General features: G+C 65.4%; 62 protein-coding genes and 1 pseudogene (1 of these 63 running past the window's edge). 26 read left to right on the forward strand and 37 right to left on the reverse strand.

The genetic code is table 11. The annotated features are described in order from the left end of the window. Nucleotides 1–44: 44 nt before the first annotated feature. The gene (locus Q0964_RS18445; protein ID WP_414652137.1) at nt 45–143 is read left to right on the forward strand and encodes a M48 family metalloprotease; all 99 of its coding nucleotides are present in this window, start codon (nt 45–47) and stop codon (nt 141–143) included. Here the strand turns inward: Q0964_RS18445 and Q0964_RS06470 are convergent. After that, nucleotides 121–282: a hypothetical protein gene (locus Q0964_RS06470; protein WP_299264948.1), complete on the reverse strand. Its 162-nt coding sequence runs from the start codon at nt 280–282 to the stop codon at nt 121–123. The two genes, Q0964_RS18445 and Q0964_RS06470, sit on opposite strands and share 23 nt — an antisense overlap. On the opposite strand from Q0964_RS06470, the gene Q0964_RS06475 reads away from it, so the two are divergent. Continuing rightward, complete coding sequence (locus Q0964_RS06475; RefSeq protein ID WP_299264951.1) at nt 283–537, forward strand: M48 family metallopeptidase; 255 nt, start codon at nt 283–285, stop codon at nt 535–537. Here Q0964_RS06475 and hflX read toward each other — a convergent pair. After that, nucleotides 529–1,845, reverse strand: a complete 1,317-nt coding sequence (gene hflX / locus Q0964_RS06480) for a GTPase HflX (protein WP_299264954.1) — start codon at nt 1,843–1,845, stop codon at nt 529–531. The two genes, Q0964_RS06475 and hflX, sit on opposite strands and share 9 nt — an antisense overlap. A gap of 171 nt (nt 1,846–2,016) precedes the next feature. Here hflX and Q0964_RS06485 point away from each other — a divergent pair, with 171 nt between their 5' ends. After that, a complete protein-coding gene (locus Q0964_RS06485) occupies nt 2,017–2,352 on the forward strand; it encodes an FUN14 domain-containing protein (RefSeq protein ID WP_299264957.1) in 336 nt (111 codons plus the stop codon). A gap of 9 nt (nt 2,353–2,361) precedes the next feature. Here the strand turns inward: Q0964_RS06485 and Q0964_RS06490 are convergent, their stop codons facing one another. The 6 genes from Q0964_RS06490 to Q0964_RS06515 all read right to left on the reverse strand — a co-directional run bounded on the left by Q0964_RS06490 (nt 2,362) and on the right by Q0964_RS06515 (nt 7,207). After that, a complete protein-coding gene (locus tag Q0964_RS06490) occupies nt 2,362–3,435 on the reverse strand; it encodes a DUF4350 domain-containing protein (protein WP_299264961.1) in 1,074 nt (357 codons plus the stop codon). Beyond that, nucleotides 3,428–4,363, reverse strand: a complete 936-nt coding sequence (locus tag Q0964_RS06495; RefSeq protein ID WP_299264964.1) for a S49 family peptidase — start codon at nt 4,361–4,363, stop codon at nt 3,428–3,430. The genes Q0964_RS06490 and Q0964_RS06495 overlap by 8 nt, the downstream gene beginning before the upstream one ends. A gap of 126 nt (nt 4,364–4,489) precedes the next feature. Continuing rightward, nucleotides 4,490–5,215, reverse strand: coding sequence for a ribosome assembly factor SBDS (locus Q0964_RS06500; protein ID WP_299264967.1), 726 nt, complete (start codon nt 5,213–5,215; stop codon nt 4,490–4,492). Nucleotides 5,216–5,325: 110 nt separating this feature from the next. Further along, complete coding sequence (gene psmA, locus Q0964_RS06505) at nt 5,326–6,096, reverse strand: archaeal proteasome endopeptidase complex subunit alpha (RefSeq protein WP_299264970.1); 771 nt, start codon at nt 6,094–6,096, stop codon at nt 5,326–5,328. 2 nt (nt 6,097–6,098) lie between these two features. After that, nucleotides 6,099–6,575: an Rpp14/Pop5 family protein gene (locus tag Q0964_RS06510; RefSeq protein WP_299264973.1), complete on the reverse strand. Its 477-nt coding sequence runs from the start codon at nt 6,573–6,575 to the stop codon at nt 6,099–6,101. After that, nucleotides 6,572–7,207, reverse strand: a complete 636-nt coding sequence (locus Q0964_RS06515; RefSeq protein ID WP_299264976.1) for a class I SAM-dependent methyltransferase — start codon at nt 7,205–7,207, stop codon at nt 6,572–6,574. The genes Q0964_RS06510 and Q0964_RS06515 overlap by 4 nt, the downstream gene beginning before the upstream one ends. Before the next feature lie 146 nt (nt 7,208–7,353). Between Q0964_RS06515 and Q0964_RS06520 the strand changes: the two genes are divergently transcribed. The 3 genes from Q0964_RS06520 (at nt 7,354) to Q0964_RS06530 (ending at nt 10,571) form a co-directional block, all read left to right on the forward strand. Next, nucleotides 7,354–8,358 carry a nicotinate-nucleotide--dimethylbenzimidazole phosphoribosyltransferase gene (locus tag Q0964_RS06520; RefSeq protein ID WP_299264979.1) on the forward strand — a complete coding sequence of 335 codons (1,005 nt, stop codon included), beginning with the start codon at nt 7,354–7,356 and terminating at the stop codon, nt 8,356–8,358. Then, nucleotides 8,355–9,668, forward strand: a complete 1,314-nt coding sequence (locus tag Q0964_RS06525) for a cobyrinic acid a,c-diamide synthase (protein WP_299264980.1) — start codon at nt 8,355–8,357, stop codon at nt 9,666–9,668. Before Q0964_RS06520 ends, Q0964_RS06525 begins: the two co-directional genes overlap by 4 nt. 102 nt (nt 9,669–9,770) lie before the next feature. Then, nucleotides 9,771–10,571: an SDR family NAD(P)-dependent oxidoreductase gene (locus Q0964_RS06530; RefSeq protein ID WP_299264983.1), complete on the forward strand. Its 801-nt coding sequence runs from the start codon at nt 9,771–9,773 to the stop codon at nt 10,569–10,571. Nucleotides 10,572–10,586: 15 nt separating this feature from the next. Here Q0964_RS06530 and Q0964_RS06535 read toward each other — a convergent pair whose 3' ends face one another. Beyond that, entirely contained in the window at nt 10,587–11,411 is an 825-nt protein-coding gene (locus tag Q0964_RS06535) for an alpha/beta fold hydrolase (protein ID WP_299264986.1), read from the reverse strand. A gap of 154 nt (nt 11,412–11,565) precedes the next feature. Here Q0964_RS06535 and dacZ point away from each other — a divergent pair, with 154 nt between their 5' ends. Together dacZ and Q0964_RS06545 are read left to right on the forward strand one after the other, a co-directional pair. After that, nucleotides 11,566–12,378 carry a diadenylate cyclase DacZ gene (dacZ, locus tag Q0964_RS06540; RefSeq protein WP_299264987.1) on the forward strand — a complete coding sequence of 271 codons (813 nt, stop codon included), beginning with the start codon at nt 11,566–11,568 and terminating at the stop codon, nt 12,376–12,378. Beyond that, complete coding sequence (locus Q0964_RS06545) at nt 12,378–13,157, forward strand: mechanosensitive ion channel domain-containing protein (RefSeq protein WP_299264990.1); 780 nt, start codon at nt 12,378–12,380, stop codon at nt 13,155–13,157. The genes dacZ and Q0964_RS06545 overlap by 1 nt, the downstream gene beginning before the upstream one ends. Before the next feature lie 81 nt (nt 13,158–13,238). Here the strand turns inward: Q0964_RS06545 and Q0964_RS06550 are convergent, their stop codons facing one another. Together Q0964_RS06550 and purD are read right to left on the reverse strand one after the other, a co-directional pair. Continuing rightward, nucleotides 13,239–13,790, reverse strand: a complete 552-nt coding sequence (locus Q0964_RS06550; RefSeq protein WP_299264992.1) for an acyltransferase — start codon at nt 13,788–13,790, stop codon at nt 13,239–13,241. Between the two features lie 150 nt (nt 13,791–13,940). Continuing rightward, nucleotides 13,941–15,227, reverse strand: a complete 1,287-nt coding sequence (gene purD, locus Q0964_RS06555; protein WP_299264995.1) for a phosphoribosylamine--glycine ligase — start codon at nt 15,225–15,227, stop codon at nt 13,941–13,943. A gap of 105 nt (nt 15,228–15,332) precedes the next feature. Here purD and Q0964_RS06560 point away from each other — a divergent pair, with 105 nt between their 5' ends. Next, entirely contained in the window at nt 15,333–17,474 is a 2,142-nt protein-coding gene (locus tag Q0964_RS06560; RefSeq protein ID WP_299264998.1) for a thioredoxin domain-containing protein, read from the forward strand. 45 nt (nt 17,475–17,519) lie between these two features. On the opposite strand, the gene Q0964_RS06565 is transcribed toward Q0964_RS06560, so the two are convergent. Then, entirely contained in the window at nt 17,520–17,924 is a 405-nt protein-coding gene (locus Q0964_RS06565; protein WP_299265008.1) for a TlpA family protein disulfide reductase, read from the reverse strand. 259 nt (nt 17,925–18,183) lie between these two features. Here Q0964_RS06565 and Q0964_RS06570 point away from each other — a divergent pair, with 259 nt between their 5' ends. Further along, nucleotides 18,184–19,185 carry a PLP-dependent cysteine synthase family protein gene (locus tag Q0964_RS06570; protein WP_299265011.1) on the forward strand — a complete coding sequence of 334 codons (1,002 nt, stop codon included), beginning with the start codon at nt 18,184–18,186 and terminating at the stop codon, nt 19,183–19,185. Between the two features lie 174 nt (nt 19,186–19,359). Here the strand turns inward: Q0964_RS06570 and Q0964_RS06575 are convergent, their stop codons facing one another. The 3 genes from Q0964_RS06575 to cyaB form a co-directional block, all read right to left on the reverse strand. Beyond that, on the reverse strand, nt 19,360–19,938 hold the full coding sequence (locus tag Q0964_RS06575; RefSeq protein ID WP_299265012.1) for a DUF5804 family protein: 579 nt from the start codon (nt 19,936–19,938) through the stop codon (nt 19,360–19,362). A gap of 122 nt (nt 19,939–20,060) precedes the next feature. Beyond that, nucleotides 20,061–21,263, reverse strand: coding sequence for a methionine adenosyltransferase (locus Q0964_RS06580; protein ID WP_299265015.1), 1,203 nt, complete (start codon nt 21,261–21,263; stop codon nt 20,061–20,063). 65 nt (nt 21,264–21,328) lie between these two features. Next, nucleotides 21,329–21,877 carry a class IV adenylate cyclase gene (gene cyaB / locus Q0964_RS06585; protein WP_299265018.1) on the reverse strand — a complete coding sequence of 183 codons (549 nt, stop codon included), beginning with the start codon at nt 21,875–21,877 and terminating at the stop codon, nt 21,329–21,331. Between the two features lie 146 nt (nt 21,878–22,023). On the opposite strand from cyaB, the gene Q0964_RS06590 reads away from it, so the two are divergent. Beyond that, nucleotides 22,024–23,019, forward strand: coding sequence for an FKBP-type peptidyl-prolyl cis-trans isomerase (locus Q0964_RS06590; RefSeq protein WP_299265021.1), 996 nt, complete (start codon nt 22,024–22,026; stop codon nt 23,017–23,019). A gap of 212 nt (nt 23,020–23,231) precedes the next feature. Beyond that, a complete protein-coding gene (locus Q0964_RS06595) occupies nt 23,232–24,014 on the forward strand; it encodes a bacteriorhodopsin (RefSeq protein ID WP_414652138.1) in 783 nt (260 codons plus the stop codon). 3 nt (nt 24,015–24,017) lie between these two features. Here the strand turns inward: Q0964_RS06595 and Q0964_RS06600 are convergent, their stop codons facing one another. Beyond that, nucleotides 24,018–24,647, reverse strand: a complete 630-nt coding sequence (locus tag Q0964_RS06600) for an RAD55 family ATPase (protein ID WP_299265023.1) — start codon at nt 24,645–24,647, stop codon at nt 24,018–24,020. 29 nt (nt 24,648–24,676) lie between these two features. Further along, the gene (locus Q0964_RS06605; RefSeq protein ID WP_299265026.1) at nt 24,677–25,330 is read right to left on the reverse strand and encodes a MinD/ParA family ATP-binding protein; all 654 of its coding nucleotides are present in this window, start codon (nt 25,328–25,330) and stop codon (nt 24,677–24,679) included. A 102-nt stretch (nt 25,331–25,432) separates the two neighbouring features. On the opposite strand from Q0964_RS06605, the gene pyrB reads away from it, so the two are divergent. Then, on the forward strand, nt 25,433–26,347 hold the full coding sequence (gene pyrB / locus Q0964_RS06610; protein ID WP_299265029.1) for an aspartate carbamoyltransferase: 915 nt from the start codon (nt 25,433–25,435) through the stop codon (nt 26,345–26,347). After that, the gene (gene pyrI, locus Q0964_RS06615; protein WP_299265032.1) at nt 26,344–26,808 is read left to right on the forward strand and encodes an aspartate carbamoyltransferase regulatory subunit; all 465 of its coding nucleotides are present in this window, start codon (nt 26,344–26,346) and stop codon (nt 26,806–26,808) included. Before pyrB ends, pyrI begins: the two co-directional genes overlap by 4 nt. Nucleotides 26,809–26,958: 150 nt before the next feature. Here the strand turns inward: pyrI and Q0964_RS06620 are convergent, their stop codons facing one another. Next, nucleotides 26,959–27,816 (reverse strand): nitrogen regulation protein NR(II), encoded by an 858-nt coding sequence (locus tag Q0964_RS06620; protein ID WP_299265034.1) that lies wholly within the window; start codon nt 27,814–27,816, stop codon nt 26,959–26,961. 256 nt (nt 27,817–28,072) lie between these two features. On the opposite strand from Q0964_RS06620, the gene Q0964_RS06625 reads away from it, so the two are divergent. Further along, on the forward strand, nt 28,073–28,897 hold the full coding sequence (locus Q0964_RS06625) for an alpha-amylase family protein (RefSeq protein ID WP_299265036.1): 825 nt from the start codon (nt 28,073–28,075) through the stop codon (nt 28,895–28,897). Here Q0964_RS06625 and Q0964_RS06630 read toward each other — a convergent pair. After that, entirely contained in the window at nt 28,894–29,388 is a 495-nt protein-coding gene (locus Q0964_RS06630) for a hypothetical protein (protein WP_299265039.1), read from the reverse strand. The two genes, Q0964_RS06625 and Q0964_RS06630, sit on opposite strands and share 4 nt — an antisense overlap. A 91-nt stretch (nt 29,389–29,479) precedes the next feature. Continuing rightward, entirely contained in the window at nt 29,480–30,037 is a 558-nt protein-coding gene (locus tag Q0964_RS06635; RefSeq protein WP_299265042.1) for an NUDIX hydrolase, read from the reverse strand. Between the two features lie 358 nt (nt 30,038–30,395). Between Q0964_RS06635 and Q0964_RS06640 the strand changes: the two genes are divergently transcribed. The 4 genes from Q0964_RS06640 to Q0964_RS06655 are packed head-to-tail and all read left to right on the forward strand — an operon-like array spanning nt 30,396 to nt 32,455. Then, nucleotides 30,396–31,013 carry a DUF7504 family protein gene (locus Q0964_RS06640; RefSeq protein WP_299265045.1) on the forward strand — a complete coding sequence of 206 codons (618 nt, stop codon included), beginning with the start codon at nt 30,396–30,398 and terminating at the stop codon, nt 31,011–31,013. 45 nt (nt 31,014–31,058) lie between these two features. Continuing rightward, nucleotides 31,059–31,253, forward strand: a complete 195-nt coding sequence (locus Q0964_RS06645) for a DUF1918 domain-containing protein (protein ID WP_299265047.1) — start codon at nt 31,059–31,061, stop codon at nt 31,251–31,253. Between the two features lie 7 nt (nt 31,254–31,260). Beyond that, nucleotides 31,261–31,698, forward strand: coding sequence for an RNA-binding protein (locus Q0964_RS06650; protein WP_299265050.1), 438 nt, complete (start codon nt 31,261–31,263; stop codon nt 31,696–31,698). A gap of 4 nt (nt 31,699–31,702) precedes the next feature. Continuing rightward, on the forward strand, nt 31,703–32,455 hold the full coding sequence (locus Q0964_RS06655; protein ID WP_299265053.1) for an RNase P subunit p30 family protein: 753 nt from the start codon (nt 31,703–31,705) through the stop codon (nt 32,453–32,455). Nucleotides 32,456–32,468: 13 nt separating this feature from the next. Here Q0964_RS06655 and Q0964_RS06660 read toward each other — a convergent pair whose 3' ends face one another. Next, the gene (locus Q0964_RS06660) at nt 32,469–33,410 is read right to left on the reverse strand and encodes a hypothetical protein (RefSeq protein ID WP_299265055.1); all 942 of its coding nucleotides are present in this window, start codon (nt 33,408–33,410) and stop codon (nt 32,469–32,471) included. Between the two features lie 143 nt (nt 33,411–33,553). Between Q0964_RS06660 and Q0964_RS06665 the strand changes: the two genes are divergently transcribed. Next, nucleotides 33,554–33,781, forward strand: a complete 228-nt coding sequence (locus Q0964_RS06665; RefSeq protein WP_299265058.1) for a DUF7385 family protein — start codon at nt 33,554–33,556, stop codon at nt 33,779–33,781. A gap of 24 nt (nt 33,782–33,805) precedes the next feature. Here Q0964_RS06665 and rqcH read toward each other — a convergent pair whose 3' ends face one another. The 6 genes from rqcH to Q0964_RS06695 form a co-directional block, all read right to left on the reverse strand. After that, complete coding sequence (gene rqcH / locus Q0964_RS06670; RefSeq protein WP_299265059.1) at nt 33,806–36,001, reverse strand: ribosome rescue protein RqcH; 2,196 nt, start codon at nt 35,999–36,001, stop codon at nt 33,806–33,808. Between the two features lie 74 nt (nt 36,002–36,075). Further along, the gene (locus tag Q0964_RS06675) at nt 36,076–36,255 is read right to left on the reverse strand and encodes a hypothetical protein (RefSeq protein WP_299265061.1); all 180 of its coding nucleotides are present in this window, start codon (nt 36,253–36,255) and stop codon (nt 36,076–36,078) included. Between the two features lie 95 nt (nt 36,256–36,350). After that, a complete protein-coding gene (locus Q0964_RS06680) occupies nt 36,351–37,808 on the reverse strand; it encodes an NAD(P)(+) transhydrogenase (Re/Si-specific) subunit beta (RefSeq protein WP_299265064.1) in 1,458 nt (485 codons plus the stop codon). Then, complete coding sequence (locus Q0964_RS06685) at nt 37,808–38,104, reverse strand: NAD(P) transhydrogenase subunit alpha part 2 (RefSeq protein ID WP_299265067.1); 297 nt, start codon at nt 38,102–38,104, stop codon at nt 37,808–37,810. The genes Q0964_RS06680 and Q0964_RS06685 overlap by 1 nt, the downstream gene beginning before the upstream one ends. Further along, a complete protein-coding gene (locus tag Q0964_RS06690) occupies nt 38,094–39,368 on the reverse strand; it encodes a Re/Si-specific NAD(P)(+) transhydrogenase subunit alpha (protein WP_299265070.1) in 1,275 nt (424 codons plus the stop codon). Before Q0964_RS06690 ends, Q0964_RS06685 begins: the two co-directional genes overlap by 11 nt. A 180-nt stretch (nt 39,369–39,548) precedes the next feature. After that, the gene (locus Q0964_RS06695) at nt 39,549–40,580 is read right to left on the reverse strand and encodes an NAD(P)/FAD-dependent oxidoreductase (protein WP_299265073.1); all 1,032 of its coding nucleotides are present in this window, start codon (nt 40,578–40,580) and stop codon (nt 39,549–39,551) included. A gap of 678 nt (nt 40,581–41,258) precedes the next feature. Between Q0964_RS06695 and Q0964_RS06700 the strand changes: the two genes are divergently transcribed. Further along, nucleotides 41,259–41,660, forward strand: a complete 402-nt coding sequence (locus Q0964_RS06700; RefSeq protein ID WP_299265076.1) for a DUF7994 family protein — start codon at nt 41,259–41,261, stop codon at nt 41,658–41,660. Between the two features lie 110 nt (nt 41,661–41,770). Here the strand turns inward: Q0964_RS06700 and Q0964_RS06705 are convergent, their stop codons facing one another. After that, on the reverse strand, nt 41,771–43,045 hold the full coding sequence (locus Q0964_RS06705) for an RNA-guided endonuclease InsQ/TnpB family protein (RefSeq protein WP_299265078.1): 1,275 nt from the start codon (nt 43,043–43,045) through the stop codon (nt 41,771–41,773). Then, nucleotides 43,042–43,209: a hypothetical protein gene (locus Q0964_RS06710; RefSeq protein WP_299265081.1), complete on the reverse strand. Its 168-nt coding sequence runs from the start codon at nt 43,207–43,209 to the stop codon at nt 43,042–43,044. Before Q0964_RS06710 ends, Q0964_RS06705 begins: the two co-directional genes overlap by 4 nt. 74 nt (nt 43,210–43,283) lie before the next feature. Between Q0964_RS06710 and tnpA the strand changes: the two are divergent. Next, nucleotides 43,284–43,682, forward strand: a pseudogene (gene tnpA, locus Q0964_RS06715) (IS200/IS605 family transposase). 292 nt (nt 43,683–43,974) lie between these two features. On the opposite strand, the gene Q0964_RS06720 reads toward tnpA, so the two are convergent. Further along, nucleotides 43,975–45,681 carry a tRNA uridine(34) 5-carboxymethylaminomethyl modification radical SAM/GNAT enzyme Elp3 gene (locus Q0964_RS06720; protein ID WP_299265083.1) on the reverse strand — a complete coding sequence of 569 codons (1,707 nt, stop codon included), beginning with the start codon at nt 45,679–45,681 and terminating at the stop codon, nt 43,975–43,977. Nucleotides 45,682–45,883: 202 nt separating this feature from the next. Here Q0964_RS06720 and Q0964_RS06725 point away from each other — a divergent pair, with 202 nt between their 5' ends. Next, nucleotides 45,884–46,228, forward strand: a complete 345-nt coding sequence (locus Q0964_RS06725) for a hypothetical protein (protein ID WP_299265086.1) — start codon at nt 45,884–45,886, stop codon at nt 46,226–46,228. 126 nt (nt 46,229–46,354) lie between these two features. On the opposite strand, the gene Q0964_RS06730 is transcribed toward Q0964_RS06725, so the two are convergent. From Q0964_RS06730 to Q0964_RS06755, 6 genes are all read right to left on the reverse strand, one after another. After that, a complete protein-coding gene (locus Q0964_RS06730) occupies nt 46,355–48,535 on the reverse strand; it encodes a DHH family phosphoesterase (protein ID WP_299265089.1) in 2,181 nt (726 codons plus the stop codon). Between the two features lie 131 nt (nt 48,536–48,666). After that, a complete protein-coding gene (locus Q0964_RS06735; RefSeq protein ID WP_299265092.1) occupies nt 48,667–48,930 on the reverse strand; it encodes a hypothetical protein in 264 nt (87 codons plus the stop codon). 23 nt (nt 48,931–48,953) lie between these two features. Next, nucleotides 48,954–49,565: a YIP1 family protein gene (locus Q0964_RS06740; protein ID WP_299265095.1), complete on the reverse strand. Its 612-nt coding sequence runs from the start codon at nt 49,563–49,565 to the stop codon at nt 48,954–48,956. A 63-nt stretch (nt 49,566–49,628) separates the two neighbouring features. Beyond that, nucleotides 49,629–50,219, reverse strand: coding sequence for an NADPH-dependent FMN reductase (locus Q0964_RS06745; RefSeq protein WP_299265097.1), 591 nt, complete (start codon nt 50,217–50,219; stop codon nt 49,629–49,631). Nucleotides 50,220–50,848: 629 nt separating this feature from the next. Next, nucleotides 50,849–51,778 (reverse strand): HhH-GPD family protein, encoded by a 930-nt coding sequence (locus tag Q0964_RS06750; RefSeq protein ID WP_299265100.1) that lies wholly within the window; start codon nt 51,776–51,778, stop codon nt 50,849–50,851. A gap of 116 nt (nt 51,779–51,894) precedes the next feature. After that, nucleotides 51,895–52,065 (reverse strand): hypothetical protein, encoded by a 171-nt coding sequence (locus Q0964_RS06755; protein ID WP_299265103.1) that lies wholly within the window; start codon nt 52,063–52,065, stop codon nt 51,895–51,897. Between the two features lie 72 nt (nt 52,066–52,137). Between Q0964_RS06755 and Q0964_RS06760 the strand changes: the two genes are divergently transcribed. The 3 genes from Q0964_RS06760 (at nt 52,138) to Q0964_RS06770 (ending at nt 54,182) form a co-directional block, all read left to right on the forward strand. Further along, nucleotides 52,138–52,389 (forward strand): hypothetical protein, encoded by a 252-nt coding sequence (locus tag Q0964_RS06760; RefSeq protein WP_299265104.1) that lies wholly within the window; start codon nt 52,138–52,140, stop codon nt 52,387–52,389. A gap of 42 nt (nt 52,390–52,431) precedes the next feature. Then, on the forward strand, nt 52,432–52,758 hold the full coding sequence (locus tag Q0964_RS06765; RefSeq protein WP_299265107.1) for a ribbon-helix-helix protein: 327 nt from the start codon (nt 52,432–52,434) through the stop codon (nt 52,756–52,758). A 197-nt stretch (nt 52,759–52,955) separates the two neighbouring features. Beyond that, nucleotides 52,956–54,182, forward strand: coding sequence for an AI-2E family transporter (locus Q0964_RS06770; RefSeq protein WP_299265110.1), 1,227 nt, complete (start codon nt 52,956–52,958; stop codon nt 54,180–54,182). Between the two features lie 78 nt (nt 54,183–54,260). Here Q0964_RS06770 and Q0964_RS06775 read toward each other — a convergent pair whose 3' ends face one another. Further along, nucleotides 54,261–54,398 carry the 3' end of a PadR family transcriptional regulator gene (locus tag Q0964_RS06775; protein ID WP_299265113.1) on the reverse strand. The gene runs 138 nt beyond the window's last position, so the window shows 138 of its 276 coding nt (coding positions 139–276); its start codon lies beyond the right edge, outside the window — the gene reads right to left on this strand; the stop codon is at nt 54,261–54,263.

The following is a 54,398-nucleotide window of genomic DNA, read 5'->3' on the forward strand; positions in this document are numbered from 1 at the left end:
TGCCCAACGCCTTCGCAGTCGGCCGGAAAGGCGGCGGCGTGGTCGTGGTCTCGGACACCCTGCTCAGGCTGCTCGACACCGACGAACTGGAAGGTGTGCTGACACATGAACTCGCTCAGATCAAAACCGCGACTCCATCGTGATGTTGCTCGGCCAGTCCATCGCGACGCTGGTGTCGATGAGCGTGTTCTTCGTCGTCGCGTTCGCCGACGACAGTATCGTCGGGACGCTGGTCGGCTGGGTGCTGAGCATCGTTGTCAACGCCACCGTGATGCTGTTCATTTGGCTATCTCTCGCTACCGCGAGTATATCGCAGACAGCGACGCCGCGGCGTACACCGACGACCCCGAAGCACTGGCCCGTGCGCTGGTCAAAATCGACGAGGTCGGTCACTACGAGGACGCACCGGACGTGGACGACAGCGTCGGCGCACTCTGCATTTTCGGCGGGAAGCGAGGCGCACTCCCGGTTCTGTTCGCGGCGCACCCACCGGTGGAAAACCGCGTCCAGAAGCTCGCGCCCTCGCTGCTAAACTGATTCGGCAGCCACGAGGTCGCCCGCCTTTGCGCGTGACTGCTCGACGACTTTCGGGCGGGCCTCGAACTCGATGATAACCTGCTCGCCATAGTCGACGGTGTCGACGTGGGCGTGGTCGTGAATCCAGGAGACCACACTCATTGTCTCGTTGGTCATCGGCATGACGAGCCGTTCGCGCTCGAACGGTGGAAGTTCTCGGTCGATACGGTCTCGGAGCACGTCGACGTTGACGTCATCTCTGGCACTGATGGCCACCGGATTCGGGGCCAGCGCGGACAGCGACTCGCGTTTCCGTTCGAGTTCGTCGTCGTCCACCCGATCGATCTTGTTCAGTACCGTGACGATGGGTGCCTGATTGCGCTCGGAGAGGGTGTCGTGGCTGGTGACGAGTTTCTCGCGAATCTCGTCGATCGGTTCGCTCACGTCCACCACCAGCAAGACGAGATCCGCACGGTAGACGGCATCGAGCGTGGACTTGAACGACTCGACCAGCCAGTGAGGCAGGTCCGTAATGAACCCCACAGTGTCGGTCACCAGCACGTCACGGCGCTCCATCTCGGCTTTCCGGGTCGTCGTTCCGAGCGTCGTGAACAGACGGTCCTCGCTCTCGGCGGTCGTGTCGAGGTCCGGGTGGAGCTGCTCGTTCTCGTCGATGTCGAGGTCCGCGGCCAGTCGACGCAGGAGTGTCGATTTCCCGGCGTTGGTGTAGCCTGCCATCGCGACGAGGTCGAACCCGGACTCGCGGCGCTGTTCGCGCCGATGTTGCTCGGTCTGCTCGATGTCCTCGAGTTCGTCCCGGATGCGGGAGATGCGGGCCTTGATGTCCCGTTCACGGCTCTCGTCGTACTCGCCAAGCCCCATGAATCCAGGGCGTTCCTCGCGTTTGGCGAGGCTGGCCTTGGCTTCTGCGCGAGGCAACTCGTACCGCAGTTCCGCGAGTTCGACCTGGAGCTGTGCTTTCCGGGTCTGTGCCCGCTGACCGAAGATTTCGAGGATGAGTCGGAATCGGTCGATCACCCGCGTATCCCCCGGGAGAACGTTGCCCAGATTGTACGTCTGGTACGGACCCAGTTGGTTGTCGAAGATGACGACCGGCGCGTCCTCGCGAGCGGCCGTCGCTGCGATACTCTCGGCTTTCCCTTCGCCGACGTGCATCGCGGGGTCTTCCGTCCGGGTCTGGGTTACCTCGCCGACCATTCCGTACCCGGCCGCACGTGCCAGTTCTCGAATCTCATCGGTGTCGGGCGTTCCGGAGTCCACCCGCTTGGCGATGACTGCTCGCTCTGTCTCGGTGTCGTTGGCCGTCACTCGTGCCAATCTACGGCATGATGGTATTTAAACGCAGGGCCGCCACCCGGCCACGGGTCCTGTCGTCGCCGGCGGCGACTCTCCGGGCCGACAGTCGTGTCTATCGGCGGGCAACGGCACAGAGACGGACACAAGAGCCTTATATTAGCGTACTCAGATAGCCGACGTGACATGATAGACGCAATGTTGCTTCAGGTCGCCGGGCTGGACCCCCAGCAGATCGGCCTCGAAGTCGGGGGTGGCGCGGCCATCGGCGGTATCATCGGCTTCGCCGCCAAGAAAGTCGCCAAGATCATCGCTATCATCGTCGGACTGGAACTGGCGCTGTTCAAGTTTCTCGAGACGAAGGGCGTTCTCCGGGTCGACTGGAGTGCGATCACCGGCGCGGCGAGCAGTGGCGCGGACGAGGCAGCCCAGGCCCCCGGGTTGATCGTGAGCCTGCTCTCGGCGCTCCCGGTGACGGCGGGCTTCAGCGGTGGCTTCCTCGTCGGCTTCAAAAAAGGATAGCGCGAGCGCTCAGGGCGCGGCCGGCGTCGTCGGCGGAGTCGTGTCGTTCGTCGGCGGCTGTCCGGCGGCCGGCGGACGCGGCTGGCGCGCTCCGGGTGGAGCGCCCGGGCGCCGCGCGTCGGGTTCCGGCTTCGGCTCTTTCTGACCGGTCACGAGGAACTCAGCGAGGTTGCTGATAAAGACCTCGTTGTCGGCGTAGTTGTGATTCTCGGGCGTGAGGAACGACGTGTCGCCGACGAGTGCGACGTTACCGTTGACCGCAGCGACCGAGTACTCCTCCTGTTCGCGGGTAGCCGACAGCGCGGTCCGGTCGGTCGCCGACAGCGCGACGGTGGCGTCACCGCCGACGTTGACGTTCGTTGCCCGGTCGAACAACACCCTGTCCACGTCCTCGGTGAGTGGGCCGTCGCCCGACGCCGAGGCGTAGACGTTCTGGAAGTTGTTCCCGTTCTCGAACATGTTGAACAGGTAACCGGTCGACAGACTCATGTCGAATCGGGAGGAGAGCGGCGTCATCTGGCTCGTGACGTCCGGTCCCGGTGCGGGGCCGAAGATACTGATGACACTAGAGGTCGACGACGTCGGCTCGCCCAGCAGTGCGACACGACCGCCGCGGTCGGCGAAGTCGACGAGGCCACGCTGTGCCGCGTCCGAGAAGCGCCGTTCCGGTGAAATTACGACGAACGCGTCCGCGCTGCGGAGGGACTCGTTGAGCGGGCTACTGGAACCTGGGCCGGCGGGCCGCGCTCCACCACCCGGCCCGCTTCCGCCGTGGAACCGCACCTCGTACCCCTGTGCAATCAGGGCGTCGACCATCGGTTCGATGTCTTCACGGTCGAAGTCGTTGTCGTGTGCCTGGTCGATCAGGACGACTCGCTCCTCACCGCTGGCGTCGATGCTGATCGAGCCGTTCTGTTCTAGGTCCTCGGGGATAATATTCCCAGGCTGGAACGACGCCGGATTCTGTGGTCTGGGGTTCGCGTCCCCACCCGAGGACGCGAGCAGGGGCATGGCCGCTGCGACGACCAGCACGAGCGCTAGAACAACGACGAACACGCCGGCGAGTCTGGAGACGTTAGCCATCGTCGCTCACCCCCTCACGCTCGGGCGTACCGTACAGCGCGAGATAGTGCGGCGTCTCGACGCCGTTGTAGTCGAACGGCGACGACTCGACAACGACCCGCTGTGTTCTGGAATCGTTGGACGCCCGTGTGTCCTGACTTCCCAGGACGATTCCGAGGCCGGGCTGTTCCGGGGGGTCCATCCGGGTGACGGCGTAGTTTTCGAGGTCGGCGTTCTCGGCGGCTCGCTGGAGTGCCGCGTCGGTGCCGCCGATTTCGTCGGCGACACCGTTACGCTGGGCGACCGCACCGGCGTAGACCTTCGCGTAGGACAGTTCCTCCCGGCTCAGGTCGAGCCGGTCGCCACGGTTGTTCATTACGGTGGTGACGAACTGCTGTCTGAGCAACTCGACGCGGTCACGGAACTCCTCTTGGGTCCCGCCGGGGCCCTTGTCCGGGCCGGTGACGATCTGGTTCCCGCCGGGACCGCCGGCCGGTTGCGAGCCGATCACTCCGACGCTCCCGACGATAGAGCCGGGCGTCACGTAGATTCGGCTGGCGGGCATCATCGCCCAGTATGCGCCCGAGGCCCCAACGCCATTCACACTTGCGACGACGGGAATGCCGGCCGCTTTTGTTCTGTTCACCGCGAGGTAAAGTGCCTCGCTCGCGGGGACTGTTCCACCGGGGCTGTCGACGTCGAGAACGACAGCCTCAATCGACTCGTTCCGACGGACCTCGCGCAGGTTCGCGCTGATTTGGTCCGCCGTCGAACTGGTAATCGGCCCCTCGATAGGGACCACTGCAACCGAGTCAGGCGTATCCTGGCTGGCCCCCTGCGTGAGGCTCATTACCTGAGGCGCCAGAAATACACCGATCAGGACGGCGGCGACCGCGACCGCCACGTACAGCCACGCGGCAGTCCCGTTCGCCCCATTTTCTGCTGACATGATGCAGAATCACCCTGGGAACACTCGTACAGAAGTTTTTCTAAACAGACAACGAGTTCCCGAGCGTTTTCGGAGACGGAGGCAATTCTCTTTTAGCGGTATGTCAGGACGTCTGTCATTTCAGCCTCACCGCGTCTGGATGTCGTCCTCGTCGGAGATGATCTGCGTCTCGGCTTCCCCGCTCGTGTACTCGTTCACCACGTTGTAGAACTCGTTTTGCATGCCAGCGGGGAACGTGATGACACCGACCCAGGAGCCGTCGGACTGCCACTCCTCGCGTTCGAGGTCGGCAAACTGGCGAATCTGGGCCTGGGCCGAACCGGCGTAGTCCGGCGGCACCTGCACCGCGACGGTCATCTCGTCGAACCGGATCGGGATCACCGGCCGCAGGAGGTCGAGTGCCTCGTCCACCTGGTTCTCGACGGGCTCCATCGGGTCGACTTTGAAACCCGCCTCTTCCAGGGCATTCTCGATGCGTTCGGGCGGGTGCGGGGCGTCGTCCATCTGCGGGTTGACCGCATTGCGTGTGATATGTTGGACGAGCTGTTTTTCCTTCTGTTTTTGCATCTCCCGGCGCTGTTCGGCCGTGATCTGTATCTCTCCCTGTTCGACCACTTCGGGGATAACCTCGAGCGGCGCCGTGGTGTCGAACACCTCTTCGAGAGCGTTCTCCGGTGGCCGGTCGCCACGGGATGCGTCCTCGAACACATCCTCGGCGGCGATGACGTCCGCCAGTTCCCCATCGAACTCGCCCCGTTTGAGGGCGAGGGCCGCATCCGGATCGATCAACACCTCGAATCGCTCCCCGTGAGACTCCAGTCGGGCCGTTACCGCCTCGTCGAGCGAAATCATACCTGGAGGTAGTGTGGCCCGATTAAAAGGTGTTTCCCGGCGTCCGACCGGCGTTTGCAGGGGGATACCGCGAGAAACAGCGGGCGGGCTGCCGGGGGACCCCGTCGACCTCACTCGTCGGCGGCGTCGTCGCCCACCGCGTCCTCGTCGGCCAGCAGGTCGAGGTCGGCGAGGGAGCCCTCGACGTCGGCGTCGGTTAGTCGGCCGAACTCGCGGTCCTCGACGCCGACGGTAGCCAACCCGACAGCTTCTGGCCGGAGTGCGTCGCCGTTGACCGAGCCGAGCGCTTCGAGCGCCAGGTCGACAGCCTGGTCCAGGTCGATTTCCTCGTCGTAGTGCTCCTCCAGATAGTCGCGGGCCTCACTGCGGTCCGCACCGACAGCCAGGGCCTTCCACTCGTAAGGGGTGCCCGAAGGGTCGGTCTCGAACAGGCGTGGCTCGCCGTCGGCGTCGACACCACCGACGATGAGAGCGACGCCGAAGGGTCGTGCGCCCCCGATCTGCGTGTACTGCTGGATGTGGTCTGTGACCTCCTTGGTCAGTGTCTCGACACCGATGGGCTCACCGTAGCGGAGCTGATTGACCTGTGCGTTGCGGCGCGCGAAGTCGATAAGCTGGCGCGCGTCGGCGACGTGGCCGGCGCTGGCGACTCCGATGTGACTGTCTGCCTTGTGCAACTTCTCGACGCTCGACCGTTCCATCAGCGGCGACCGAGTGCGTTTTTCGACCGCGAGGACGACGCCGTCGGCGGCACGGATGCCGATGGATGCGGTCCCACGTTTGACGGCCTCGCGTGCGTACTCGACCTGATAGAGGCGGCCGTCCGGGGAGAAGATGGTGGTCCCACGGTCGTATGCCTGCTGTTGTGATTGTCCCTGCATGGTTACAAATCAAGTGTGGTCGCGCCCACGAACACCGATTCGAGGCGGACGTCGACGCAGCCGTCCCGCACCACCGCCGTCCGCTCGGCGCCCTCGAAGCCGACCGTTCTCTCTGTTTCTACTTTCGGAGCGCGTCCTATATACTTTTCTTCACAGGCACGGACGGTTCCGCTCACGCCCGCCACTCGCAGGCCCACCGGCTGGCCGTCGACCGCCTCGACCGCGGCGACCGCGGCCCGTGCCCGGTCGACCTCGTCACGCCGCGTCCGCACTGCCGCCCAGCCGTCACCGACCGCATAGGAGAAGCGAACCACCGTCAGGTCCACGTCCGCACTCGCCGCGTCGCCGAGCAGATTCTGTGCGGCGTACCACAGGTGCCGCTGGAAGTCGCCGCGGTCGAACACCGCGTCGGGCCAGCCTTCGATTGTTACCGCCAGGTAGCGCCACCTCGGTCGCAGGTGTTTCGGGAGGTGTTTCATCGCCGCTGAGACACGAGCGTCCGCTCGGCTGGGACCCGTTCCGCCACCAGCACACCGACTTGGTCGTGGACCCGCTCGACTCTCGTCAGCGCGAATCCGGCGTCGGTCAGCGCGTCGGCCAGCGTTCCAACCGTCGCCGGGTCGTCGACCGCCGGGCTGTAGAACGGCTCGTCGGGGTCCGGTTCGCCGAAGAACATCACGTCACCGAGAACGAACCGATGGGGGTCGAGATTCGCGACCGTACCGATCGCCTCGCGTTTCTCCGTGTCGCTGAGGTGGTGCATCGCGAAGTTCGTCGTCACCACGTCGACGGACTCGTCGACGGCGGGTTCCCGGAACCGTCCCGTTCCGAACGATGTGTTCTCGACCCCGCGCTCCGTCGCTTTCTCGCGGGCCCGTTCGAGCATCCCGTCGCTGATATCGCGACCGATCACGCGTCCAGCGTCCGGCGCGATCTGGAGTGCGATAGCGCCCGTCCCGGTCCCCAAGTCCAGCACGGCATCGTCGGTCGCTGGCGCGGCGTGTTCGACGACGAGCCCCGCACAGGCGCGGTACTCTGGCGTCCCACCGTCGTCGTACGCGTCCGCCTTCTCATCGAAGCGGGCAGCGTGTTCCTCGAGGCTCTTTTTCATAGTTTCGACAGGGTAGGCCCGGCAAAAAGTCCTCTGACGACGGGCGAGTACACACTCCGTCCGCCGCCGCTGCGACCGAACAAGTTAAACCTGAGTTGGAGTAACTACAATATAATGGAATTTCGGGTGAGTTACCCGTGCGACTGATGCTCGTTGCGGGTACGACGCGGACGGCCGAAATCGACGGAATCAGCGCGGCCGGAACTGACCCCGGCCTGCTGGTCCACACGCCGAGTGCGGACGCCGAAATCGTCACGTATGGCGAGCCGATTCGCGCGCCGGTCGTGCCGGTGAGTCCAGGTGGCTGTCCGACGCCGGCGGTGGTCACTCGGGCGGTGAGAGAACTGATCAGCCTCGACGTGACAGTGGTCGACGGCGGGCTCGCGGAACCGACGGGTGCACCAACCGTGACCGTCGGTGCGCGGCCGGGGGACGACATCCGCGATCGAGACCCGGTGTCGACCGCACCGGGTGTCCTCGCGGCGGCCCGGGAGTTCGGCCGCGCGGTTCCCGACGACGAGGTGTACCTCGCCGAGACCGTCCCCGGCGGGACGACGACAGCGTTGGGTGTCGTGCGCGCCCTCGGTGAGGGCCTGGCGGTATCGTCGTCGCTCCCGGAGAACCCGCTGGAACTGAAACACGATGTCGTTCGCGCCGGTCTCGAAGCCAGTTCGCTGGCGCCCGGCGACGCGGCAGGCGAGCCAGCCGTCGCGCTCCGGCGGATGGGCGACCCCGTGCTGGCGACGATTACCGGTCTGATCGTGGGGCTGGTCGAGGGCGGCACTGCGGTGACGCTGGCCGGTGGCACGCAACTGCTCGCCGCTGCCGCGCTGGCCCGACACGCCGGCGTCGATACCACTGTACGGCTGGCGACGACGGTGTTCGTCGCCACCGACGAACGTGTCGACCTCCGGACCGCGGCCGGGGAGCTGAACGTCGAACTGACCGTCACCGACCCGGGCTTCGAGGGCCGCGACCACCCGGCGATGGACGCCTACGTCGCCGGCGAAGCAAAGGAAGGCGTCGGTATGGGTGGTGCGCTCGCACTGGCCGACGCCGCCGGCGTCCCGATGGACGAGGTTCGTGACCGAACCGTCACCGTCTACAACCGGCTGCTCGACGGCCAGGAACCGATGGGGGCGGACTCATGAGGGGACTCGTCCTCGGCGGCACCAGTTCCGGCGTCGGCAAGACCGTCGCCACCCTCGCGGTCCTTCGGGCCGTCGAGGACGCTGGCCACGCCGTCCAGCCCGCCAAGGCTGGTCCGGACTTCATCGACCCGAGCCACCACACGGTCGTCGCGGACCGCCCCTCGCGAACGCTGGACGCGTGGCTCGAAGGGGAAGACGGCCTCCGACGCAACTACCACCGCGGTGCCGGTGACCTCTGTCTCGTCGAGGGGGTGATGGGACTGTACGACGGCGACGGCTCCAGCACGGCGATGGTCGCCGAGGCGCTCGACCTCCCCGTCGTCCTCGTCGTGGACGCGAAAGCCGGCATGGAGAGCGTCGCCGCCACTGCACTCGGGTTCCGGGAGTACGCAACCCGCATCGGCCGCGACATCGACGTGGCCGGTGTCGTTGCTCAGCGCGCCCACGGCGGCCGCCACGCCGACGGCATCCGCGAGGCCCTACCCGCGGAACTCACCTACTTCGGCCGGATTCCCCCGACGCCCGAACTGGAGATTCCGGACCGCCATCTGGGCCTGGAGATGGGTGCGGAATCGCCTGTCGAGGACGACGCGCTCGCGGCGGCAGCCGAACACCTCCGCGTCGACGCGCTCCTGGACGCGGCACGGGAACCGCCAGAACCGGACACCGGGGATGGGAGCAACCCCAGTGCCGAAGGCTCGGCGGACGGCAGGGTCGCCGTCGCGGACGACGCTGCCTTCTGCTTCCGGTACCCGGCCACGCTGGAACGCCTCCGGGCCCGGGCCGACCTAGTGACGTTCGCACCCACTGACGGCGACGACCTGCCCGACTGCGACGGCGTCTATCTTCCCGGCGGCTACCCCGAGCTCTACGTCGACGAACTCGCGGCGGGCCCGGCGCTCTCGACCGTCGGCGACCGGGCAAGCGACGGTCTGCCGATTCTCGGCGAGTGCGGCGGGTTGATGACGCTCGCGGAGTCACTGACGACCGCCGAGGGCGAGACCCGCGAGATGGCCGGTGTCCTCCCCGCCGAAATCGAAATGCGCGACCGATACCAGGCGCTCGACCACGTCGAGATGCGGGCCACCGACGGGACACTCACCGCCGACGCTGGCGAGTGCCTTCGAGGGCACGAGTTCCACTACAGCGAAGCGTCGGTGGGCCGGGACGCCCGTTTCGCCTTCGAGATGGAACGCGGCGACGGGATGGACGGCGACTACGACGGCCTCACGGAGTATCGGACGCTGGGCACGTACGCGCACGTCCACCCGGAGAGCGGCGCATTCGACCGGTTTCTGGAGCAGCTCTGACCGGTTTCGGTCTGTCTAATCCACACGCTTAACAGATACCGATTCGCGTGGTTCACTCGTGCGCTATCGTACTCACAGCGGGCGGTCTCTGGGGAAGCGACGATGACGGTTCTCGATCAGTTCCGCCTGGACGGCGAGGTCGCACTCGTCACCGGGGCGGCAAGCGGCATCGGGGAGGCCTACGCCGAGGCGATGGCCGAGGCCGGTGCCGACGTGGCGCTCGCGGACATCGACACGTCGGGCCTCGCCGAGACGGCCGAGCAACTCCGAGCCGAGACGGAGGCGGCAGTTCTCTCCATCGAGACCGACGTGACCGCGGCGGACGACGTCGAGCGGATGGTCGAGCGAACCGTCGACGAACTCGGCGGACTGGACGTCTGTTTCGCGAACGCCGGTATCTCGGGGCTCGGTAACAAGATTACGAACGTCTCGCTGGAGGACTGGCGGGAGGTCAACGAGGTGAATCTCGACGGTGTGTTTCTGACGACCAGAGAGGCGGGCGCGGTCATGGAAAAACAGGGCCACGGTCGGCTCGTCGTCACCGCATCGATGCTGAGCTTCGTCGCGGAGCCTGCTATCGGAATCGGTCCGTACGTTGCCTCGAAAGGCGGGGTCAAACAGCTGACGAAACAACTCGCCGTCGAACTCGCCCCGACGGTGCGGGTCAACGCGGTCTGCCCGGGGTACGTTCGGACCAGCATCGGCCACGGACTCCTGACCGAGACCGCCGCCGAATCGCCGGCCGTCGAAGACCTCCACGACGAAATCGCGGGCCGGACACCGCTGGGGCGGTTCGCCGAACCGAAGGAGCTCAAGGGTATCGCTCTCTATCTCGCCTCCGAGGCGTCCTCGTACTGTACCGGTTCGACGTTCGTGATCGACGGGGGCTGGACCGCGATCTGAGCGGCGAAAAGCGGGTCAGTACACGTCTTCGAGGAACTCCCGAATCGCGGCGTTTGCCGCCTCGGGGTTCTCCGTATTCGAGGAGTGACCCGCCTCTGGAATCAGTTCCATCCGGGCGTCGGGGAGCTGGTCGGCCATCGGCTTGGCACGTTCGGGTTCGATCGAGATGTCCTCCTCGCCGTGGGTAATCAGGACTGGCACGTCGATCTCGTCCAGTCGGTCCGCGACACCGGGGCGGTGGAGCCAGGACTGAACCTCGTTGTAGACGGCGTCGCCGGGGTACGTGAGCCAGCGGTCCGTCCAGTGGTCGACGAGGTCGGCGTTCTCCTCGATGGTCGTCTCGCCGAACAGCATCTCCGAGACGATCTCCGTCATCGGCTCTGGGACGTCGCCGGCGGCTCTCGTCGACTCGATCCAGTCTGTGTAGAGGTCCTGTTCACTCTCGTCGTGGGGGGTCGCCATGCTGTCGATCAAGACGAGGCCATCGAGCATCTCGGGATACCGGAGGGCGAACCGAAGCGCCGTGAATCCGCCCATGGACATCCCGGCGAGGACACAGGAATCTACGTCTTTCGCGTCCATGAGGACCCGGCAGTCGTCGGCCAGGTCGGCCAGGTCGTAGGAGTCGTCGTACCGGTCGGTGCGGGCGCGGAGGTTGTACGCGATGGTTCGGTAGTCGTCGGAGAGGGCCGCTAGCTGGGGTTCGAACATCGTCCAGTCCATCAGCGTCCCGTGGGCGAACACGACGGGCGGTCCCGAACCGCGTTCCTCGGAGACGGTCTCGGTGCGATGGCGGTAGAGCTGTGTCGCCGGGTCTGGGTCCGCGGGCAGGTCTGACATGCCACGCACCACGGAGGCCGGGTGTAAAAACACTGTCTCCCAGCAGTGGGGGTCCGGACCGGGCGGAGCCGTGCCGGCCGCGGGTCTGACGGACGCAGGACGGGCGCGAGACGGGGCCACAACATTTAATCACACAAGACGGGTCGATACAGCAATGAGTGACTTGCGTGGGCTAGTTGAGGACCTCGTGTCCGAAGTGGACGCCGTTTTTCTCTTTTCCCCGAGTGTTTCGTTCTACGAGTTCTTCGAGGACGAAGACGACACGCCGGTCGTAGTCGTCGCACCCGAGGACTCGGTCGGCGCCGACGAGTTCGTCAAACTGCCGCTCGAATTCAACGACGTGGCCAGTCGCGTCCGATACGGGGTCGAAGGCGCGATGGAGCAGGGTCTCGTCGGCGACGAGGACGAGATCGCCTGTGCCGTCAGGACGTTCGACGGGGACATCGATACCCTGATGCGGGTCGAAGCCAGCGACTTCTCTGCCTCCGGCGTATACGAGTTGTTCGTCAACTCTCGGGCCGAGCCCTCCGTCATCCGGGACGTGCTCGAAGTGGCGGTCGAACTCGGAAAAAAGGGCCAGAAGGGCAAGCCCGTCGGCGCACTGTTCGTCGTCGGGGACGCGGGGAAAGTGATGAACAAGTCCCGTCCGCTCTCCTACAACCCTTTCGAGAAGTCCCACGTTCACGTCGGTGACCCCATCGTGAACGTGATGCTCAAGGAGTTCTCCCGGCTAGACGGTGCGTTCGTCATCTCCGACTCGGGGAAGATCGTCTCCGCCTATCGCTACCTCGAACCCTCGGCAGAGGGCGTCGACATCCCCAAAGGTCTGGGGGCGCGTCACATGGCTGCTGGCGCGGTCACGCGAGACACGAACGCCGTGGCCATCGTCCTGAGCGAGAGTGACGGCCTCGTCCGGGCGTTCAAAGGCGGTGAACTGATACTCGACCTCGACCCGGAGGAGTACTGATGTCACTGCACGAGTCGGTTCTGCGGTACCTGACGAGTTCGCCCTTTCTCGCCGCGAGCACGATTTTCGTCCTCGGACTGAGCGCCGGCTACCTGCTGGGTCGGTTCGTCAGGCGGGTGTTGCGGGCCATCGGTCTCCCGGACGCGGTCGAGGGGACGGCCTTCGAGCGAAGCGCGCGCGGCCTCGGCACGTCGACGGTCGGCCTGCTCTCACAGCTCGTGTCTTTCTCCGTGTATCTCGGGACGACTATCGCGGCGCTCGATGTGGCCGGGCTGCTGCCGATGGCGGCCGTTCTTCCGTTCTTCGCCGCCGTCCTCCCCCAGGTGGTCATCGCCGTGCTGGCGGTCATCGCTGGACTGGTCGTGGGTGACAAGGCGGCGCTGCTGGTCAGCGAACTCCTACGCGGCGTCAAACTCCCCGAAGCCGGGCTGATCCCGTCGCTCGTCAAGTACAGTATCTTCTACATCGCCGGGCTGATCGCCTTGAACCAGCTCAACGTCTCCACACAGGCCCTGCTCATCATGCTGGCCGCGTACGTCTTCGGCGCGATATTTCTCGGCGGACTGGCTTTCCGCGACCTGCTGTCGGCCGGTGCGGTCGGGGTTTACCTCCTGCTGCACGAGCCTTACAGCATCGGGGACGAGATCCGTGTCGGTGACCGCACGGGCGTTGTTCAGGAGGTAGACCTGTTCGTCACACACGTCGAGAACGACGGCACCGAGTACATCATCCCGAACCAGCAGATTCTGCGGAAGGGAATCGTCCGGATCCGAGAGTAAAACGACGACGGCGCTGTCTCCCCGCCCTACTCACTCACCCCGCTCGTTACCTAATAACGGGGGCTCAGCGCCTGTAGTCAGCTAAACTTCCTCCGCCGGGACACCCGCGACCGTGGCATCCGGGGGCACGTCCTCGGTGACCAGCGAATTCGCCGCGACCTGTGCGCCCGCGCCGACCTCAACGCCCGGCAACACGATGGCCCCCGCGCCGATCATCGCCCGCTCGCCGACGACGACCTCGCCAGTCCGGTACTCCTCCTGCAGGAACTCGTGGCAGAGCAGGGTGACGTCGTAGCCGATGATGGCGTGGTCTTCGACGGTGACGAGTTCGGGCCAGAACACGTCCGGCGTCGACTCCAGCCCCCAAGACACCCCCTCGCCGACGGTGACACCGATGCGGCGCAGTAGCCAGCTCTTCAGCCGGAGGCTCGGCGCGATTCGAGCGAGGACGATCACCACGTAGTTGAGACAGACGCGGACGAAACTGCGCGCCTCCAGCCAGTGCTGGAGGGAGTTTCTCGGCCCCCGTGTGACGTGAACGGTAGTGGCCTCGTGGCGTTCGGGACGGCTCCCCTGGTCGCCGCTCCCGTCGCTTGTTTCCGCCCCCGAACCGTCCGCTTGGTCGTCAGTCACGACCGCCGGTTGGAGAGCGACCGACATCAAAGGTGCCCATCGGCTACCCGACGCCGGTGTCCACGGCCGGGTTGACGGGACGTCTGCTCACCGCCCGAAGCCTACCGGGGCTGAAAACCACCCCGTCCCGGTCGCCGGGTGGGTGGTCGCTTAGTCGCGTAACTCCGCCATGTGGTCGATGCGACGCTGGACGAGGTCGGGCTTGCCGATGTCGTGGCGGACGCGCAGGCCTTCGGAGCCGGTGCGCTGGAGTGCGTCCTCGGCGACGTCTTCGGCCTCGGTGATCGAATCGGCCACACCGACGACGGCGAAAGAACGGGAGGTCGTCGTGTAGATGCCGTCGTCGCGCTCGTCGACCGAGGCATAGAAGAGGAGCGCGTCGCCCGCGGACTCGGTGTCGATCTGGACCCTCGCGCCGGCCTCGGGGTCGGTCGGGTAGCCGTCCGGAACGGCGTACTTACAGACGGTGGCCTGGCGCTGGAAGGCCAGTTTCGGCAGTTTCTCCCCGTCGCGAGCAGCCGTCAACACGTCGAGGAAGTCTGTGTTCAGCACGGGCAGGGTGTTCATCGCCTCGGGGTCGCCAAAGCGAGCGTTGAACTCGACCACTTTGATGCCCTCGGTGGTGAGCATGAACTGGCCGTACAGTACCCCTTTGTAGCCGTCCAGCGCGTCCACGACGGCACGCAGTACGTCCACAGCGCCGTGGTACTCGTCTTCGGTCATGAACGGGAGTTCCAGCGACGCGTCGCTGTAACTGCCCATGCCACCCGTGTTGGGCCCCTCGTCGTCCTCGTACGCACGTTTGTGGTCCTGCACGGCGGGCGTGACACGCAGCTCGCCGTTGGCGACGAACGCCTGAATGGTGAACTCCTCGCCGATCAGTCGCTCTTCGAGGACGATCCGGTCGTAATCCGAATCGCGGATGTACGCCTTGGCTTCCTCGGCGGTCACCTGGTCGCCGATGACCCGGACACCCTTGCCGCCGGTGAGGCCGGCAGGCTTCACCGCGAGGTCGCCGTCGTAGTCGTCGATGTACTCGCAGGCGGCTTCGGCGTCCCGGAACTCCTCGAAGTCGGGACAGCCCGGCACCTCCTCTTTCTCCATGAAGCGGCGCTGGAATCCCTTGTCCGTCTCGATGCGAGCCTCCGCCTCCTGCGGGCCGAACGTGTAGATGCCCGCGTCGTCCAGCGCGTCGGCGACACCGGCTTCCAGCGCCGCTTCCGGGCCGATGACCGCGAGGTCGGCACCCACGTCCTCGGCGTAGGAGACGACCGCGGGCGGGGTCGTCGTGTCCAGCGTCTCGAAACCTTCCGAGAGCTCGGCGATGCCGGGATTCCGGTTGCCGGCACAGGCGTACAGGTCGGCGTCGTCGGCCAGCGCGCGAGCGATGGCGTGCTCGCGACCACCGCCGCCCACCAGCAGCACGGTCTCTGTCATAGGGGAACCCGCGAACTACGCTCACGTAAGCGTTGCCATAGAGCCCACCGGAGGCCCCGACGGATGCGTCCCCGCTCTCAAGTATCCGGCCCGCGTAACCACTCTATGACCGACGCGGCCCCCATCGACCGCAATCGTCTCGACGCGGAAGAGAGCCCGTATCTCCGCCAGCACGCTGACAATCCGGTCAACTGGCAACCGTGGGACGACGACGCCCTCGACGCCGCCCACGAACGCGACGTACCGATCTTCCTCTCGGTCGGCTACTCGGCCTGTCACTGGTGTCACGTCATGGAGGAGGAGTCCTTCGAGGACCCCGACATCGCACGCACGCTCAACGACGACTTCGTCCCGATCAAGGTCGACCGCGAGGAACGACCTGACCTCGACTCGATCTATCAGTCCATCTGCCAGATGACACAGGGGACCGGCGGCTGGCCGCTCTCCGTGTTCCTCACACCCGACGGCGAGCCGTTCTTCGTCGGGACGTACTTTCCGCCCGAATCCAAACGCGGGATGCCCGGCTTCGGCGAGTTGCTCTCGGACATCTCGGAGAGTTGGGAGGCCGAGCGCGAGGAGATCGAGCAACGCGCCGAGAAGTGGACGGACGCGGTCCGGGGCGAACTCGAGGAGACACCCGAATCCGCCGGCGACGCCCCGATGGAGACCCTCGACGCGGCCGCGCAGGCCGCCGTCCGCGGGGCCGACCGCGACCACGGTGGCTGGGGCCGCGGCCAGAAGTTTCCCCAGGCCGGGCGCATCCACGTTCTCCTGCGCGCCCACCAGCAGACGGGCCGCGAGGAGTACCGCGCGGTCGCCACCGAGGCGCTCGACGCGATGGTCGAGGGCGGCCTCTACGACCACGTCGGCGGTGGTTTCCACCGCTACTGCACGGACCGAGACTGGACCGTCCCGCACTTCGAGAAGATGCTGTACGACAACGCCGAGATTCCGCGCGCGCTACTGTCGGGCTACCAGGCGACGGGCGACCAGCGCTACCGCGAGTACGCGCTGGAAACCCTGGAGTTCGTCACTCGAGAGCTCCAGCACCCAGACGGAGGCTTTTTCAGCACGCTCGACGCCCAGAGCGAGGCTGAGTCCGGCGAGCAAGCGGAAGGCGCGTTCTACGTCTGGACGCCCGAGGCGGTCCGGGAGGCCGTCGACGGTGTGGACTTCGAGGCCGTGGCTGCCGACACCGCCGCCGACCTGTTCTGTGACCGCTACGGCGTCACCGACCCCGGGAACTTCGAGGGCCAGACGGTACTGACGGTCGTGGCCGGCGTCGACGACCTCGCGGACGCCTACGACCTCGACTCCGACACGGTAGCGGCGGTCCTCGACCGGGCGACGGCGGCCGTCTTCGCGGCCCGCAGGGGTCGGCCGCGGCCGCGGCGCGACGAGAAAGTCCTCGCCGGCTGGAACGGACTGATGCTGTCGACGTACGCCGAGGCCGGCCTCGTCGCGGGTCCCGAGGCCGCCGAGCCGGCCGTCGAGGCGCTCGATTTCATCCAGGAACGCCTGTGGGACGCCGAAGAGGGCCGGCTCGCCCGACGGTACAAAGACGGCGACGTGAGCGTCGACGGCTACCTCGAAGACTACGCCTTCCTCGCGCGGGGTGCGTTCGACCTCTATCAGGTCACGGGCGACGTGGATCACCTCGCGTTCGCGCTTGATCTCGCGCGAGCCATCGAGGCGAACTTCTGGGACGCCGACGCGGGGACGCTGTACTTCACGCCGGCCGACGGCGAGGGACTGGTCGCGCGCCCCCAGGAACTCACCGACCAGTCGACGCCTTCTAGCGCGGGGGTCGCCGCCGGTCTGTTGTTCGCACTCGATCACTTCCTGCCCCGCGACGAGTTCGCCGACATCGGGGAGACCGTGCTGGCGACGCACGGACACGAGATTGAATCCGACCCGTTGCGCCACGCGTCGCTCGTGCTGGCCGCCGACGGTTACGAGCGCGGCGGCTACGAGCTCACCGTCGCCGCCGAGTCACTTCCCGGAGACTGGCGGGAGACCGTCGGCGAGACGTATCTCCCGGGTCGTGTCCTCACGCGCCGGCCGCCGGACGCCGACGAGTTGGCAGCGTGGCTCGACCGACTGGAACTCGACGAGGCCCCGCCGATCTGGGCCGACCGAGACGCACGCGACGGGGAGCCGACGGTGTACGCCTGTCGGGCGTTCACCTGTTCGCCCCCACGCCACGACATCGGGGCGGCCCTGGACTGGCTCGAAACCAGCGACTGACCGGCCACAACGTGGTTTCGGGCCGCTCCGGGCCGGTCGGGCCACTCAGGCAGTCGTTTCGATGTCTTCGAGCTCGTCGGCGAGGGCGACGGCAACGGGAACCTCCGCGTCCTCGACGAACCGGGCGAGTTCCTCGCCCGTCTCGGAGTCCACGACGGCGACCGTCGGAATGTACTCGATGCCGTACTCTTCGACGCCAGGGCCGGTCTTCGACCCGTCGTCCTCCTTCTCCGTCGGGTAGTGTTCGATCCGGTCCTCGGAGACCCCTGCCGCTCTCAGGGCCGCACCGAAGGCCGGTAGCTGTGACCGACAGTCCCTGCACCAGTCGCCACCCCAGACTTTGACCACAACGTCCTCGGCGAGGGCACGGAGCGTCTCGACCGTTTCCTCGTACGAGTCCGCGTCCCAGACCGGGTCCGGTTCCATCGTCGCGAGTCGTCCGTCGCTCATACCCCATCAACACGGTCGGCGGTCTTAATGTGTCCGCTCCAGACGGGTCGGCGGTCGCGCCCGTCTGTCAGTCGCTCGTCCGGCAGCTCCCGGCGACGTCGCCTGCCCGCGCTCTGGAACCGGGCGCGCACGGGCGTCTCGGCGCACGGAATCTGTGTCGGACGAGCGCGAGCAAGCACACTGCGAGCGGCGTCGGCGACCGAGGCACGCACTGCCGACGGCAGTGAGCACTTAACCCGGGGTGGCATAGCGGTGGCAAATGCACTCGTCGATTCTGGAAACCGTCGGGTCACCGTTAGTGCAGGTCAAGTCACCACCAGGGGCGACCGTCGCCGCGAAGGTGGAGTCAAAGAACCCGGGTGGGTCGGCCAAGGACCGCCCCGCACTGGCGATGGTCGAGGCCGCCGAGGCCGCCGGCGACATCGAACCCGGCGACCACCTCGTCGAACCCACGAGCGGCAACACCGGCATCGGCCTCGCGCTGGTCGCCGCCGCGAAGGGGTACGACATCACCATCGTCATGCCCGCCTCCAAGTCAGCGGAACGGCGCAACCTGATGGAGGCCTACGGTGCGAACCTCGAACTCGTGGCCGGTGAGATAGAGGACGCGAAGGAGATGGCCGACCGCCTCGAAGCCGAGGAGGGCATGGTCCAACTCCGGCAGTTCGAGAATTCCGCCAACCCCGAGGCCCACTACCGGACGACCGGCCCCGAGATTCTGGAACAGTTGGGCGACCGCACCCCCGACGCCTTCGTCGCCGGCGTCGGCACCGGCGGGACGCTCTCGGGAACGGCACGCCGCCTGGTCGAAGCGTTCCCCGAGATGACGGTCGTCGCCGTCGAACCCGAAGCCAACGCCGTCCTCTCGACCGGCGAACCGGGCTCCGACGACTTCCAGGGCATGGGCCCAGGCTTCGTCAGCGACAACCTCGATACCGAGTTGATCGACTCGGTCGAGACCGTCAGCGTCGACGCGGCCGAGGCGGAGTGCCGCCGCCTCGCCCGTGAGGAGGGAGTGCTGGTCGGACAGTCGTCTGGCGGGACCAACGTCGTCGCCCGCCGCGTCGCCGAACGGCTCGCAGACACCGACGCCGCGTGCCCACCTTCCCCCGACGAGGGCGGCCCCGGCCCGGGAATCGTCGTGGACGGCGACCGGCCAGCCGACCCCGGAGACGAGGCGTTCGCCGACTGCCCCCTCGTCCTCACCGCCTTCTGGGACTCCGGCGAGCGCTACATGTCGACCGGGATGTTCGAGGAGTGAATTTTTCCGTCGGGGGGACTCGCCTGTGGCGAACCCCCTGGTAAAAGAGTACTAGAAGAACCGACCGTCACGCTCGGCTCTGCGAACCTCGGCGACAGTGACCCACGCTCCCGCCGCTCGCGGGGATGCTTGACGTGCCGCAACCGCCCCGCGACCGCAGTCGTCCCGCGGCCCCTATCGCTGTTTCTCGCCACCGAACTCGTCTTCTGCCACCCTGACGAGGAGCGTCTCGGAGACGTCTCGGAGGTCATATGCCGGAAGCTCCGGACCGGTCCGTGCGGCGTACATCGGTTCGACCAGCGCCGGGGCCGTCTCGATAGTCCCGCCCCCGTCGCTCACCTCGTCGTCCTCGCCATCGTCCTCGGACCTGTGGTCGGTTCCGCCCGTGTTCGTGCGGTCGTCGTCTTCGCGGTCAGATTCGTGCTCGACACCGTAGATTTTGAGGAAGCGCTCGGTCTCGTCGGTCGGCAGGTCGTCGTCGCGGACGGCGGCCGCCAAGTCCCGAGAGAGCCACTCGGCCTCGCTGACGCTCGAATCGCGGAGGAACGCGTCGCGGGTGAACCGGACGAGGTACCAGTTCAGGTCGTTCAGGAGCGCGACGGCCGCCCCCAGGCTCACCGTCTCGACGACGACGGTGTTCTCGAATGGCTCCCGCAGGTCGTAGGTCGCGAGGGCGTGCCGGGCCGTCTCACGCGAGAGCAACTCGTACCGGAGGTTCACGTCCGGGTCGCCGACGAGACAGACCTGCGTCATACTCGCCGGAACAGCGCGGCGAGACAAATCGGTTTCGACTCTCCAGGGACAGCGTCGGCCCGACAGCACGACGAGCGGACGGTGCGGCGGCTTGAGACACCGGTCGACGGGACGACCGACGGTTAGAACGTCGAGAGGGCGCCCTCGATGGCACGTTCGGTGATCGCGGTCACGTCCGCCAGCCGTTCGTCGACGATGGCGGTCACCTCGTCCTCGATGTCGGCGACCGAGACACCGTCTTCGGTGACGACGTGTGCGTCCGCGACGTGTGGCTGGTCGATGGGCCGCCCGATCTGACTGAGCAGGCGGATCTGGAGTTCACGGATGCCGTCGACCTCCTCGACGACGGCTTCGGCCACGTCCGTCGACAGCAGATTGTATATTTTCCCGATGTGATTGACGGCGTTTTTGCCGCTCGTGGCTTCCATACTCATCGGGCGGTTGGGTGTGATGAGGCCGTTCGCACGGTTGCCCCGCCCGACGGAGCCGTCGTCGCCCTGCTCGGCGGAGGTGCCGGTACACGTCAGGTAGATCGCGCCCTCCTCGTAGTCGTCGGCGGTGTTGACGTGGACGGTGACTGACCGGTCCGTGAGGGAACGGGCCAGCTCACCCACGTACTCCCGGACGCCCTCGACGGCCTCGCGGTAGGCGTCGAGGTCCCCGACGTGTTCGTCGATCATCGCGACGGCGACGGTCACGTCGACGTGGTCGCCCTCTCGTTTGCCCATCACTTTCACGTCCGGTCCGACCTCCGGGTTCTCGTCGGCGTACTCGCCGTTGAGCCGGCGCTCGGTCTCGTAGACGATCCGCTCGGTTTCGGTCAGTGGCGCGTGGCCGACGCCGAAGCTCGTGTCGTTCGCCATCGGAACCGCACCGTCGTCGCCGAACACGTCTCTGAGGTCCCCGCTTCCCTCGCCGAGTTTCACGTCGACCACGATGTCTCGACCCACGTCGAGTTGTGGAATCTCCTCGTTGAGGTACGCCCGAGCGGCTTCCAGCGCGATGGTCTCGGCCGGGATCTTCGTCCCCTCGTACTCCTTGGTCGCGCGGCCGACGATCAGCAGGTAGATCGGTTTCTGCACCTCGCCGCCGCCGAAGGCCGGGGCGGCACTGCCCGCGACCAACTGGGTCTCGTCGGTGTTGTAGTGCAGCGGCTTCCCCACCCGTTCGAGGTATGCCTGTGCGAGCGCCTGTGAGACGCGCTCGGCCACGCCGTCACAGATGGAGTCCGGATGTCCGATACCTTTGCGCTCGACGATCTCGACTTCCTGGTCCTCGACTGCGAGCCGATTCGTCGGCTCGACCCGAATGTTCCGCTCGGTCATTATCCGTGCCTTTGCAGGTGGGGATGCTATAACTTCCGGAAATGTCGATACTAACAGAATTACTTTCAGGTATCTTGCTCCGCGAGTATCATACCGAGATACGACGTCCTGATTCCGTCTTCTGGGTCCAGGTCGAGAGAGCGCAGAAGGTCCTTTGCGGCCTCGCGCTCGGTGGGGACGTCGGCTTCGTGTTCGCATCCGGTTTCGACCTCGACGAACTCGCCGACCGTCGCCACCGAGTCGAGGGTGACGGTGAATTCGTCGACTCGAAATCGCGTGCGTTCTTTTTCGACGGTCGCGGCCGGCTCGAACCCCAGCGACTCGAAGATGGCCTGGACGCGCTCGTGGTCCGCCACCTCGGATTCGAGCTCCTCACGGGTCTTCGACTCGGCGTCGACGAGCGGTCCCTTGTATGTCAGTTCGGTCAGAGTACCCTCATCGTCGCGTTCCTCGCGGAGCCGCAACGCCTCGTCGGTCTCCCCGAAGTCTCGGTGGGGCGCGTCGAAGTAGGTATCGACCTGTTCGACGGTCCCGAGTGGGTCGCCGTCCAGGTCTGCCAGTCGGTTCCGGACGGTCGCGTGGTCGGCGCGGAGCTTGATTTCGACCTCGTACATACCGTTCGATTCCCGCGGTCGAACTAAAACGGCCGGGGTCCACCGGTTCTCGCGACCACGGCACGGAGATCGCTCGACGTCCCGGCCTGTTCTGTGGGCCGGGTCGAAACGTTGTGCTTATACGCGTAACCCATGACCATCAGGGTATGAGTGACGAAGCCGAGGCCGACGAGGCCGAACAGGCCGATGACGTAGCCGAGAACGAGGAGACAGCTGAGGCCGAACAGACTGGACTCCAGGCGGGCGACTTCGTTGAACTGGACTACACCGCTCGCACCGTCGAGGAAGACGGCATGGTCGTCGACACGACCGACCCCGAAGTCGCCGAAGCCGAGGGACTCGACGAGGAAGACCGCGAGTTCGAGCCCCGGAAGCTCGTACTCGGCGAAGGGTTCCTCTTCGAGGCCGTCGAGGACGACATCATCGGGGGTGAGATGGGCGACAGCGGCACCGTCGAGATTCCCGCCGCCGAGGCGTTCGGCGAGTTCGACGAGGACGACGTCCGCACCGTGAGCGTCAACAAGATTCCCGAAGACGACCAGTACCCCGGCGCGCAGGTCCAGGTCGACGGTGAGCAGGGTCGAGTCGAGACTCTCGTCGGCGGCCGTGCCCGCGTCGATTTCAATCACCCGCTAGCCGGCGAAGACATCGAGTACGACTACGAGGTCGTCGGCGAGGTCGACGACCAGCTCGAACAGGCTCGGAGCCTCTTCGATATGTACCTCGGAATGGACCTGGAGATGTGGGTCCAGACCGACGAGGTCGAGGAGGAGGAACTCGTCCAACCCGACGAGGACGACGTCGACGAGGACGAGGAACCCGAACCCGAGACCGAAGTTGTCGAGGTCGAAAAGGAGACGCTCTACATCGAGGCCAACCCACAGCTCAGCATGAACCAGCAGTGGATGATGCAGAAACAGCAGATCTGTCAGCAGGTTACCGACCTGCTCGGCCTCGACCGCGTAATCGTCCAGGAGATTCTCGACGGCTCCGGGATGGGCATGGGGATGGGCGGCATGATGGGCGGCATGGGTGGCGGCCCGGGCGACGAGGATATCGAGGAGGCTCTCGAAGACGCCGACGTGGACGCGGACGAAATTATGGAAGAAATCGAAGGCGCGGCCGAAGAGGCCAACGAGTAATCTCGTCACCTCGGTCGCCCTGGTTTTTATACTCGACGCAGTCGGCTCGCCCGCTGTGTCCCCGGTCAATAATCACTCACAGGTTGGGCTGCTGTTTTATCAGATAGTGGTGTGTAATACAAACGGTTCCGCAACAATCGACTGCGGAGCCGAGTTCACACATGCTCGATACAGCCACTGCCGCGGCAACGAGATTGGCACAGCCGGATGCACTGCTACAGACGAATGCAATCGATATGCTGCGTGAGGACACACTGTTGAGCGCGTCGCTGTGGGTAAACGTCGCACTGGCCGGACTCGCGATACTGGTTTTCGTTTATATGGGCCGAAACGTAGAGACGCCACGTGCTCGGTTGATATGGGTATCGACACTTCTGGTACCGCTCGTCTCCATCGCCAGTTACTCCGCACTGCTCTCCGGACTGACCATCGGCACACTGGAGATGCCCGCCGGGCACGCGCTGGCCGGCGAATCGGTGCTTTCCCCGTGGGGTCGCTACCTGACGTGGACACTCTCGACACCGATGATTCTGCTGGCGCTCGGTCTGCTCGCTGGCACGGACACGGCGAAGCTGTTCACCGCAATCACCATGGACATAGGGATGTGTGTGACGGGGCTGGCCGCCGCGCTCACCACCCAGTCGTACCTGCTCCGGTGGGCGTTCTACGGAATCAGTTCGGCCTTCTTCCTCGTCGTTCTCTACATCCTGTTGGCCGAGTGGCCCGCCGACGCGGTCGAGGCCGGGACTGCAGACATATTCGGGACGCTGAAAGTGTTGACCGTTGTCCTGTGGCTTGGGTATCCGATTCTCTGGGCGCTGGGCACGGAAGGTCTCGCGTTACTCGACGTGGCGGTCACGTCTTGGGGCTACTCGGGACTCGACATCCTCGCGAAGTACGTGTTCGCGTTTCTGCTGTTGCGCTGGGTCGCGGGCAACGAGCAGACGGTTTCGACGGCTCCGCCCGCGGCGACGGCGGCGGCCACCGACGACTGACACTCAGGCGATATCTCGGGAGGTGTCGATGGAGACCTCCTCCACGAGGTCTAATTTTATAACGTCCGACGGCGCACGGCCACCACGGAATTTCGGAATCGCCAGCCGGTTCTCAACGTCGTCGCCGTTGGTACCGGTTTCAAGCTGGAAAATCACGTCGGCGAAATGCTCCGTCGAGTCCCGCAATCGTGGGATCTGGTGGCCGGTCAGACAGTGCAAGACGGCCAGTGACCCCGTATTGAAGATGTGGTTCTGCAGGTCGTTCATGAAGTTGCGAAACCGGGAGGGCGGTTCCTGAGTCTCCAGAACGTTCACCGGGTCGACGATGAGATTCGAGGTCTCCGGGAGCGCGGAGACCAGTTTGCCGGCGTTGTCGAGCGGCGCTTCCCCGGGAATGTGCCGAACGGTCGGATCGCCCGTCTCGGTCGGCGAGTTGCGGATGCTGTCGGAGACGGCCTCTTCGGAGCGGTCGAGCGAGAGGTACAGCGTGCCCCGCGTCGCGGTCAGTTCGTAGAGAAATAGCTCCGCCTGACTGGCCGGGTCGGCACAGAGTGCGACGATACTACCGGCCGGGATTCCGCCGTTGAGCTTCCGGTCGAGAACGTCGATCCCGGTCCGGAGCCGATTCTCCATGTCAGTTTGACTCAAGCGTACCCAACAGATTAAATATTCCGTTGTTGAACCTTTCTTGCGAGGGCCTGATAGGCCGTAGGAAGCGGTTCCGTCGGGCGATCTCCACTCGAAACGTAGGAGACGCGTGCCGCGACCGGACAGTTCATTACGGCCCGCGCAGTCTCGGCCGGAACGGTCGTCGCGTCGTCGGTCGGACAAGTCTCGACCAGCACCGTGCCCAACGCTGGCGCGTCGAGTTCGCGCGCCATCGCGGCGGTCTTGACAGCATCCCGTAGCGACCGCCGCCGGGGTGTCGACACGACGACCGTCCGGTCGGCAGCACGTAACGGGCCGACAGCGTCGGCCATCGCGCCGGCGGGACAGTCGAGAAGCACCAGCCCGTCCCACCCGCGCAAGCGGGACACGGCAGTGTCGACGTCGTCCGTGTCGGCGCTCGTCGCCGAGAGGACCGCCAGTTCGGGGTACTCTGTGGGGGTGTGGGCGACGCTCGTGAGTCGGTGTCCGTCGGCGACGGCAGCGAGGCCGGGTCGGCCAGGGACACCGGCGACGCGGTGGAGGTCCGGCATCTCCACGTCGGCGTCGACCAACAGTGGGGAGCGGCCGTCTGCGGCGAGCGCGCGTCCGAGTCGGTACGTCGTGGTCGTCTTCCCGCACCCCCCTTTCCCGCCGGCTATCGCGAGCATGGCGGTCGGTGGTCGCGGTTTCGGTCAAGAAGTTTCGGCGCTCGTCCCGGGTCGTCCCAGCTAACGGGGGATTCAAGAGGCCGCGGGTCGCGGATTTTCTCAATGCCCCAGGACCACATCATCAGCGCGAAACACCTCTCGCGTGCCGGCATCGAGTCGGTGCTGGATCGCGCGGCCGAGATCGCCGCCGATCCGGACGCGGTGGCCGACCGGCACGCCGGGAAGTTGCTCGGGATGCTCTTTTTCGAGCCGAGTACCCGCACGAAGATGAGCTTCTCCGCGGCGATGAAACGACTGGGTGGTGACATCGTCGACATGGGCCCGGTCGACCAGTCGAGCGTTAAGAAAGGCGAGAGTCTCGCCGACACCGTCCGTGTCGTTGAGGGCTACGCCGACGCCCTCGTGATGCGTCACCCGCTAGAGGGGTCGGCGAAGATGGCCAGCGAGTTCGTCGACGTGCCCCTCATCAACGCAGGTGACGGGGCCGGCCAGCACCCGACACAGACCCTGCTCGACCTCTACACGATCCGGGAGGCGGCGGGCTTCTCGAACCTGACGGTAGGAATCATGGGCGATCTAAAGTACGGACGGACGGTCCACTCGCTCGCACACGCACTGACGACCGTCGGCGCCCAGCAACAGTTCGTCAGCCCAGAGAGCCTGAAACTTCCCCGCGGCGTCCGGTACGACCTCCACGAGGCGGGGGCCTCGATGCGGGAACACACCGACCTCGAAGAGGTGCTCGGCGGTCTGGACGTGTTGTACGTCACCCGGATTCAGGCCGAACGCTTCCCGGACGAGGACGAGTATCGCAAGGTGGCCGGAGAGTACCAGATCGACGCCGAGACGCTGTCGGCAGCCAAAGACGACCTGGTCGTGATGCACCCGCTGCCTCGCGTCGACGAGATCGCGCCCGACGTGGACGAGACCGAACACGCGCGATACTTCCAGCAGGCACACAACGGCGTGCCTGTCAGGATGGCACTGCTAGACATCATCCTGGAGGGGAATCTATGAGCAACGAACAGGAACTCCGCGTCAGCAAGATCACACAGGGAACGGTCATCGATCACGTCACGGGCGGGCAGGCGCTGAACGTCCTGGCGATTCTTGGCATCGACGGCTCCGGCGGCGAGGAGGTCTCCATCGGAATGAACGTCCCGTCCGAACGCCTCGGCCGAAAGGACGTGGTGAAGGTCGAAGGGCGGGAGTTGAGTCAGGACGAGGTGGACGTGCTCTCGCTCATCGCACCGGCCGCGACGATCAACATCGTCCGGGACTACGACGTGGTGGAGAAACACCGTGTCGAGCGACCCGGCGAAGTAATGAGCGTGCTGCGGTGTCCCAACCGCAACTGCATCACGAGCAAAGACGAACCGGTCGACTCCCGTTTTGCCGTCCTCGAAGAGGGCGTGCGGTGTGCCTACTGCGACACGATCATTCGAGAGTCCATCGCCGACCACATCCACGTCGGCTGACTCACTCGGCGCGCAGGCTCAACACGGCGACGCTTCCCCGAGAGTCGGCCCCCGAACCCGGTTGGTCTTCGGTACGGACGTCACCGCCGAACGAAGCCGTGATTCAGTCGACGCGCCACAGGCCCACGCCGTTGCTGTGGGTCAACTGGGTTACCGCCGCCTCGCCGGTGACGACTGCGCGCTCGTGATTCGGGATACTCGGCCCGTCGTCTTCGGCGTGTTCATCGCGTTCTCGACGAGATTGAGATTCGCCAGGGCGATTCGGAGTGACTCGTTGCCCCTGACAGAGACGACCTCATCGAGTGCGGTTTCGACCGTCGCCTCCGGGTACTGCTCCCGGAGGTCGTCGACGACCGCCGCGACTATCTCCGTGAGGTCGACGGTCGAGGTGTCCTGGACCCGGGTGTCGACCGGTTCCTGGACCCACCTGATCTCGTCGCTGGTCGCCACGAGTGCGAACGCGGTCTCCCGTATCCGCTGTACGTGCCCGGCGACCGACGCCGATTCGGCCTCTATCTCGGCCAGTTCCGCATGCTCGATGACGGTCGTCGGGTCGTTTTGGAGGCCGTGCCCGAGGAGGCGGTTGGTCACTTCCAGGTGTCGTGACAGGCGTTTCCGGTCTGAGATGTCACGCGTGATCTCCGCCGTGCCGCGAAACCCCTCGTCGAACGGCGAGACGGCGACGTGTGTCTCGCATGGGATTGCTTGGCCGTTTTTGCTGACGATGTCGTGTTCGAATTTCGCACTCGGACCGAGTGGGCCGTCCTCGGAGGCGATCCGTTGGACGAGACTCCGAGCGCGTTCCATCCACTCTTCGGTCATGCCGATGCGGGCGCCCCCATCGCCGGAGCCACCGGGTTCGTGCCCCGAGAGGTCGTACAGCGCCTCGCGTACGACTGCCGCCGACGGAGCCCCCGTGACCGTCACTGTGTTCGTGGCCGCGTCGAGCGCATCGGTCACGTTCTCGTCCTCGCATTCGGGCACGACGAGTTTATTATCATCTGTCAACACACCTGCTAGAGGACGGGACGCAAATGAGCGACGCCTGGACGTGTATTTGATACCCACCCCGGAAAGATTATGCCACAACCGTTCGTTTCACGTCTTGCAATGTCGAAGAAACTTAAGCTCGCCGCTGCCCTGGTCGCCATCGTCCTCGTGTACCGCCTCGCGGTCAAGAGGTGAGTCGGTAGCAGCCGACGTATCGCTCGCGAATCGCCCCGGTCCCCGACGGGCTTTTCCCGACTGCTACGTACTCACACATATGTACGGCGTCGTCACCCGTAACGAGGAAGAGCTGGTCTGGTCGGAGTTCGACCGGTCGTTCTACGAGGTCAAAGACGTCACCGGCCGGGCCGCCGAACCCGTCTCCGAGGGAATCAGTATGGTATCGTGTTTCGGCGACAACGCGGCGGCAGACGCCAACCCCGAACTCGTCCCGGTCTCCGAAGACGGGAAACCCGCCACGCGGGACCGTCGATACTTCGACTGGGCCTACGTCTGCCCGACCCGCGACGACTACCGCGAGGGGTTGCTCGAAATCGTCGCGGACGCGGCCGCGGTGACGCCGGACGTGCGACTCGACGACGTTGGGTTTCCCCGCCCGGAGTACTGTCACTGTGACCGCTGTGAGCGGCGGTTCGCCGAGAGCAGCACGGAGGACTGGTTCGAGTGGCGAGCCGACCTGATAACCGATTTCGTCCGCGAGGCTCGTGAGCACGTCCCCGGCGACCTCTACCTGACGCTGTACCCCGACCCATACCCCGGCCATATCTACGAGCGGGCCGGACTGGACGTGGACGCGCTCTCCGCGTTCGTCGACGAGTTCGTCGTCCCAATCTACGACATGGCGTACACGACGACCTACTGGCTCGAGATTATCGCTTCCGGGTTCGCCGACGCCCTCGACGAGCCGTTCAGCGTCGAGTTGTACGCCGTCGACGTCGACATCGACAACCTCATCGGCGCCGCCGAGGTTGCCGACGAATACGGAGAGAGTGTCCTGTTCGGTTACGACGCGAGCAACGCCCGGGCGACACTCCGGCGCATGAACGCCGACGACCGCGACGGCGAGGAGTTCGGCGCCTAACCGGCCTGAACGTCGTTCTCGAACGTCTCGTTCCCGGCTGGCGTGACCGCCGTCGAAAAAAGGACTCCCCCGTTGCTCTGGATTGCGAGCCCTTCCATCGCTCCGAACCGCACTTCGAACTGCATCTCGGCGGAACTCCCTGCCGAGAGGGTCCCGACTGTTGCCGTTCCGGCCCAGACCTGCTCGTTCGGCTCACCACTCTCGCCGTTGCTGAACAACTCGTGGGCGAACCGGACGTTTCGCACCGTCTCGTTGCCCACGTTCGTGACCGTCGCGTTCACCACTCGGCAGGTCCGACCACATTCGCTCCGGTCGTCGATGGTGAAGTTCAGCGCGACGGTGTCGGCGCCGCCGGTCGACTCGCTCTCCGTCGACGGTGCAGTGTTCTCGGCCCCGCCCGGCGCGAACCCGAAGACGAAGGCCGCACCGACCCCAGCTACCACCACCGCGGCCGCGACACCGGCCACGACCGCCATCCGTGTTCGTTCCATCCGTACACACTTACAACCGTCTGTCAGTGTTAAAGTTTCTTCCAGTTACGGAGTTCGGAACCGGCGGCCGGACCGCCGTCGTGTCCGGCGGTCACAGTGCCCGTTCGCGCCAGCTTAGCAGTTCCGCCCGGTCGCGCGTGTCCACCGGGAGTTCGGTGAACCACCGCGCCTCGGAGATCTCACCGTCCGGATCACACACTTCCAGATCGGTCGTCTCCGCGCGGGCCGCGAAGACGGGGAGGACGCCCCAGGCACGGTGGCCCTCGCTCCGGAAGTTGACACGGCCGAGGATGCCAAGCCCTTCGTACGTGGCGTCGATGCCGGCCTCCTCCTGGAGTTCACGGCGTGCTCCTTCGCGCAGCGACTCGTCGGAGCGGACCTCGCCGCCGGGGACGACCCACATGTCGACACCCTCGTGACGGACGAGTAGGAGAGCGCCCGAGTCACGGTAAACCAGCGTGTGCGAACCGTACGGGAGACCGTTCTCTCTGATGCGGTTGGCGACGGTCCGAAAGCGCGACCGTGAGACGGTCCGCGTACGTTCGTACTCGATGTAGTCCTCGTGGTCGCCGGCGAGGCGGTGATACGTCTGTTCGGCCTGCTGGCCCGCCTCGTCGGCGAGATACCACAGATTGTCGAGGACCGTCATCGTGCCGCGTCCGCGGTGCGTGGCGTTTGCACACGGTCCGGAGGGGCGACGAAAGGGTGCGAACGGCCTGTCATGTCGACTTGTTTCACACGAATCAGCAATAAGTCTTCGACACGGTCGGTCAGAGCCGCTCGCTCGTCCGACGCTCTTTCCGGTGCTCCCCGTTCGGTCGGTTCTCTCGGCTGACGCCCGTCTGACAGGGGATTATGTGCACGCGACCGGCTTACAATGCCATGGGACACAGGTGTTGCCCCCACGGACGGGATCTGTGTGGGGATGCTAAGCCGGGTCGCTTCGGTGCGGAATTGGACTGCCGGCGGACAGAGAGTCGCCACAGGCGCCCCCTTGATGACGACCGATGACGACGACGGAGCGCGCCACCGACGAGAGTCACGAGGGGTTTCCGGACGACGGGAACGTCCTCCTGCTGGCACCGTCCGTCGGTAACGCCGAACGCGACGCCTGTACGGGCATGCTCGCCCATCACGACGCCACGGATGGGCGGGCCATCCACGTTCTCTACATGGAGTCCGCCATCGAGCGACACCGGCTGATCGAGTCGCGGCTTCCACACCATCCCGTGGCGTCGGCGGTGGTCGCGGTCGGAGCCGGCGGTGTCGTCGGCAAGCGCGGGCCGGAACCCCCAGCGGAGGACTACCACGTCGAGCGACTCACCGACCCGGCCGACCTGACGGGGCTGGGCATGGCGCTCAACGACGCTCTCGGTGAGTGGGCAGTGGCCGGCGACGTGACGCTCTGTTTCGACTCGCTGTCGATCCTCCTGCAGTACGCCGACACGGAGCGGGTCTTCCGGTTCCTGCACGTGCTGACGAACAGGCTGACCGAACTCGGAGCGAGCACGCACTTTCACCTCGACCCTGCTGCCCACGACGAGCGGACCATCGCGCAACTGGCGCAGGCGTTCGACAGCCGGGTCAGCGTCGACAACGAGGACGACCGCGTCGTCCGGCGGTGACTCCGAATCAGTCCCTTTTTAATCCGGCGTGAGTAGGTTTTCGGTATGAGTCTCGAGGAAGACGACACCGTCATTCTGCACGACGAACACAGCGAACACGACGGTGAAGAGGGCGTGGTCACACAGGTCATGGAAACGATGTTCGGCGACTCGAACTACACCGTCAGTTTCGACGACGGCCAGGAGGCCGGCATCTCCGAGGACGCGCTCGAGCTCGTCGAGGGCGACGACGAGGAGTAACGTAGCCGTGCCGTCGGTCCCCTTCCACTACGTCGACCTCCGCGCGTTCTGTTACGCCACCGAAGACGAGAAGCGCGTCGCGGGAGCCCTCCAGACCTTTCTGCCCGAGGCAGTCGAAATCGAGCGTGCGACCTCGGAGGGGCACCACGGCGACCGCATCGTCGTCCTCTCGGCACGAGTCGAACGGGCCGACGAGATGCGTCACGTCCTCGACCGGTTGAGCGACCTCGACACCGCCCAGCAGTTGGCCGACGAACTCGACGAACGGGTCGACGACAACTGCTCGCTGTTTCTCAGAGTCGACAAACAGGCCGCCTTCGGCGGTGACGTTCGGCTGGGCGACGGGCTCACCCTCCGGGCCAAGGTCGAAGCGTACCCCGCCACCAAGCAGAAGGCGGTCGAGAACGCTCGCGAGGCGCTGGAGACGTTCATAGCCGAGGGGTGATGTGATGTACGAGGGCGTCCACGCGCGGCCGGACGGAGCGAGTACGGCCGCGCGACAGGCGCTCACCGCCGCCGAGTACGGCTACTCCGGCGTCGTCGTCCGTAATCACGGCGGTCAGTCCTGTGACGCCGACTACGACGAGATCGCCGAAACGTACGGCATCGATGTGGTCGACGGCGTCGAGGTCCGCGCCGAGGACCCCTCCCGGGCCAGTGGTTTCGTCGGCAACTACCGCGAGAAGACGACCGTCGTCTGTGTCCACGGCGGCGACACGCGACTCAACCGCTTCGCCGTCGAACAGCCGGCAGTCGACGTGTTGGCCCACCCCATGGACGGCGGCGACTTCAATCACGTTCTCGCCAAGGAAGCCGCGAGAAACGGCGTCCGCATCGAGTTCTCGCTGGCACGGGTCCTGCGCGAACAGGGCGGGACACGCGTCCGGGCGGTTCAGGACCTCCGGAAACTCAGAGAGCTAGTCGAAACCTACGACGTCCCCTTCGTCCTGAGCGTCGATCCGACCACACATCTCCATCTGCGCGCCCCGCGGGACCTCGGGGCCGTCGGTGCGGTGCTCGGCTTCTCCGAGGCGCAGGTCGAGCAGGGCCTCCGCGAGTGGGGCCGGCTGGCCGAACGGAACCGCGAGCGGCAGTCCGACCGGTACGTCGAACCCGGTGTCCGGGCCGGGGAAGACGAGCAAAACGGCGCGGCGCGGTCGGTCGACAGCGCGGCCGACCCCGACCCCGACCCCGACGAGTGAAGCCGCGTCACACTCACTCCCCGTCGTCTATCTCGATGGTGACCGAATCGCGCTCATCGCGGGTGGGAATCGACGTCTCGTAGATGTTTTCGAGCGCCGTGCCGGCGTGAGCGACGAGCATCTCCAGCAGGGCGCGGGTCTCGTCGGTCACCTCGGTATCACCACGGTCCAGCGCGACGAGGGCAGTCGTGGCGCTGTCGGTTTCGGCGACGAGGATGGTCACGACCCGCTCTACGTCGTCGGGGAGCCCCGACGGCAGTTCGTCTCGGTGGGTGACGACGGTTGCCGGGTCTGCCCCCGCAGCCAGGCCGGCGAGTTCCGCGATGGTCTCCTGCTCGACACCGGCGATGGTGCTCTCGACGAGCGTGGCGAACCCGCCCCGGCGTTCGACGAAGGCCACGTCCTGGAACTGGACGAGCGTCGTCGCGGCCTCGACACAGAGTGAACTCACCTCGTCCATCGTGGCGCACTCGTGCAGCGCCCGGCCGTAGTGGTTCGTGTCAGCCGCGCGGTTGGCGAACGTCTCCATCCGGTCGCGCTGGCGTTTCAGCTCCGTCCTGTCGAGCCGGCTGCGCACGTCGTAGAGACCCACGAGGACGCCCGCGAGCGTGCCCGCAGTGACGTTGTCGACGGCGACGAATGGAGCCGCGCCGAACGCGTCGAAGGTCGCCGTGGCGACGTTCAGCGAGAAGAGTATCAGCGCGGTGATGGCGGCGAAGGCGACGGCACCGCCGACGACCCACGCCCCGACGACGGTGTCGTACTCGACGTAGTCGGGACTCCGGGCGACCCAGACGCCGGCGAACGTGATGGCGGCCGCCATCGCCAGAAAGGGAACGAGGTCGACCAGGAACCCAACGGTCGTCGACGTGCGGACGACCGCCTGCGTGACCTGAACGGCGGCCAGCAGGAGTCCCACGGCGGCGATGGCAGCACCCTGGAGCCGTCGTTGCATACTCTTCAATGACCGTCATGACAATTGGGTCTATGGGTCGTTCTCGCCACCGACCTCTCCGGGTGCGTGAGTGCAGGTCCGACCGACCACGGACCGGACCGGCCGGGCGTGTGATTTATACTCGCCGCGTGACCCGCTCCTGTATGGAGGATTACGACGAACTCGTCTCCTCGCTGACGCCCCGGCAGGAGAGCAACTCGGTCAGTATCTACCAGAACACGGTCGGAATCGCCTGTCCGGCCTGTGAATCGCCGTTCGACAATCTGATCGTCTGTAAAGACGCGTACAACTCGCTGGAGCTGGACTTCGCCATGGACATCTGCACTGCGACCCACGACGGCAACCCGCTCCTCTTTACTCATAAGCACTGAGAAGCGTGAGAACGCCTCGCATCGTCAGTCCTCGACCATCCGCGACCCGCCGGGCGGCAGGAACTCCTGAATCAGGTCCGGGCTGGCGACGTTTCGGACGAACGACTCGTCGACAAAGCGGTCTTTGAACTCGCGGTAGCAGAGCTTCGCCATGTCGTTCTGTGCGTATCGGCCGGGTTCGAGTTCGATGCTGGTCTCGACTTTCGGCACGACGGCAGTGGGTGGCCCGCCGATGACGCGGGTGTCCGGTTCGCACTTGATGCCGACGGCGACACTGGCCGCCACGGCCTCGAAGTAGGTTCGGTCACCGCGAACGGCGAACCCGCCCTTCTCGAGGAACTCACCGCTCTCGGGAGTCTTCGACACCTGGTTGGGGTCGACCATGTACACGTCGTCGGCGTACTTCCCTTCCTTCCAGACCGACGAGTACGAGAGCGCGAACTGCGCGGTCTCCCGGAGCGTCGAGTCGGGGAAGTCCACGTCTCTTGCCGGTTCGCTCGGTCCAGTCGCCTTCAGGACCGTCACCGGACCGCCGTGGGCCTGTGCGTGAAAGAACTTGTCTCCCCCGTCCATATACTTTTTTACCAGGTCCTCGTTCTGGTCGGCGTTGCGCCCGCCGATGACGAGGAAGTCGTCGCTGGTGTGGAACCAGCGATACTCCTCGTACCACTGCTCGGACGAGCGGACGGGGACCGAATCGCGCGCGAGCCAGTCGACGTGTTCGGGTTGCTCGTCGTCGGTCGACTCCCCACCGCCAGCCCCCCCGTCGTCGTCGCCGGCGTCCCACTCGTCGCGGCGCTGCTCGACAGCCTCCAACTCCTCGCGGGTGTTCGCGATTGCTTCCTGTGCGCCTTCTTTCTTGTCTTCGATGCGTTTTGCCTCGGTGTAGCGGCGGTCGGCGTTTTTCTCGACGCCCATGCTCGCGTTCACGTCGATCCGGTGACCGCCGAGTTCGATCGTCACGGTCCCCTCGCTGCCGTCGACGCCGGCGACGGCCTCGGCGGCCTCGATTCCGCGGTCGGCACCTTCGTCGAATTTCGCCTCGATGTCGTCCCAAGACACGTCGTTCTCGCGAGCCTGCTGGACCGTCGCGACGATCTCGTCGACCAGGTCGTACTCGGCGTACAGCAGTTCGGCCTTCTCACGTTCGGTCTCGGCCTGTGCCTCGAAGTCCTCGATGGCCCCCTGTTGTTGCTCGATAATCCGTTTCTGTTTCTCGATCTCGCTCTCGAAGTCCGGGCGGTCGCGGCCGCCGCCGTCCTCGGGCCCGGTCTCCGGTTCGGCCTCCCAGTTGGTGAAGTACTCGTCGAGCGCCGCGGTGAACGCCTCGACGGAGTCGCTGGGCAGGTCGTCGTACTCGGCCATCGGTATCGGTGTAGCGTCGACGCGAAGGCCACGGCCGGACGCCTCGCCGCCGTCCTCGCCGTCCGCCCCGGTCCCGCTCTCACCGTCTGCGCCGCCGTCGTCACTCCCCTCGTAGTACACCCGCGGGTCGAGGTCGGCCGCCACGAGGCGGTCACGGAGGTCCTCAATTGCTGAAAAGAGGGGCTCGTACTGGTCGTCGCCGGCCTCGCCGATGTCCATCGTCTTTTCCACGCCGGCCCGGGAGCAGAGTTCCTCACCCCAGAACCCACCGAAGTCGAGCTGGGTCGCCAGCGTCCGCACGACGTCGGCGTCCGAGTCGTCCATCTTCGCAGCGAAGGCCTCGTATTCAGCTTCCAGCGGATTGAACCGCGACGAGGGGAACTCGTAGGTCGAACCGGGCGCGACGGTGCGGGATTTCAGGCGGACGGTTTCGAGACAGTCGACGACGTCGCCCGTCTCGTCGAGGACGGCGACGTTCCCGTCGCCGAACAGTTCCGCGACGACGGTCGTGTCCTCGTCACCGCGCTCGAATTCGAGCGTGACGATCCGGTCGAACCCGTACTGCTCGACACCCGCGAGGTCGGCCCCCGACAGGCGATTCCTGAGCATCATCGCGAAGTTCGGCGGGCGACCGGGCGCGTCTGGGACGTTGTCAGCATCGGCCACCCGGAGGTGTTTGGTCTCGCCGGTGTCGACCAGCAGCTCCACACGGCCCCGGTCGAAATCGCGCATCCGGAACCGGACGAGGCCGTCGTCGTAGAGGTAAACCTTGTCGACTTTCGCGCCCTCGTAGTCCCCTAACTCGCCACAGAGCGCCGCGAGGTCGACGCTCGTTAGCTCCCGCTTGCGGTCCATATCTCTCGGTCCGCCGGACGTGCAAAGAGGGTGTCGTTCGGGGCCGGACGGTCGAAACGCCGAGACCGCGCGGTTCAGGCGCCCGACCCCTGCCCCGGTCGCCCGGATCGCTCGCTCGTCTCTATCTCCTGTTCGACCGGCTTCGACGGCGACTCGTCGCCGAGAGCGCTTTTGCTGGCGACGATCGACACCGGAATCAGCAGGAAAAACGCTGTCATACCGATGACCGCCACGAGTAGTGCTGCTTGGACCATGTCGAAACGTGCGCCCTGAGAGTACAAGAAGGAGCGTCGTGGTTTTCAGAGTCTGGGAACGGCAGTCAACTGTCGTGAGCGGCCGGCGAGGGCAGTCAGTCGGTCGCCTCCTTGTAGTCGTTGACCAACTCCTGCATCGATTCTTTGGCGTCGCCGAAGAGCATACTCGTGTTGTCGCGGGCGAACAGCGGGTTCGGGATACCCGAGAATCCCGGGCTCAAACTGCGCTTGTTGACGATGACGGTATTTGCCTCAGCGACGTTGAGAACGGGCATCCCGGAGATGGGACTCCCGTCTTCCTCGTTCGCTCGGGGGTTCACCACGTCGTTAGCTCCACAGACGATGGCCACGTCGGTCTGTGAGAAGGTCGGGTTGACCTCCTCCAGTTCACGCATCTTGTCGTAGGGCACGTCGGCCTCCGCGAGAAGGGCGTTCATGTGGCCGGGCATACGGCCGGCGACGGGGTGGATACCGAACTCCACGTCGACACCGTGTTCGTCGAGCAACTCGATGAGCTCCGCGACGGCGTGTTGGGCCTGTGCAACGGCCATCCCGTATCCCGGGACGACGACGGCCCGGTCCGCGGTCTCCAGCAACATGACGACTTCCTCGGGCGAGGTCTCCTGGATCTGTCCCTCGTAGATGCCTTCCATGTCCTTGCTCTCGCCGTCGTCGGTGCCGAGGCCGCCGAAGAGGACGTTCGTGAGCGAGCGGTTCATCGACTCACACATGATGACCGTCAGGATCAGCCCCGAAGCGCCGACGAGAGTCCCTGCGACGATGAGAGCGGTGTTGCCGAGCACGAATCCCGTCGTCGCGGCCGCGAGCCCGGAGTATGAGTTGAGCAGTGCGATGACGACCGGCATGTCCGCGCCGCCGATGGGGAACACGAGGAAGATTCCGAGGATCGACGCGGCCCCGACCAGCACCCAGTAGGATGGAATCCACGGTGCGATAGGCGAGTTGCCGACCATCTCCGGCTGAATCACGAGTACCAGCCCGGCGATGACGGCTGCCCCGAGAAAGAGAACCTTGATAACGTGGCCGACGTTCGTGCTGACCGGCGAGCCGCCGACGATACCCTGCAGTTTGCCCGCGGCGACGAGACTCCCCCAGAAGGTGACCGAACCGATAATCCCGGCGATGGCCGCCGTCGCCGTCAAACTCACCGGCAGAGTGGTCACCGCAGTCGCGCCGTTGAACGTGTCGACCAGTTCCGCACCCGCGACCAGCGCCGACGCGCCGCCGCCGAACCCGTTGAACAGACCGACGAGCTGTGGCATCTCCGTCGTCTCGACGGTGACCGCCAGCCAGACGCCGACACCACCGCCGATCAGCAGGGCGGCGGCCAGCACGAGCGGTGAGAGGATGTCGAACCACAGCGCCGTCACGATGACGGCGAGGAACATGCCGCCCGCGGAAATCTGGTTGCCGCGGGTCGCAGTCCGGGGGTGGGTCATGTCCCGGAGCCCCTGGATGAACAGAACCCCAGCGACCAGATAGAGAAACTGGAGTGCGGCGTCGGGCAGGTTCTGTGCGAGGATTCCGGCCATCAGTTACCACCTCCCCTGAACTGGTTGAGCATGAAGTGACTCACCAGGTAGCCACCGACGACGTTGATGGTGGCCATGACGACCGCCAGGAAACCCAGCACGGTCGCGAGCGTCGTCGACCCGGACCCCGCGACGACAACCGAGCCCAGCAGCGTGATACCCGAAATCGCGTTGGCTCCGGACATCAGCGGCGTGTGCAGGTTCGTCGGAATCTTCGTGATAATCTCGTATCCGACGAACGCTGCCAGCACGAACAGCGTCAGGTTCGTGATGAACGCCGACAGCTCAGTCGCCATCGTCGTCACCCCCGTCGTCGGCGGCGATATCACTGCCGCCGTCGGCCGCGGCGTCGTCCGCGTCCGACTCGTCGGCCGCCTCCTCGCTCTCGTCTTCCTCACTCCCCGCCCCGTCGTCGAGGTGCGGGTTGCGCACCGTGCCGTCGTGGACGAGCAGTGTCGAGTCGACGATTTCGTCCTCGAAGTCGAAGTTCGGCTCGCCCGCCTCGTCGAGCAGGTTTTCGAGGAAGTTCTTGCAGTTGTTCGCGTACTGCTGGCTCGCGGTGTGACTGACCTGCGAGGGGAGGTCGGTCGGACCGTGGACCGAGGCGCCGTCGACCTCGACGGTCTCGCCTGCCTCGGTCGGTTCGCAGTTTCCGCCCGTCTCGGCCGCGAGGTCGACGACGACCGACCCCGAGTCCATCCCCTCGATCATCTCGGTCGTGACGATTTCGGGAGCCGGCCGGCCGGGAATCGCCGCCGTCGTTATCAGGACGTCCGACTCGGGGACGACCCGTTGCATCTGTTTGCGCTGCTCCGCGTAGAACTCCTCGCCCATCTCGACGGCGTACCCCTCCTCGTCGCCCGACTCCTCGGTGGGGAGTTCGAGTTCGACGAAGTCCGCCCCTAGACTCTCGACTTCCCGCTTGACCTCCAGGCGGACGTCGTGCCCGCGCGTGCTGGCACCCAGCCGTTCGGCTGTCGCGATGGCCTTCAACCCGGCCACGCCTGCGCCGATGACGAACACCTCCGCCGGCTTGACAGTGCCCGCGGCGGTCATCTCCATCGGAAACATCTTTGGGAGTTCCTCGGCGGCCATCAAGACAGCCTGGTAACCGCCGAGACTCGCCTGCGAGGACAGCGCGTCCATGCTCTGTGCGCGACTGATTCGCGGAATCAGCTCCAGCGAGAACGCGCTTACCGCCCGGTCGGCCAGTTCCTCGAGCGTATCGTCGGCCACCTCGTACGGCCCGAGCAGTCCGACGACGGTCTGTCCGTCGCGATAGGGGTCGGTCTCGGTTCCGGTCGCGCCGAGGCCACGGACCTGAAAGATCACGTCGGCCCGCTCGAACACCGCCTCGCGGTCCGCGAGAACCTCGCATCCGGCCGCTTCGTACTCCTCGTCCGCGAACGTTGCCTCCTCGCCAGCACCGGCCGCGACGCAGACCTCGTGGCCGTCCTCGACAAGGTCTTCGGCGACTGGCGGGGTCAGCGCGACGCGTTTCTCCCGGTTGGTCGTCTCGGTCGGAACCCCGACGATCACGGCGAACCCCCCCTCCCCCACCGCGTCGGCGACCCTCCGAACTCAGCCGACCGGACCGGTTCGTGTCGATACATGTACTGTGGTACGTCGTGGCGTCTCCCGCTTGCCATTAATCTACATGGTTTTTTGGCGCGGACTTAAACTCCCCACACAAAACCCAGAAATCTGGTACGTTTCGAGAGACGCTCGTGTCGAGTGGAGTCAGCGGTCGGCGATTCGGTCGCCCGCCTCCAGACCCGACCGTAACGCGGCGTTGACGCGGGCCTCCCCGGCTACCCAGTCGCCCGCCAGATAGAGGCCGTGGTCGGCCGCTCGCTCAACCGGCTCGCCGTCGACACCGTCGTCCGGCAACGCGTAGCGCCAGTGTTGTGTGTCCGTCCAGTCGGGGTCGGCCAGTCGCTCGTCGTCAAGGAGGGCCGCCACCTGTTCGGCGGCGGTCTCGGTAGTCGCTCCGTCGTCTTCGTCGTAGTGGTCGACCGACCACTCGGGACTCATCTGGACGATCAGCAGGCTCTCGCCCTCCGGGACGTGGCCGTCTTTGCACTCCTCGCGGGAAACCCACCCCACGTCGTGACCGTCGTCGGTGTTGACCAGCGCGTAGTACGGACGGTCCAGCTCGAAGGGGTAGTGTAAGACAGCCGAGACGATGGTCCGGTACGGCACTACGGCGACCGCCTCGCGCAGCTCACGACAGAGTTCGTGCTCCCAGTTCGCACAGCCGAGCAGGTCCGCCGTCTGCGGGGCTGGCGGCGTGAGCATGACGGTATCGAAATGTCCCAGGTCCTGGTGGTCGGTGTCGTAGAGCCGCCAGCCCCCGTTCTCGCGAACGGGTTCGGAGATTCGGACGCCGTTCTCGACCGTCACGTCGGTCCGTCCGAACAGGCGCTTGGCGAGCTGTGTGATACCCGACTCGTAGGTCCACTTGTGTTCGTCTGCATCTCGGCCCTCCGAGACGGTCCCGTCGTCGTCGAACACCCAGATCGGTTCCTCGATGTCGACCAGACCCCCGGCGTCGAGGTCCTCGGTCAGCAGTTCGTCGACCCGGTCGTCGCCGGATTTGATGTAGTTCGCCCCGTGGTCGTATCGGCACCCCTCGCGGCGGCGCGTCGCAGCGCGACCACAGACGCCCCGGCTCTTCTCGAAAACGGTGACCGTCGCGTCGGCATCGTCCAGCACGTAGGCGGCACCCGCACCCGCCGCGCCGGCCCCGACAACCGCGACCTCTCGTGTCATGCCTCTACACACGGCCTGGGCGATAAAAAACCCCCATCCGACGGCACCGGGTCGAGCAGTCGTACTGGACGGGCAGGACGGGTCACCGCCGGGTCCCCTCCGCATCCAGGCGGGCTCTGAACGCCGACGACGTCGGCCAGGCCGAACACAGGCAGGAAACACTGAATCAGTCCCACCACCCCCCGGACAGTGAAGAGAGGTCCACGACCACGGATGGGATGGTCGCAAAAGCCAGTGCCGCCAGCCCAGCGGTACGGCCGAATCCCCAGTCTTAGCGCTCCACCGAGGCCTGCGAGCGTGAGGGTATACGGTGAGGTGCCAGCCCAAGCGAGGGGACGCCCCAGTATCAGCGACGGCCGCGACGATGGGAACGCGGAGACCCGTCGTGGTCCAGTGTCTGGTTCTGTGGAGCGTCAGTCGATTCCGATAGCGAAAGCCGGCGACCGTCGGTAGAGCGGTGAGAGACCGCAGCGTCGGAACCACGACGAACCCGATGGCGCCACTGGCGACCGCCGGAGCGACATCAGCACGAGAGCAGCCAGGAACGTTCAATACACAGTTTATCCAGTGCCTCGTGCCGGTACGGTTCGCGTCGGTCGAGAACGCAGACGGTGGGGATTTGTGTCTCTCTCACCTGTTGCCGGGAACTTCTTTGCCCTGGGGAGGAGAGCTATGAATATGCGACGCAGAATCTACCTGTTCGCAGGTGTCCTGCTGGCGGTGACGTCGTTTCCGACGCTCCTGCTCGGTGTCATCGAAGACCCGTACAACGCCGTGGGCACCCTGTTGCTCGGAATCGGCGGCCTGCTGTTCGTCGTCGCGGCTCGGCGCGACGAGGTGGCGGTCGGTGACCGGTCGTTCTCGTGGCATCAGTTCATCGGTGGTGCGGACGTGTTCCTCGGCCTGGGCTTTCCTCTGACCCTGTTGAACCCCGTCCTGGCGGGGACAGCCACGTCGATGGACTACACGTTCCTCGTCGCCGGAATCGTGGGCGGCCTCGTCTTGGTGTTTATCGGTGTCGACGTACTGCGCGGGAGCCACTACGTCTCGCTCGGCAACGACAGCGAGTCCGCGCTGTAGTACGCCGCAAAGCGGGGTGAACCGCCTCGGGGTCAAGTGGTTCGAGACGCGGAGCGTCTCGTCATCACGGAAGACTTCGTCTTCCGTACGACCCCGAGGCTTCCCGTGGTTTAATGCGACACTCCCACGATACCATCGGTCTGATAGCCTCGAACGGCGTCGTGGGTCACGGTCGGGGCGTCCACGGCCCCCGATGCCTGCCGTCGCACCTTCCAAACTTGGGGAAGGCTGTTGAGAGCAGGCACATTCCAATCGAGTTTCTTGATGCCTTTCACGGCGATGTTGACGCTTGCACTTCGGTCGCTGTGGTCTTGATGCCCGCACGACCGACAGTTGAACCGCTTCTTGTTGCGGTTTGCTCGCTCGGCGTGCCCGCACATCGGACACCGTTGACTCGTCTTGTACGGGTCAATCCAGCCAGTCGGAATACCCTCGAACGACGCCTTGTAGGACGTATAGAACTGAAGGGCGCGGAACGGGAGGTGGTGCAGGCGTCGGTTCATCCGAGTGCCGTAGTCGATACTGTCGCGCATCTCTTTGAGGTCTTCAAAGACGATACACGGCTTCTCGAACTGACGGCACCACTCCACGATGTGACGACTCATCTTGTGGAGTCGGTCACGGACGGACCGTTCCTCACGTCCTTCCAACATGTCGTGCATACTCTGCTTCCCCGCGTTTTGCACGCGCTTCCGCATCGTGAAGTAGCGATGACGCTCGAACTTGATTTCGGGGAAGTCGATAACCAACGAGTCCTCAATGCCATCCTCGGAGAGAGCGGTGAGAGCCACGTTGTCTTCGTTCACGTCCACGCCGACGACCGTTCGTGAGTCCTGCTTGTCTCGAACGGTCTGCTTGGTGTTGGTGACGTTGACGTGCAACTCGGGGTTGTCGTTGTGGAACAGGGCTTCCGCCGTCCCAATCTTCCACTCGTCGCTTTCGAGTGCGGTTTTGAGAACGTCGAGGTGGGCGTCGTCGCCTTCGAGAACGCCCTTGATGTGTTTGTACGGCTTTGCGCTGATGCGGAACGCCACGTCGCCGTCGTCGGTGAGCGACATGTTGTATCCTTCCTCGTAGTTCGCTCGGAGCGGGTACGTGCCGTCTTTGGTGTGACTCGGGAGTCCGAAGTCGTCGTACTCGTAGTAGTTCTCCATCGCGCCAAGTGCTTTGGCGACGACGCGCTGTGTCGTGTTCTTCACGAGATTGGCGTCGTCGGCTACTCGGTCGGGGATGGTGTCCCAGTCAACGCCTTGCTTGGCGAGACGGATGGTTTCGTTGTACGCCGACCGCGCTTCGAGGGTGGCGTCGTACAGCAGGCTCTCGTTGTCACTCTGGATGTCGAGTTGGAAGTCCAGCGTCTTGACGAGAGCCTGTGCGTCGGTCATTCTTCGGATTCGTTGGGTTGGACGTGACGGTAGTGAAGGAGGAGCGTGCGGAGCACGCTGTCGAAACTCGTGTGGCCATCCTCGTCCTTGAGTTCGTCAAGGTCGTCGTACACGGCGTCGGATACCTTGAGTTGCTTCGTCACGTCTACCCCTTGTTCCTCCATACTTAAAAGTTTACTTTTGGTAGTCTTTGAGTCACTTCAGAGAATACTTCGGATTGGTCGTTGTATTGGTATGTATGTGCGAGAAGCGGTCGAACCACACGGTGTACAACGTCAACTACCACTTCGTGTAGTGTTCAAAGTACCGCCACGCGATACTCGGACCAATCGAGGATTCACTGGAAGCGAGTTTCCGCGACGTGTGCGACGAGTACGGCTACGAGATACTGTCGCTCCACATCTCACCCGACCACGTACACCTGTTCCTGTCAGCCCATCCGAAGCACGCACCGAGCAAGATTGTGCGAACGGTCAAGAGCATCACGGCGCGGGAGATGTGGGAACAGCACGAACAGTTCTTGGAGGAGTATCTGTGGGGTGGCGGATTTTGGGAGGAATCGTACTACGTGGGGACGGCGGGTGATGTTTCGACCGACACGATTGAGCAGTATATCGAGCGAACGGAACACGTTTAATCGGGCTTACGGCCTTCACCCTCGGGGTCAAGCCCCGAGGCACTCGGCCTGCTCCGCCTGTAGAGTCACCGCGACACGTGCGCCCTGCTCCCAGTTTTCCCCAGCTTTTTCGGTGCGCGGAGCCCACCGCTCTCTGCTTACGGGCGCGAGACGGCAGTTCGCACGGTGGCCTCCGGTCTCTCGATGCCAGAGAGAGCTCTCCAAAGATACTAAAATTTCTGAGGGGTTCGTGAGAACGGGCGTGGGCGATGGGGTCGAACGCGAACTGAAGGGTTCGCGTTCGGTAGACGGCTTACAGTCGCTTCGAGACGTACGGCCCGTCCTGGTAGTACTCCAACTTCTCCCGGTAGTACTGCCGGACGCCGATGCCCGAGAGGACCGACAGCTTCTCGAACCCGTTCTCGACCGCCAGTTGCTCGGCCCGTTCCAGCAACCGTCGGCCGTACCCGCGGTGCTGGTGCTGGTCGCCGCCACCCGCTCGCGGCTGCTCGCCGCTCGCGTTCTCCGAACCGCTTCGCGGCTCGCTTCCGACCCCCACCTGACTGCCGTAGACGTGGAGTTCACGAACCAGCGCGGCGTTTTTTAGTTCCTTCCGCACCGGGTCGTTCGGGAACCGGGCCCGGCAGAACCCGATCAGGAGGTCCTTCTCTGGGTCCTCGAAGGAGAGGAACTGTTCGGTGCCGCCACCGACCTCGTATTCGAGTTCCTGAAGCTCGATCTCGTCGGGTTCCTCGTCGTTCATCCCGACCTCGCGACAGCGGATGCAGTCGCAGGTCCAGCCGTGTTCTTCCATCCGCTGGCGGGCCAGTTGCCGGAGGTTGGACTTCCAGACGCCGCCCTCGATGAAGTCGGCGGGGATGTCCCGCTGGACACGCTGGAGCCGCGTGTATTTTGGAATTATCGACTTGATTTCGGCGACCAGTTCGGCGGCCGCCTCGTTTTCCAGCGGATTGAATTCCCCACGATGGTACATGTCGTATGTCGCGGTGCCCTCGACGATCAGCGTGGGATATATTTTCAGGTAGTCGGGCCGCCACTCCGGTTCCTCGAAGAGACGGCGGAAGTCCTCCAGACACATCTCCTCGGACATGCCGGGCTGGCCGGGCATCATGTGGAATCCAACTTTGAAGCCCGAGTCCCGAAGCCGTCGGTTGGCATCGATGGAGGCCTGCACGCCGTGGCCGCGGTGCATCTCGCGGTTGATGCGCTCGTATGTGGTCTGGACACCGACCTCGACCTTCGTTCCCCCGAGGTCGAGCATCCGGTCGATCTGTTCGGGGTCACACCAGTCGGGCTTGGTCTCGAAGGTCGTGGCGACGTTGCGTACGTCACCGACCTCGTTCTCGGCGATGACGTCTGCCAGGTAGCTGAACTCGTGCTCGTCGGGGTCCTCGGCGAAACTCTCGCCCTCGGCGGGTTCGGGCCTGGTGTCGGCGTCGTAGTCGTTCATCGCCTCGATGGCCCGCTTGACGAACCACTCCTGATAGTCGTGACTGCGAGCCGTCATCGTCCCGCCCATCAGTATCAACTCCACCTTGTCGACGGGGTGCCCGATCTCTCTGAGTTGTTCGAGTCGGAGCGTGACCTGTCCGTAGGGGTCGTAGTCGTTCTGCTTGCCCCGGGCCGCGGCCGGTTCGTGGCCGGTGTAGCTCTGTGCGCTGGAGAACTCCGAGTCGGGTCCGCCGGGACAGTAGAGACATTTCCCGTGGGGGCACCCCTCCGGTGACGTCATGATCGCCACCGGGGAGACACCCGACGCCGTCCGGACTGGCTTGCGCCGGAGGACCTCCTCCAGTTCGTCCCGACGTTCGAGCGGGGCGTAGTCGAGCAACTCGGAGTTTTTCGGTACCTTCGGCGAGGAGAACTCGGAACACACCTCGAGTTTGGCTTTCTCGACCCCATCACGTTCCAACTCGCCAGCGAGGATTCGACTCACGAGTTCCTCACAGACCTGCTCGAACGCTTCCGTCTCGGTCGGGTCGGTCGTCTCCGTACTCATGCCGCTTGGTCATCACTGGACGCGTCGCGAGAATAAGGGTGTCGGCTCGGGTTACCGAGGGTCGAAATCGCTGGCCCTCACCGACCGGCACTGTTCCAGCGGGGACGGAACCCGAGCGGCGACGAACTGCGATGGTTGACGGGTCGATTTCTCCCACATCTTCATTTGGGTCGCCCACGTAGAGCCGCCGAGCGCGTTGCTTATGAACGATATCTGGGACGACGGAGTGATACGAGAGGCGTTCAGACGCGATTTCTACGACCTGGCGGACCGCACGAACGGCGAGGTCGAGGTCGACAACGAGTCGACGATGTTCTGTGCGTTCGAGCCGACGGCACAGCGGTCGGCGATGCGCGTCGGCGTCTACTTCGCGAACGGGCGACAGACCCTCCGGTTCGACACCGTCCGGGAGGAGATCGAACTGGCAATGGTCAACCAGTACGACGTCTCTCGCCCGCGGTTCACTATCTGTTCGGAACGAGGCAGTCGGACGTTCGAGCTCAACACTGCCAGCGGTGAGTGGGCCGTCTCGAAAGAATCGGTCTGAACTCGCACCAGCGCCAGGCGAACTGGCTATCTCCGAGACGTCTGGAACGCGTCCAGTGACTACCAGGCGAAGCCGACGCCCGGATGAACGGTATCGTCACCGGTCGCTACCGAGCGGACGGCGGGGTTACGCCGTGTCGGCGACTGCGTCCAGCACGGCGTCGAGGACCGCGCGACGCTCGCCCGAGAGGAATTCGAGCCGCCCTTCACGGGTGCTCTTGGCGTGCAGGCCCGCGTCGGGGGCGGCTTCGGCGGCGGTCGCCGCCACCGCACGCACGTCCAGTGCGGTCGTCGAGCGCAGGTAGAGTTCGTCCGCAGCCAGTCCGACGACTACGTCCGCGTCGTCGCGGTGTCGGCGGAACAGCTCGTCTAACAGGAGATTCGTCGGCGGAAACTCGTACCGGTGGGCGAACGCATCCGTGTCGAGGACGGCGACGTCGACGCCGTCGACGTCGCGGTGTTCGAGGTTCGCTTCCGCCGTCTCTATCTCCGCGTCGAGCTTCGTCCGGAACTGCTCGCTGACGTGGCCCGCTAGTCCGCGTTCGTCCTCGGTCTCCGGGAAGAGGAGGTCGGCGATTAGTTCGCGCTTGTCCTCGTAGGACTGGTAGTACGCTTCCAGCGCGATTGCCTCTCGAATCTCGCGGGTGGCATCCGCGTCGTAGCCGGCATCGGCGGCCAGGTCGACGTAGGACTCGGGCGTATTCTCCCAGAAACTGACGGCGGGAAGGTGACCGATCTCCGCACGCACGTCCTCGTCGACGTGTGCGGCGACGGTGGCGGCGATGGCGCTCGCGGTCGTGGTGTCGTCGGTATCGGTGAGTGACGGCGAGACCAGCGTGTCGACGGTGTCCCCGACCTCGGGGTCGGCCTCGGTGGCGTCGACGACCACGCGGTCCGCGTCGTACACCGACAGCAGGTCGAAGCCGTCCATCGACTCACGGGTCGCGCCCGCGGCGACGAACACGAACAGCGGGAGGTTCTCGTCGTGGCGCTCGCGGTTGTCGAGCATACCCGTCACGTCCTGTGTGGCGTCTTGCATGTCGTAGACGCCGTCTTCCAGGGGTCGACGGTCGAAGTAATGATACTCGGCGTCGGCCGCACCGTGCTGTTCGTGAACCAGCGGGAGGGTCGCGCGCTCGATGGCCACACCGCCGACGTAGCCGTCGACGGTCGCGTTGTGTCGCACGACGACCGGTCGGTCCTCTAGCACCGCCCGGCGAATCGCGGTTGCAGCCTCGCGCACGTCGTCGATGACGGCGTCGACAGCCGGGTCCTCGGCCAACGGTGCCAGGTCGTCGGGTCGAGCCTGCTCCGTCAGCGCGTCGGCCATCCGCTCGGAGACGGCCGCGTGTTCGTCGTCTTCGAGCAGATCCAGCGCTTCGGTCTCGATCTGGAGTTCGCCGCGGCGGCGGCGGACCTCGCCGTCGAGTCTAACCAGGTCACCCTCCTCGACTTCGGGGTAGGCACGAACGCCGGCCTTTTTGAACGCGGCACAGTCGACGACGCCCGTCTCGTCGCGAAGCGCGAAGACGGTCGGCCCGCTGGTCTGACGGATGTCGGCGACCGCACCCTCGATGCGAACGTCGGTCCCGACGCGGTCCTCGAGGGCCTCGACGGTAACCTGCGCGAGTTCGACGCTCGACTGCTCGCCGTCTGTCTGTGCCTCCGTCTCGACGACGGCCGCACCGCCCGACCCGCCCGAATCGCTCACGTCGTCCGAGTCGCCACGGTCGGCGGTCTCGGCCTCGGCCTCTGCTTGGGCTTCGGCTTCTGCTTCTGCTTCCTCCGGGGCAGAATCTCCGTCGTCGGCCGGCGAACCGGTCTGTCCGGCCCTACGCGGGGCGTCGCCCTCGCTCCCGTCGGAGACCTGGCCGACCGTCTGGCGGACCGGGCCATCGTCGTCTTCGTCGTCGTCCTCGACGTTCTCTTTCAGCAGGGCAAACTCCTCCTCCGGGTCGTCGATCAACGTGCCACGGAACTCGCGCTCGGATTGGCGAATCGACCACCCGAGGTCGATGTTCCCGTTGTCACGGACGTTTTTGACCTGGACGAAAACGGCATCTCCTGCCTCCCAGTCGAGGCTCTCGAGTCGTTGGTCGAGTTCACTCCGGTGGAGGAGACCGGTTACCCGGTCCGCGATGTCGACGAACACGCCGAATTCGGCGTAGCCGTCGACCGTTCCTCGGTAGAATCGCCCCGGCGTCAGCTGGTCTGCGTTCGTACCGCGGAACTCGAAGACCACGTCCTGCTGGTGTGTCTCGCAGATGTGACCTTCGACAGACGTTCCGCAAATGATACAGCTTCCCATTAGGGGTAGAAAGCACACCCGGACTAAAACTGTTGTCGAAACGCGTCGGGACTTCCCGTCCGCGCGGGAGAGTGCGAGCGACGGCCGCTGTGCCCGTTCAGACCGGGACGGCGCCGACCGTTCCGGGCCAGTTACTCGAAGACGTCGCTCTCCGCTTCCAGCATCTCGACCCCACGGGCTACCTCGCGGACCTCGTCGGGGAACAGCGCGACCTCCACCTCGTTGCCCTCGCCGTCCTCGAAGGCGAGTTTGACCCGCTTGTCACCGAACTCTCGCACGTCCACGTCCTCAACGTCGTACAGTTTCGCCGTGGCATCTTTGTTCGCCGGCCCTACGTTCTTGATGGACCCGTCTTTGAGTTCGAGCATGAACTGATCGAGTTGCAGGCTCAGCATACCGAGGGTTCGCCCGCGGAGGATTAAAGTGGTAGGGAGACACCGGCCGCAGCCAGCAGCGCACTCGCGGCCCCGAACCCGCGGAACCCGTAGCCGAAGACGATGGCCGCCGGCACCGCGACGACCGGCACCGCCTTCCAGTAGGGCAGGTCGTGAACCTCGGCCATACCGACGACGAGCAAAACGGTGCCGGCCGCCGTACAGAGCACGCGCAGTCCGGGATTTAGCGGTCCGGCGAACACGCAGGGCGCGGTCGAGTACGCGAGGACCTGTACCGTCTCGCTGACGCCGCCACGATTCGGTGCAGTCGCAATCAGAATCAGCGTCTGCAGCGCCGCCGTCAGGTGCAACGCGGCCGGCATCACGAGGACGACGGCGAGTGCGAGAAGCAGGGCACGCGAGGCGACCGGTTGTCCGGCGACGACCGGGTACACCTCCGGAATCAACGCCAACCGCGCCAACTCCTCGACCAGGACGACGACGGCCGCGAAAATCAGCCCGGGAGCCTGGTCGCCGGGCGCGACACCCACACGGAAGAACCGGCGGGGGCGAACCAGCACCTCTGCCCACGCTCGCGCGATGGCCACCGGGCCGCGGTCCCGTCCGTCCGTCGGATTCTCGACCCACTGGGTCACACCGGCAGTATGAAACGTTCGGGTTTGACGGTTGCGGGTTGCACTCGCCACCGCTCTCACAGGTCAGTCCTCGGCGCCGACGTTCTCGGTACTCTGCATGCAGGGCGGGTCGGGTTCGATGGTCGCGTACTCGACGGCGCGCTCGCCGAGCACCGAGACCCTGTCGGCCGCGCCCTCGTCGACGAACCGCCAGTCGGTGGCGTCACCCTCGATAGCATCGCTCGCTCGCGGAATCGCAGCCTGGTGTGGAAGAACCCAGGCGTTCAGCGCGCGACAGACGGAGCGGAGGTGTTCCAGCGCGGTAATAGGAAAGCTCCCGCCTGCGACAGCGAGCAGCCCGACAGTCTTGTTCTCGAACTCGTCGAAGCCACAGTAGTCGAGCGCGTTCTTCAGCGGCGTGGCGTACGAACCGTGGTACACCGGCGTCCCGAGCAGGACCGCGTCGGCCTCACGCACCCGGGCGGTGAAGGCGTCGGCGTCACCGGCCTCACTGGCGTCGGCGTCGTAGACCGGCAGGTCCCACGCCCGGAGGTCGAGCAGTTCCGTCTCCCCGCCGGTCGCGGCGGCCGCGTCGAGGGCGTGCTGGAGACCCTTGCGGGTGTGACTCTCGTTACGGAGGCTCCCACAGACCGCGACGACGGTTGGTCGTGACATGGCTATCCTGTCGTACCGACCGAATATAAACACCGGCCGGAGCACACCCAGGGTTCGGTCCATCGTCGCGGCAACCGGTTCCGCTCGTCCCGTCGTCGGACGGGTTCTGTGGTACGGCTACTCGTGATTCTCGGCACCGTTTTGTACACGCCGAACGCCCGGCCGTCGGTCCGTTCGGAGCTACTCAGTTGCGTCGGTTGCACTGGAAACCAAGGTCCGGCACTGTCGACGACTCGACCGAACGCCGAGTTGGCCGGTTCACTGTCCCCGGACGACTCCTTTCGAGCGGTGGCGTCGAGGCCGTCGCCCCGCTCGGCTGGGTGCGAGCGGACGGCACGGACGTGGTCGCCGACTTCGACCGGGAGTCCCGGCCACCGGCCGACACGGCGCGGTCGAGACGCCGCTCGACGGCGAGTTTGGGTCCGGACCGGCGTCTGGCGGTTCGCGACGACCGCGAGACCGTGGCGTCGTTCCACGCATTCCCGTCGATGGTGGCCCGGTTCCGCCCTCGATTCTCGCCCAAAAAACGGGTCACCACGGCTCGTGGTCTGTCGGCAGGGCTGGCGGAGACCGCCGGACAGCGATGGCGGTCGGTCGCCGGCGTCGCCGATACGTGCGCGGAGGGACGACTACTTTTGAAGGCGGACTACGGTGTCGCCGTCGCGCTCGGCGACCGAGACGAGACCGTCGTCGACCAGGTCCGAAACCAGGTCGCGCAGCCACTCGCGACCGTATTGCCCGTCGGGCGCGTAGTCGACGCGAACCGTCGGGCCCAGTTCGTCCAGTTCGAGTTCCCGGTCGTCCCCGAGCGCGCTCACGATCCGTCCGCGGAACTGGCGACGGCTCCCCTCGAAGTCGGGCTGGGTCGGTACGTCCGGCGCGGTGAAGTCGCCGGTCTGGTATGCGTGACACCACTCGCGCCAGGGGCACCCGGCCTCGTCACACCGTGGGTTCTTTCCGCAGGCGACTCCGCCCAGTTCCATAATCGCGTTGTTCCATACTCGGGACTCTCCGGCCGGCATAAGGCTGTTCGCAACGGTTTCGTAGTCCGGATCGTCCGCGTTATGAATCTCTGCAAATGCGCGGTGGAGGACGCGTTTGACGTTCGTGTCGACCACAGAATCTCCGTTGTTGAACGCGAACGAGGCGACCGCGTTGGCGGTGTACGGGCCGACGCCCATCAGCTCCGAGAGTTCGTCCGGCTCACGGGGGACGGTGCCGTCGTACTCGGAGACGACTTGGGTGGCGGCCTCGTGGAGGTACTTCGCGCGGTTGTTGTAGCCGAGGCTGTGGTTGGTCCAGAAGCTCACCACGTCCGCGCGGTCGGCCGCGGCCAGATCGGCGACGGCCGGCCAGCGGTCCAGAAAGGCCGCCCAGGCCTCGACCACGCGGTCGAGTTGGGTCTGCTGGCTCATCACCTCCGAGACCAGAATCTCGTAGGGGTCCTCGGTCCGCCGCCAGGGGTAGTCCCGGTGGTCGGCCTCGTACCACTCGATCAGCGCCGTTCTGACAGCAGCCTCGTCGACCCCGGAGAGCGCCGTGGCAGCGTCCTCACTCATCGGTGCGACGTACGGACGACTCTCGCTTACGCGTGGCGGTTCCGGACAACGGCCACGGGGTCGGCGGGTGTCCGTTCCGGGACTCGGCGCGTCGGGAGAGGCGACGGCCCGTCTGGTCAGGAATCGCGGTAGACGCCGTCGGCGAACATCCCACAGTCCAGCGTGACGTCGGCGCGAGCGACGGCGTCCGAGTCGCCGCCGACGGAGTTACTGACGTTGACCGCCGCGGATTCGCCCGGTGCGAGCTCGGAGTCGCCGGTAGTCCCAAAGGCGTTGCTCTCACCCATCTCCGCGTCCCCGTCGTCGTACAGCGCGAGTTCGTAGTTGTAGTCGAAGAGGTCCGTGGTCTGTTCGCCGGTGTGCTGGACGGTCGTGACGACGACAGCTTCGTCCTCGCTGTCGCCCCGTCGATTCAGTCCGTCGATAGTGAGACCGGCAACGGTACTCGTGCCGGACAGCTCGACGCCGCCTGTCTATCCGTTCGCGTCCGTGGGCGTCCTCGCGTCACCGCTCCCGTCGTCGCTGGTCGGCGTGTCACCGTCCGAGCCGCCGGCACGGGCGGGCCGTTCGTCGACGAGTCGCTCGTCACGACGACGGTGGCGCGTGGGTGACCAGCCGAAAGCGGTTTCCTCGGGCGCCGCTACGAATCCAGTATGAGTCTCGACGATCTCAAAGACGACGTCTCGGAGACGTACTCGGAACTGGGCGAGTCGATCGACGTGGACCTGGACCGGGAGACGCGAAACGAACTCGCGATGCTGGTTTCGGCGATGGAGCCCGAGGACGTGGGTGAACTGCTCCGGCGGGCCGTCCACATGCAGTTCCAGACCGCCGTCGAGACCGGGAACCTGGACTTTCACCTCCGGAACGCTTACGACCTGACGTACGACGAGTATCTCTCGGGGATGACCTTCGAGGAGATGACCGGCGGCCAGTTCCCACAGCAACAACAGAAGGACGACCGCCGGTACCAGTTCTAGAGCCGCGCGGTCACGCGGCGGGCGCTCACCGGTCCGATCCGTCGGGTCGTGTCTTCAGCGTCAACTCAAGATTCGTGCCACAGCTGTCGCACTCGCCCAGCCTGATTACGTCTCCGTTCGCGAAAGTGGGCTCGTGTGTCGGCAGTCGGCCTCGGGGTGTCCGGGGTTCTTATGTGACACGCCGAAAAACAACTGATATGGTCGGTTTCGATGTCGACCGGACGCGAGCGTTCTGGTGGGGACTCGCGGCCGTGTTCGGCCTGGCGGTCGCATACGTCGTACAGGCCTTCATCGGGACCGTCGTGTTCGCGATTTTTATTTACTATGCGACGCGGCCAGCGTACGAGCGGATTCGGCGCCGCATCCGTCGCCGTAGTATCGCAGCCGCGCTCTCGCTCTCCGTCTTCGCACTCCCCGCCATAGCACTGCTCGCGTACACTGTCGCGATTGCCCTCCAGGAACTCGGTAGGCTCGATGGGCAGCAGTTTGGCCCAGTGATGGGGCTAGTCGAACCGTACGTCGACGTCTCTGCCGTCGTGGAGAATCCATCGACTCTGATCGAACAGGGGAGCGTCGAAGCCGCGCGGTCGACACTGTTCGCCGCACTCGACTATCTCGGATTCGTCGGTAACGGTCTGTTGCACCTCTTCGTAATGTTCGCGCTGGCGTACTACATGCTCAAAGACGGCGGTCGCTTGTCGCGCTGGTTCATGCAGTTCGGCGACGAAGGCGGCGTGCTCGGAGCGTATACTAAAGCGGTCGACCAGGACTTCGCGAGCATCTTCTTCGGCAACATCCTCAACGCCATCGTCACCGGAGCCATCGGTGCCATCTCGTTCAATCTGTTGAACCTGCTGGGGCCGGCGAGCCTACAGATCCCCTATCCGGCACTGCTGGGTGTCCTAACTGGCGTCGCGAGTCTCGTCCCGGTCGTGGGTATGAAGATCGTCTACGTCCCGATGTTGGGGTATCTCGGCTACGCGGCGTACCTGCAGGACGGTGGCTACGGGTTCGTCGCCATCGTAACGGGCGTGACGGTCGTCATCGTCGACCTGCTGCCCGACTTCGTCCTCCGACCGTATGTCTCCGGCCGAAACCTCCACATCGGGCTCGTGATGTTCGCCTACATCCTCGGCCCGCTCCTCTTCGGCTGGTACGGCATCTTCCTCGGCCCTATCATCCTCGTTCTCGTCTTTCACTTTGCCCGGGTCGTACTGCCGGAACTGCTCGTCGGCAAAGCGATTCGCCCCGTGGCCGTCGATCCGACGTACCTGACACGGACCGGAGCGACGCCCTCACCGGACGACCCGGAACCCAGCGTTGCCGACGGCGGTCGGGAGGAAGGCGACGAACCGCCGTCGGCCGACCGGTCGGCGAGCGGTTCCGGTGACGAGGCTGGCGACGACCCGTCAGGAGAACGCTAGCGTCGACCGCGAGAACAGAGAGACATCGGCCAGTCTTGGCTGCCGACGGACCCGTGACCCACTACCTAACCAGCCGTTTCAGTTGTCGATATACTGTTCTTCCCACTCGCGTCGGGCGTCGATTTCCCGCCGCCCACGCCGAGTCAAACTGTAGTAGTTCGTCCGCCTGTCACGCTGCCCCTTCTCCACGAGCCCTTTGTCGACCAACGTGTCGAG

Source organism: Halorientalis sp., assembly GCF_028275115.1.
GTDB lineage: Archaea > Halobacteriota > Halobacteria > Halobacteriales > Haloarculaceae > Halorientalis.

Coding starts and splice junctions, on each gene's coding strand:
- Q0964_RS06470 (WP_299264948.1), bottom strand. CDS start 282: ATGAACAGCATCACGGTGGCGTTGACAACGATGCTCAGCACCCAGCCG.
- Q0964_RS06485 (WP_299264957.1), top strand. CDS start 2,017: ATGATAGACGCAATGTTGCTTCAGGTCGCCGGGCTGGACCCCCAGCAG.
- Q0964_RS06490 (WP_299264961.1), bottom strand. CDS start 3,435: ATGGCTAACGTCTCCAGACTCGCCGGCGTGTTCGTCGTTGTTCTAGCG.
- Q0964_RS06495 (WP_299264964.1), bottom strand. CDS start 4,363: ATGTCAGCAGAAAATGGGGCGAACGGGACTGCCGCGTGGCTGTACGTG.
- Q0964_RS06500 (WP_299264967.1), bottom strand. CDS start 5,215: ATGATTTCGCTCGACGAGGCGGTAACGGCCCGACTGGAGTCTCACGGG.
- psmA (WP_299264970.1), bottom strand. CDS start 6,096: ATGCAGGGACAATCACAACAGCAGGCATACGACCGTGGGACCACCATC.
- Q0964_RS06510 (WP_299264973.1), bottom strand. CDS start 6,575: ATGAAACACCTCCCGAAACACCTGCGACCGAGGTGGCGCTACCTGGCG.
- Q0964_RS06515 (WP_299264976.1), bottom strand. CDS start 7,207: ATGAAAAAGAGCCTCGAGGAACACGCTGCCCGCTTCGATGAGAAGGCG.
- Q0964_RS06520 (WP_299264979.1), top strand. CDS start 7,354: ATGCTCGTTGCGGGTACGACGCGGACGGCCGAAATCGACGGAATCAGC.
- Q0964_RS06525 (WP_299264980.1), top strand. CDS start 8,355: ATGAGGGGACTCGTCCTCGGCGGCACCAGTTCCGGCGTCGGCAAGACC.
- Q0964_RS06530 (WP_299264983.1), top strand. CDS start 9,771: ATGACGGTTCTCGATCAGTTCCGCCTGGACGGCGAGGTCGCACTCGTC.
- Q0964_RS06535 (WP_299264986.1), bottom strand. CDS start 11,411: ATGTCAGACCTGCCCGCGGACCCAGACCCGGCGACACAGCTCTACCGC.
- dacZ (WP_299264987.1), top strand. CDS start 11,566: ATGAGTGACTTGCGTGGGCTAGTTGAGGACCTCGTGTCCGAAGTGGAC.
- Q0964_RS06545 (WP_299264990.1), top strand. CDS start 12,378: ATGTCACTGCACGAGTCGGTTCTGCGGTACCTGACGAGTTCGCCCTTT.
- purD (WP_299264995.1), bottom strand. CDS start 15,227: ATGACAGAGACCGTGCTGCTGGTGGGCGGCGGTGGTCGCGAGCACGCC.
- Q0964_RS06560 (WP_299264998.1), top strand. CDS start 15,333: ATGACCGACGCGGCCCCCATCGACCGCAATCGTCTCGACGCGGAAGAG.
- Q0964_RS06565 (WP_299265008.1), bottom strand. CDS start 17,924: ATGAGCGACGGACGACTCGCGACGATGGAACCGGACCCGGTCTGGGAC.
- Q0964_RS06570 (WP_299265011.1), top strand. CDS start 18,184: ATGCACTCGTCGATTCTGGAAACCGTCGGGTCACCGTTAGTGCAGGTC.
- Q0964_RS06575 (WP_299265012.1), bottom strand. CDS start 19,938: ATGACGCAGGTCTGTCTCGTCGGCGACCCGGACGTGAACCTCCGGTAC.
- Q0964_RS06580 (WP_299265015.1), bottom strand. CDS start 21,263: ATGACCGAGCGGAACATTCGGGTCGAGCCGACGAATCGGCTCGCAGTC.
- cyaB (WP_299265018.1), bottom strand. CDS start 21,877: ATGTACGAGGTCGAAATCAAGCTCCGCGCCGACCACGCGACCGTCCGG.
- Q0964_RS06590 (WP_299265021.1), top strand. CDS start 22,024: ATGAGTGACGAAGCCGAGGCCGACGAGGCCGAACAGGCCGATGACGTA.
- Q0964_RS06600 (WP_299265023.1), bottom strand. CDS start 24,647: ATGGAGAATCGGCTCCGGACCGGGATCGACGTTCTCGACCGGAAGCTC.
- Q0964_RS06605 (WP_299265026.1), bottom strand. CDS start 25,330: ATGCTCGCGATAGCCGGCGGGAAAGGGGGGTGCGGGAAGACGACCACG.
- pyrB (WP_299265029.1), top strand. CDS start 25,433: ATGCCCCAGGACCACATCATCAGCGCGAAACACCTCTCGCGTGCCGGC.
- pyrI (WP_299265032.1), top strand. CDS start 26,344: ATGAGCAACGAACAGGAACTCCGCGTCAGCAAGATCACACAGGGAACG.
- Q0964_RS06625 (WP_299265036.1), top strand. CDS start 28,073: ATGTACGGCGTCGTCACCCGTAACGAGGAAGAGCTGGTCTGGTCGGAG.
- Q0964_RS06630 (WP_299265039.1), bottom strand. CDS start 29,388: ATGGAACGAACACGGATGGCGGTCGTGGCCGGTGTCGCGGCCGCGGTG.
- Q0964_RS06635 (WP_299265042.1), bottom strand. CDS start 30,037: ATGACGGTCCTCGACAATCTGTGGTATCTCGCCGACGAGGCGGGCCAG.
- Q0964_RS06640 (WP_299265045.1), top strand. CDS start 30,396: ATGACGACGACGGAGCGCGCCACCGACGAGAGTCACGAGGGGTTTCCG.
- Q0964_RS06645 (WP_299265047.1), top strand. CDS start 31,059: ATGAGTCTCGAGGAAGACGACACCGTCATTCTGCACGACGAACACAGC.
- Q0964_RS06655 (WP_299265053.1), top strand. CDS start 31,703: ATGTACGAGGGCGTCCACGCGCGGCCGGACGGAGCGAGTACGGCCGCG.
- Q0964_RS06660 (WP_299265055.1), bottom strand. CDS start 33,410: ATGCAACGACGGCTCCAGGGTGCTGCCATCGCCGCCGTGGGACTCCTG.
- Q0964_RS06665 (WP_299265058.1), top strand. CDS start 33,554: ATGGAGGATTACGACGAACTCGTCTCCTCGCTGACGCCCCGGCAGGAG.
- rqcH (WP_299265059.1), bottom strand. CDS start 36,001: ATGGACCGCAAGCGGGAGCTAACGAGCGTCGACCTCGCGGCGCTCTGT.
- Q0964_RS06675 (WP_299265061.1), bottom strand. CDS start 36,255: ATGGTCCAAGCAGCACTACTCGTGGCGGTCATCGGTATGACAGCGTTT.
- Q0964_RS06680 (WP_299265064.1), bottom strand. CDS start 37,808: ATGGCCGGAATCCTCGCACAGAACCTGCCCGACGCCGCACTCCAGTTT.
- Q0964_RS06685 (WP_299265067.1), bottom strand. CDS start 38,104: ATGGCGACTGAGCTGTCGGCGTTCATCACGAACCTGACGCTGTTCGTG.
- Q0964_RS06695 (WP_299265073.1), bottom strand. CDS start 40,580: ATGACACGAGAGGTCGCGGTTGTCGGGGCCGGCGCGGCGGGTGCGGGT.
- Q0964_RS06700 (WP_299265076.1), top strand. CDS start 41,259: ATGCGACGCAGAATCTACCTGTTCGCAGGTGTCCTGCTGGCGGTGACG.
- Q0964_RS06705 (WP_299265078.1), bottom strand. CDS start 43,045: ATGACCGACGCACAGGCTCTCGTCAAGACGCTGGACTTCCAACTCGAC.
- Q0964_RS06710 (WP_299265081.1), bottom strand. CDS start 43,209: ATGGAGGAACAAGGGGTAGACGTGACGAAGCAACTCAAGGTATCCGAC.
- Q0964_RS06720 (WP_299265083.1), bottom strand. CDS start 45,681: ATGAGTACGGAGACGACCGACCCGACCGAGACGGAAGCGTTCGAGCAG.
- Q0964_RS06725 (WP_299265086.1), top strand. CDS start 45,884: ATGAACGATATCTGGGACGACGGAGTGATACGAGAGGCGTTCAGACGC.
- Q0964_RS06730 (WP_299265089.1), bottom strand. CDS start 48,535: ATGGGAAGCTGTATCATTTGCGGAACGTCTGTCGAAGGTCACATCTGC.
- Q0964_RS06735 (WP_299265092.1), bottom strand. CDS start 48,930: ATGCTGAGCCTGCAACTCGATCAGTTCATGCTCGAACTCAAAGACGGG.
- Q0964_RS06745 (WP_299265097.1), bottom strand. CDS start 50,219: ATGTCACGACCAACCGTCGTCGCGGTCTGTGGGAGCCTCCGTAACGAG.
- Q0964_RS06750 (WP_299265100.1), bottom strand. CDS start 51,778: ATGAGTGAGGACGCTGCCACGGCGCTCTCCGGGGTCGACGAGGCTGCT.
- Q0964_RS06755 (WP_299265103.1), bottom strand. CDS start 52,065: ATGGGTGAGAGCAACGCCTTTGGGACTACCGGCGACTCCGAGCTCGCA.
- Q0964_RS06765 (WP_299265107.1), top strand. CDS start 52,432: ATGAGTCTCGACGATCTCAAAGACGACGTCTCGGAGACGTACTCGGAA.
- Q0964_RS06770 (WP_299265110.1), top strand. CDS start 52,956: ATGGTCGGTTTCGATGTCGACCGGACGCGAGCGTTCTGGTGGGGACTC.